The sequence below is a fragment of the Nocardia sp. NPDC047654 genome (genome assembly GCF_043205035.1).
Classification (GTDB): Bacteria; Actinomycetota; Actinomycetes; order Mycobacteriales; family Mycobacteriaceae; genus Nocardia.
Map to the genome: position 1 here is coordinate 168,442 of NZ_JBIDDF010000013.1, position 48,387 is coordinate 216,828.

The 48,387-nt window shown below is 69.6% G+C and carries 47 protein-coding genes (1 of these 47 only partly in view); 22 read left to right on the forward strand and 25 right to left on the reverse strand.

Annotated elements, in window-relative coordinates; all coding sequences use genetic code 11:
- The 5 genes from ACGF7Y_RS27360 to bioB form a co-directional block, all read right to left on the reverse strand.
- Positions 1–1,174: the 5' portion of an alkaline phosphatase D family protein gene (locus ACGF7Y_RS27360; RefSeq protein WP_393238292.1), read on the reverse strand. It extends 446 nt beyond the left edge of the window; 1,174 of the gene's 1,620 nt are visible here — the first part of the coding sequence; the start codon lies at positions 1,172–1,174; the stop codon falls past the left edge of the window.
- A gap of 77 nt (positions 1,175–1,251) precedes the next feature.
- Positions 1,252–1,785, reverse strand: a complete 534-nt coding sequence (locus ACGF7Y_RS27365; protein ID WP_393238295.1) for a DUF1353 domain-containing protein — start codon at positions 1,783–1,785, stop codon at positions 1,252–1,254.
- An 88-nt stretch (positions 1,786–1,873) separates the two neighbouring features.
- Entirely contained in the window at positions 1,874–2,518 is a 645-nt protein-coding gene (locus ACGF7Y_RS27370; protein ID WP_393238298.1) for a DUF2567 domain-containing protein, read from the reverse strand.
- Positions 2,518–2,745 (reverse strand): hypothetical protein, encoded by a 228-nt coding sequence (locus ACGF7Y_RS27375; protein WP_357041588.1) that lies wholly within the window; start codon positions 2,743–2,745, stop codon positions 2,518–2,520. Before ACGF7Y_RS27375 ends, ACGF7Y_RS27370 begins: the two co-directional genes overlap by 1 nt.
- A 33-nt stretch (positions 2,746–2,778) precedes the next feature.
- Positions 2,779–3,825: a biotin synthase BioB gene (gene bioB / locus ACGF7Y_RS27380; protein WP_393238301.1), complete on the reverse strand. Its 1,047-nt coding sequence runs from the start codon at positions 3,823–3,825 to the stop codon at positions 2,779–2,781.
- 104 nt (positions 3,826–3,929) lie between these two features.
- On the opposite strand from bioB, the gene ACGF7Y_RS27385 reads away from it, so the two are divergent.
- A complete protein-coding gene (locus ACGF7Y_RS27385) occupies positions 3,930–4,514 on the forward strand; it encodes a TetR/AcrR family transcriptional regulator C-terminal domain-containing protein (RefSeq protein ID WP_393238304.1) in 585 nt (194 codons plus the stop codon).
- 34 nt (positions 4,515–4,548) lie between these two features.
- Here ACGF7Y_RS27385 and ACGF7Y_RS27390 read toward each other — a convergent pair whose 3' ends face one another.
- The 9 genes from ACGF7Y_RS27390 to ACGF7Y_RS27430 form a co-directional block, all read right to left on the reverse strand.
- Positions 4,549–5,691: a hypothetical protein gene (locus ACGF7Y_RS27390; protein ID WP_393238306.1), complete on the reverse strand. Its 1,143-nt coding sequence runs from the start codon at positions 5,689–5,691 to the stop codon at positions 4,549–4,551.
- Positions 5,692–5,783: 92 nt separating this feature from the next.
- Entirely contained in the window at positions 5,784–7,004 is a 1,221-nt protein-coding gene (locus ACGF7Y_RS27395; protein ID WP_393238309.1) for an MFS transporter, read from the reverse strand.
- Positions 7,005–7,413: 409 nt separating this feature from the next.
- Positions 7,414–8,766, reverse strand: coding sequence for an LLM class flavin-dependent oxidoreductase (locus ACGF7Y_RS27400; protein ID WP_393238312.1), 1,353 nt, complete (start codon positions 8,764–8,766; stop codon positions 7,414–7,416).
- Positions 8,763–9,515: an ABC transporter ATP-binding protein gene (locus ACGF7Y_RS27405; RefSeq protein WP_393238315.1), complete on the reverse strand. Its 753-nt coding sequence runs from the start codon at positions 9,513–9,515 to the stop codon at positions 8,763–8,765. Before ACGF7Y_RS27405 ends, ACGF7Y_RS27400 begins: the two co-directional genes overlap by 4 nt.
- Positions 9,491–10,351: an ABC transporter permease gene (locus tag ACGF7Y_RS27410; protein WP_393238318.1), complete on the reverse strand. Its 861-nt coding sequence runs from the start codon at positions 10,349–10,351 to the stop codon at positions 9,491–9,493. The genes ACGF7Y_RS27405 and ACGF7Y_RS27410 overlap by 25 nt, the downstream gene beginning before the upstream one ends.
- The gene (locus tag ACGF7Y_RS27415) at positions 10,351–11,442 is read right to left on the reverse strand and encodes an ABC transporter substrate-binding protein (RefSeq protein WP_393238320.1); all 1,092 of its coding nucleotides are present in this window, start codon (positions 11,440–11,442) and stop codon (positions 10,351–10,353) included. The genes ACGF7Y_RS27410 and ACGF7Y_RS27415 overlap by 1 nt, the downstream gene beginning before the upstream one ends.
- Before the next feature lie 63 nt (positions 11,443–11,505).
- The gene (locus ACGF7Y_RS27420) at positions 11,506–12,669 is read right to left on the reverse strand and encodes an alpha/beta fold hydrolase (protein ID WP_393238323.1); all 1,164 of its coding nucleotides are present in this window, start codon (positions 12,667–12,669) and stop codon (positions 11,506–11,508) included.
- Positions 12,670–13,035: 366 nt separating this feature from the next.
- Complete coding sequence (gene bioD / locus ACGF7Y_RS27425; RefSeq protein ID WP_393238326.1) at positions 13,036–13,710, reverse strand: dethiobiotin synthase; 675 nt, start codon at positions 13,708–13,710, stop codon at positions 13,036–13,038.
- Positions 13,707–14,855: an 8-amino-7-oxononanoate synthase gene (locus ACGF7Y_RS27430; RefSeq protein WP_393238329.1), complete on the reverse strand. Its 1,149-nt coding sequence runs from the start codon at positions 14,853–14,855 to the stop codon at positions 13,707–13,709. The genes bioD and ACGF7Y_RS27430 overlap by 4 nt, the downstream gene beginning before the upstream one ends.
- Before the next feature lie 72 nt (positions 14,856–14,927).
- Here ACGF7Y_RS27430 and ACGF7Y_RS27435 point away from each other — a divergent pair, with 72 nt between their 5' ends.
- Positions 14,928–15,302, forward strand: coding sequence for a hypothetical protein (locus ACGF7Y_RS27435; RefSeq protein WP_393238332.1), 375 nt, complete (start codon positions 14,928–14,930; stop codon positions 15,300–15,302).
- Here ACGF7Y_RS27435 and ACGF7Y_RS27440 read toward each other — a convergent pair.
- Positions 15,289–15,771 (reverse strand): MarR family winged helix-turn-helix transcriptional regulator, encoded by a 483-nt coding sequence (locus tag ACGF7Y_RS27440; RefSeq protein WP_393238335.1) that lies wholly within the window; start codon positions 15,769–15,771, stop codon positions 15,289–15,291. The two genes, ACGF7Y_RS27435 and ACGF7Y_RS27440, sit on opposite strands and share 14 nt — an antisense overlap.
- A gap of 59 nt (positions 15,772–15,830) precedes the next feature.
- Between ACGF7Y_RS27440 and ACGF7Y_RS27445 the strand changes: the two genes are divergently transcribed.
- Positions 15,831–16,202: a cupin domain-containing protein gene (locus ACGF7Y_RS27445; RefSeq protein WP_062970941.1), complete on the forward strand. Its 372-nt coding sequence runs from the start codon at positions 15,831–15,833 to the stop codon at positions 16,200–16,202.
- Positions 16,203–16,206: 4 nt separating this feature from the next.
- Here the strand turns inward: ACGF7Y_RS27445 and ACGF7Y_RS27450 are convergent, their stop codons facing one another.
- A complete protein-coding gene (locus ACGF7Y_RS27450; RefSeq protein ID WP_393238339.1) occupies positions 16,207–17,487 on the reverse strand; it encodes an adenosylmethionine--8-amino-7-oxononanoate transaminase in 1,281 nt (426 codons plus the stop codon).
- A gap of 167 nt (positions 17,488–17,654) precedes the next feature.
- Between ACGF7Y_RS27450 and ACGF7Y_RS27455 the strand changes: the two genes are divergently transcribed.
- The 3 genes from ACGF7Y_RS27455 to treY all read left to right on the forward strand — a co-directional run bounded on the left by ACGF7Y_RS27455 (position 17,655) and on the right by treY (position 23,574).
- Entirely contained in the window at positions 17,655–18,581 is a 927-nt protein-coding gene (locus ACGF7Y_RS27455) for a GNAT family N-acetyltransferase (protein ID WP_393238342.1), read from the forward strand.
- A 428-nt stretch (positions 18,582–19,009) separates the two neighbouring features.
- On the forward strand, positions 19,010–21,130 hold the full coding sequence (gene glgX, locus ACGF7Y_RS27460; RefSeq protein ID WP_393238345.1) for a glycogen debranching protein GlgX: 2,121 nt from the start codon (positions 19,010–19,012) through the stop codon (positions 21,128–21,130).
- Positions 21,131–21,141: 11 nt separating this feature from the next.
- Positions 21,142–23,574 carry a malto-oligosyltrehalose synthase gene (treY, locus tag ACGF7Y_RS27465; RefSeq protein WP_393238348.1) on the forward strand — a complete coding sequence of 811 codons (2,433 nt, stop codon included), beginning with the start codon at positions 21,142–21,144 and terminating at the stop codon, positions 23,572–23,574.
- On the opposite strand, the gene ACGF7Y_RS27470 is transcribed toward treY, so the two are convergent.
- Together ACGF7Y_RS27470 and ACGF7Y_RS27475 are read right to left on the reverse strand one after the other, a co-directional pair.
- Positions 23,560–24,771 (reverse strand): DUF2235 domain-containing protein, encoded by a 1,212-nt coding sequence (locus ACGF7Y_RS27470; protein WP_393238351.1) that lies wholly within the window; start codon positions 24,769–24,771, stop codon positions 23,560–23,562. The two genes, treY and ACGF7Y_RS27470, sit on opposite strands and share 15 nt — an antisense overlap.
- 91 nt (positions 24,772–24,862) lie before the next feature.
- Positions 24,863–25,096, reverse strand: a complete 234-nt coding sequence (locus ACGF7Y_RS27475) for a hypothetical protein (protein ID WP_393238354.1) — start codon at positions 25,094–25,096, stop codon at positions 24,863–24,865.
- 87 nt (positions 25,097–25,183) lie between these two features.
- Here ACGF7Y_RS27475 and ACGF7Y_RS27480 point away from each other — a divergent pair, with 87 nt between their 5' ends.
- Positions 25,184–25,618 carry a nitroreductase family deazaflavin-dependent oxidoreductase gene (locus ACGF7Y_RS27480; RefSeq protein WP_393238357.1) on the forward strand — a complete coding sequence of 145 codons (435 nt, stop codon included), beginning with the start codon at positions 25,184–25,186 and terminating at the stop codon, positions 25,616–25,618.
- Between the two features lie 68 nt (positions 25,619–25,686).
- On the forward strand, positions 25,687–27,051 hold the full coding sequence (gene ilvA / locus ACGF7Y_RS27485) for a threonine ammonia-lyase IlvA (RefSeq protein ID WP_393238360.1): 1,365 nt from the start codon (positions 25,687–25,689) through the stop codon (positions 27,049–27,051).
- Between the two features lie 110 nt (positions 27,052–27,161).
- Here the strand turns inward: ilvA and ACGF7Y_RS27490 are convergent, their stop codons facing one another.
- Positions 27,162–28,412: a serine hydrolase domain-containing protein gene (locus tag ACGF7Y_RS27490; protein WP_393238363.1), complete on the reverse strand. Its 1,251-nt coding sequence runs from the start codon at positions 28,410–28,412 to the stop codon at positions 27,162–27,164.
- Positions 28,413–28,521: 109 nt separating this feature from the next.
- A complete protein-coding gene (treZ, locus tag ACGF7Y_RS27495) occupies positions 28,522–30,264 on the reverse strand; it encodes a malto-oligosyltrehalose trehalohydrolase (protein WP_393238366.1) in 1,743 nt (580 codons plus the stop codon).
- Positions 30,265–30,451: 187 nt separating this feature from the next.
- Here treZ and ACGF7Y_RS27500 point away from each other — a divergent pair, with 187 nt between their 5' ends.
- Positions 30,452–31,069 (forward strand): class I SAM-dependent methyltransferase, encoded by a 618-nt coding sequence (locus tag ACGF7Y_RS27500; protein ID WP_040865979.1) that lies wholly within the window; start codon positions 30,452–30,454, stop codon positions 31,067–31,069.
- A 3-nt stretch (positions 31,070–31,072) separates the two neighbouring features.
- On the opposite strand, the gene ACGF7Y_RS27505 is transcribed toward ACGF7Y_RS27500, so the two are convergent.
- A complete protein-coding gene (locus ACGF7Y_RS27505) occupies positions 31,073–31,474 on the reverse strand; it encodes a hypothetical protein (protein WP_393238370.1) in 402 nt (133 codons plus the stop codon).
- A 158-nt stretch (positions 31,475–31,632) separates the two neighbouring features.
- Here ACGF7Y_RS27505 and ACGF7Y_RS27510 point away from each other — a divergent pair, with 158 nt between their 5' ends.
- Positions 31,633–32,205, forward strand: a complete 573-nt coding sequence (locus ACGF7Y_RS27510; RefSeq protein ID WP_393238373.1) for a TetR/AcrR family transcriptional regulator — start codon at positions 31,633–31,635, stop codon at positions 32,203–32,205.
- Between the two features lie 73 nt (positions 32,206–32,278).
- Entirely contained in the window at positions 32,279–33,475 is a 1,197-nt protein-coding gene (locus ACGF7Y_RS27515; protein ID WP_393238376.1) for a Cmx/CmrA family chloramphenicol efflux MFS transporter, read from the forward strand.
- Positions 33,476–33,557: 82 nt separating this feature from the next.
- On the opposite strand, the gene ACGF7Y_RS27520 is transcribed toward ACGF7Y_RS27515, so the two are convergent.
- Both ACGF7Y_RS27520 and ACGF7Y_RS27525 read right to left on the reverse strand, forming a co-directional pair.
- Positions 33,558–33,767 carry a DUF397 domain-containing protein gene (locus ACGF7Y_RS27520; RefSeq protein WP_393238379.1) on the reverse strand — a complete coding sequence of 70 codons (210 nt, stop codon included), beginning with the start codon at positions 33,765–33,767 and terminating at the stop codon, positions 33,558–33,560.
- Positions 33,764–34,651: a helix-turn-helix domain-containing protein gene (locus tag ACGF7Y_RS27525; protein WP_393238382.1), complete on the reverse strand. Its 888-nt coding sequence runs from the start codon at positions 34,649–34,651 to the stop codon at positions 33,764–33,766. Before ACGF7Y_RS27525 ends, ACGF7Y_RS27520 begins: the two co-directional genes overlap by 4 nt.
- Positions 34,652–34,812: 161 nt before the next feature.
- Between ACGF7Y_RS27525 and ACGF7Y_RS27530 the strand changes: the two genes are divergently transcribed.
- The 4 genes from ACGF7Y_RS27530 (at position 34,813) to ACGF7Y_RS27545 (ending at position 36,086) form a co-directional block, all read left to right on the forward strand.
- The gene (locus tag ACGF7Y_RS27530) at positions 34,813–35,064 is read left to right on the forward strand and encodes a hypothetical protein (RefSeq protein ID WP_393238385.1); all 252 of its coding nucleotides are present in this window, start codon (positions 34,813–34,815) and stop codon (positions 35,062–35,064) included.
- A 114-nt stretch (positions 35,065–35,178) separates the two neighbouring features.
- Positions 35,179–35,538, forward strand: a complete 360-nt coding sequence (locus ACGF7Y_RS27535) for a hypothetical protein (protein ID WP_393238388.1) — start codon at positions 35,179–35,181, stop codon at positions 35,536–35,538.
- 6 nt (positions 35,539–35,544) lie between these two features.
- On the forward strand, positions 35,545–35,889 hold the full coding sequence (locus ACGF7Y_RS27540) for a hypothetical protein (protein WP_393238391.1): 345 nt from the start codon (positions 35,545–35,547) through the stop codon (positions 35,887–35,889).
- Positions 35,886–36,086: a hypothetical protein gene (locus tag ACGF7Y_RS27545; RefSeq protein ID WP_393238394.1), complete on the forward strand. Its 201-nt coding sequence runs from the start codon at positions 35,886–35,888 to the stop codon at positions 36,084–36,086. The genes ACGF7Y_RS27540 and ACGF7Y_RS27545 overlap by 4 nt, the downstream gene beginning before the upstream one ends.
- A gap of 75 nt (positions 36,087–36,161) precedes the next feature.
- Here the strand turns inward: ACGF7Y_RS27545 and ACGF7Y_RS27550 are convergent, their stop codons facing one another.
- Together ACGF7Y_RS27550 and dnaE are read right to left on the reverse strand one after the other, a co-directional pair.
- A complete protein-coding gene (locus tag ACGF7Y_RS27550) occupies positions 36,162–36,767 on the reverse strand; it encodes a nitroreductase family protein (RefSeq protein ID WP_393238397.1) in 606 nt (201 codons plus the stop codon).
- A 251-nt stretch (positions 36,768–37,018) separates the two neighbouring features.
- Positions 37,019–40,567 carry a DNA polymerase III subunit alpha gene (gene dnaE, locus ACGF7Y_RS27555; protein WP_393238400.1) on the reverse strand — a complete coding sequence of 1,183 codons (3,549 nt, stop codon included), beginning with the start codon at positions 40,565–40,567 and terminating at the stop codon, positions 37,019–37,021.
- A 317-nt stretch (positions 40,568–40,884) separates the two neighbouring features.
- On the opposite strand from dnaE, the gene ACGF7Y_RS27560 reads away from it, so the two are divergent.
- The 7 genes from ACGF7Y_RS27560 (at position 40,885) to ACGF7Y_RS27590 (ending at position 48,199) form a co-directional block, all read left to right on the forward strand.
- Entirely contained in the window at positions 40,885–41,322 is a 438-nt protein-coding gene (locus tag ACGF7Y_RS27560) for a hypothetical protein (RefSeq protein WP_393238403.1), read from the forward strand.
- A gap of 325 nt (positions 41,323–41,647) precedes the next feature.
- The gene (locus ACGF7Y_RS27565; protein ID WP_393238406.1) at positions 41,648–42,844 is read left to right on the forward strand and encodes a sensor histidine kinase; all 1,197 of its coding nucleotides are present in this window, start codon (positions 41,648–41,650) and stop codon (positions 42,842–42,844) included.
- Between the two features lie 210 nt (positions 42,845–43,054).
- Entirely contained in the window at positions 43,055–43,852 is a 798-nt protein-coding gene (locus tag ACGF7Y_RS27570; protein WP_393238409.1) for a LytR/AlgR family response regulator transcription factor, read from the forward strand.
- Positions 43,849–44,214, forward strand: a complete 366-nt coding sequence (locus ACGF7Y_RS27575) for a hypothetical protein (protein ID WP_062976980.1) — start codon at positions 43,849–43,851, stop codon at positions 44,212–44,214. The genes ACGF7Y_RS27570 and ACGF7Y_RS27575 overlap by 4 nt, the downstream gene beginning before the upstream one ends.
- 78 nt (positions 44,215–44,292) lie before the next feature.
- Entirely contained in the window at positions 44,293–46,047 is a 1,755-nt protein-coding gene (locus tag ACGF7Y_RS27580) for a cation acetate symporter (RefSeq protein ID WP_393238413.1), read from the forward strand.
- Positions 46,048–46,208: 161 nt separating this feature from the next.
- A complete protein-coding gene (locus ACGF7Y_RS27585) occupies positions 46,209–46,565 on the forward strand; it encodes a DUF485 domain-containing protein (protein WP_393238416.1) in 357 nt (118 codons plus the stop codon).
- A complete protein-coding gene (locus ACGF7Y_RS27590; protein WP_174371801.1) occupies positions 46,562–48,199 on the forward strand; it encodes a cation acetate symporter in 1,638 nt (545 codons plus the stop codon). The genes ACGF7Y_RS27585 and ACGF7Y_RS27590 overlap by 4 nt, the downstream gene beginning before the upstream one ends.
- The last annotated feature ends 188 nt before the right edge of the window (positions 48,200–48,387 follow it).

Genomic DNA, 48,387 nt, shown 5'->3' on the forward strand with positions numbered 1-48,387 from the left:
ACGCGCGGAACGCGGGCCAGTGCTCCAGATCCGCTGCCTGCCTGACCTTCTCGCCGAGCCGGCCGCGCCATCCCGGCAGATCCGCCGCGCGCTCGTTGAGCGATTGGAAGTGGCTCAGCGCGGGCGGCATCAGCCAGGGCAGCGATGATCCGATCAACAGGTGGTCGAAGTCGCCCTCGGCGTTCCGCTCGATCCAGTCGAACTCCTCCGGCCCGACCATCAGCCGCTGCCCGTCGAGGATCCGGCCGTTACGGGTGTCGATCACCAGCAGCCGGACCCGGCCGAAGTCGCGGTAGTAGCTCCAGCGGGCGGGTTTGCGGCCGTCGACCTCCTTGTCGGCCTGCTCCGCGAAGTCCTCCAGCAGCTCCCGCACGTCCGTCCCCGCCCCGGTGACCCGGCGGTAGAGCGGGTCCTGCGCCAGCTCGCCGGGGCCGAGGTTGCCGATGTGCTGGTACACCCAGTAGGACGCGAGCCCGGCGCGGATGCGCTCGCGCCACCACGGCTTCGCCGCCATCTGCTCGCGCCATGCGCGCGAGGTGTTCCAGTCGTCGCGGACATCGTGGTCGTCGAAGATCATCGACGTCGGCACGGTCGACATCAGCCAGCGGATCTCCGGGTCCGCCCACGACTCGTGGTACAGCCCGGCGTATTCGCGGAACGACACGACCTCGCCGCGGGGCTCCTGCCCGTCGCGCCGCCGGGCGAGCCACTCCCGCATCCGCGGTGTCGGCTCGTCGGCGTAGACCTGGTCGCCGAGGAGCAGCAGCGCGTCCGGCCATTCCCGCTCGGGCGAGCCCATCATGCGCCGGGCGTAGGCGTCCAGCGCGTCCACCCCCAGCTTGTCGGCCTCCAGCACGCCCGGCGCGGCCTTGGCCGCCCGGCACGACCCGAACAGGATCTTCTCGACGGTCCGCGTGCGAATCCGGCAGGGCGGCATATCGGATCCCGGTTCCGGCCACACCGCCACTCCATCGAGCCGCACCTGGTAGGGAATCGACGCACCGGGCTCCAGTCCGTCGATCGAGACCAGCGCGAAATGCTGCTCCCCCACCTGAAACGTGCGGGCGAGCCTTCCCAGGACATCCACCTCACACGCGTCATCGGTTTCCACCCAGACGGTCGCCGAAGTCGAGTCGACATGCCGCAACACCGGCCCCAAAACCAAATCCGCCATACCCCACGCTACGTCCCCGATCCTCGCCGGGAAGTCGAGATCAACGGCGCATGGCCACGGCATCCGCCGAGAACCGGTCAGGCGGTTTTCATCTGCGGATCGGGGGGCGGGGCTTCAGTCCGCCGGGTCACCCGGGATGCGGCCCAGAAGGCCAGTTCCACCAACCAGAACAGCAGGAGGAAGACCGTCACCACGGTGACGGGTACCGCCAGGAAGAGCACCGCTGGAACGGCGACGACGATGAACCGGGCGACGTCGGCCGGGCCGGCGCCACGCAACCCGTGGGCCGCGCGGACGGCCGCCCACATCATCCAGCGGCGCGGCAGCGATACGCCGAGTTCGTGCAGGCTCCGGCGGAAGATGCCGTCGGCGTCGGCGACACTCACCGTGTCCGAACCGAGCAGGTAGTCGTGCAGGATCGCGGCGCGGGTGTAGCTGCCGTAGCGCGGGATCAGCCAGACCAGCGCGCGCGGCACCGAGGCGAAATCGGTGCGGAAACCGGCGGGAACCACGAATTCCTCCGTCGCGCCGCGATAGACGAAGGGTTCGGCCACCCGCCAGAACTTGGCGTCGAGCTCTTCGACGACCGGCCCGCCACCGACAAAGGTCACGTCCTGTTCCTTCCGCGCACGCTTCGATCCCACACCCGCGGTGGGCTCGGAAGCCTTCCGTCGCCGCGGCCGACCGCCGGGCGACGCGTCAGTACCGCGGACGGTATTCGGGTACCGAATACCCTTCCGCGGCAGGCTCGTAGCCACGATAGGGCAGCTCCACCCCACTCGCAGTGTCACCGTAGGGCGGGAGGGAGCCGAAGGCTTCCTCCTCGTCGCGGGCGGCGCGGCGTCCGCTGCCGAGATCCTCGGACGTACTGAGCGCGGCGAGGAACAGCATGACGAACGACGCGATCAGCGGCTGCACGATGAACGCGAGCGCACTGCCCAGTTCGATGGGCAACGTGACGATCTGCCCGACCGGCGGGTCGTGCGGGCGCGGATGCAGCCATTCGGCGACCTGCTCCCCCACCCGCGCCATCACCACCGCGCCGAGGCCGGAACCGACCAGCAGGCCCAATTGCAGCAGCGGCCCGCGCGCCGAGCGCCACCGCCACACGGCGAGCGCGCAGAGCAGACCGAGCACCGCGCCCGCGAGCACGAACAACGCCAGGGCGTCGAATTGATGCGCGCTCTCACCGGTCAGCGCGACTCCGCGGCCCGGCTCGACCACCAGCAGCCGCTCGGTCGGCGCCAGTAGGCCCCACCCGGCGCCGGCCAGCGCGCTCACCACCACCACGGCGACGGCGATCACCGTCGCCGCGCGCGCCTCACCCCGCAACGGCGACGCCACTAGCGGCGTTCCGATTCGGCCGAGTCGGTGACACCGTGCCGGGAGCACTTGGCCCACCAGCCGTCCGGGCTCACCTGCACGATCATGCGGCGACCGCACTGTTCGCAGAAGCGCGGCGGTTCCAGGCCCAGTGCGGCGGCGGCCGGGATCGCGTCGTCGAGACCCGGCACGATTCGCTTGCCGGTGAACGGGTTGTAGCGCTCGTCCATATTCATGACAGTACCCATGCTCGCCTGCCTCATCGTCGCAACCGAGCCGGGTCAGAGTGTTTCGTTGAGCGCCTTGATCGGCATCTTCAGCTCGCCGAGCAGATCCAGGTCTTGTTCGGCCGGGCGGCCGAGGGTGGTCAGGTAGTTGCCCACGATGACGGCGTTGATGCCGCCAAGGATGCCCTGCTTGGCGCCGAGATCGCCCAGGGTGATCTCGCGGCCGCCCGCGAAGCGCAGCATGGTGCGCGGCAGCGCCAGCCGGAACGCGGCGACGGCGCGCAGCGCGTCGGACGCGGGCAGCACCTCGAGGTCGCCGAACGGGGTGCCCGGGCGCGGGTTGAGGAAGTTCAGCGGCACCTCGTCGGGCTCGAGCTCGGCCAGGTTCGCGGCGAACTCGGCGCGCTGCTCCAGCGTCTCGCCCATGCCGAGGATGCCGCCGCTACAGACCTCCATGCCCGCCGCGCGGACCATGCGCAGGGTGTCCCAGCGCTCCTCCCAGCTGTGCGTGGTGACCACGTTCGGGAAGTAGGAGCGGGAGGTCTCCAGGTTGTGGTTGTAGCGGTGCACGCCCATCGCGGCCAGTTGGTCGACCTGCTCCTGGGTGAGCATGCCCAGCGAGCAGGCGACCTGGATGTCGACCTCGTTGCGGATCGCCTCGACGCCTGCGGCCACCTGGGCCATCAGGCGCTCGTCCGGGCCGCGCACGGCGGCGACGATGCAGAATTCGGTGGCGCCGGTCTTCGCGGTCTGCTTGGCGGCCTCGACCAGGCTCGGGATGTCCAGCCACGCGGCGCGCACCGGCGACTGGAACAGCCCCGACTGCGAGCAGAAGTGGCAGTCCTCGGGGCAGCCGCCGGTCTTGAGGCTGATGATGCCCTCGACCTCCACTTCGGGACCGCACCACTTCATGCGCACCTCGTGGGCCAGGGCGAGCAACTCCTCCAGCCGGGCGTCACCCAGACGCAGCACCTCGAGGGTCTGCTCCTGGTTCAGCCCTTCCCCGCGTTCGAGCACCTGCTCGCGGGCGATCGACAGAATGGGCGACGTCCCGACCTGCGTCGGTCCTGGCGCAGCGGTGTCTACGGGTGCCTGGGTCACTGCAACGCATCCCTTCGTTCGGCCGAGGTGGCCGTGCAACTTGAACGGTGTTCAGGCTAGGGTAGCGGTAGGAGTGAGTCAAAGCACGACGGGAAGGGCATCGAGTGCAGCTGCACCGGGCGGACGTGGTCGACGGCGCCATCGCGATTCTGGACCGATACGGCCTGGCCGACCTGACCATGCGCAGGCTGGCCGGTTCCCTCCAGGTCCAACCGGGCGCGTTGTACTGGCACTTCCCCAACAAGCAGGCGCTGCTCGGCGCGGTCGCGGACAAGATCCTCGCGCCCATGGAGGACCCGATCGAGGCCGAGGACTGGGCCGGGCAGATCACCGAATTGGCCCACCGCATGCGCGACTGCCTGCTGGCCTATCGCGACGGCGCCGAATTGGTCTCGGCGACATACGCTTCCCGGCTCACCACGAGCAAGGGACGAGAACGACTGGTGAGCGCTACGATTCGCGCGGGCATGCCGCGCCAGGAAGCCGAACTCACGGCGTTCACGCTGCTCTACTACGTCCTCGGCGAGACCGTGGACGAGCAGTCGAGGATGCAGATGGACTCGGCGGGCGCCCTGCCCGACGGCGCCTCGCCGCTGGAGGAAACCACGGACGCCACAGCCCGTTTCGACTTCGGTCTGCAACTGTTCGTGGCGGGCGTGCGGCACCTGCTCGGCACCCGCGTCCGCTGAGGCGGGGCCGCGGCTCGCGGGTTCGCGTCCGGCGTCAGCGCAGGTGCGCGTTCAGGAAAGCCAGCGCATCCGGAAGCGAAGCCAGGAACGCGCCGCTGTGGTCTTCGCCGGGGTATTCCTCGACCGTGACACGTATCCCGGGGTTGGCCTCCTGCAGGCGCCTCCCGTAATCGGCGGTGTCGGTGGGAAGGACATCGACGTCGTCGGTGCCGTAGCCGATCATGAGATCACTGGTGAACCGGTCTTGCGGGTATCCGGCCAAGGCGGTGACGTCGTCGGCGAAGGTGGGCGTCGGCCGGTCGGGGTCGGCGAACAGCGCCGCCGGTCGGCGGCCCTGCGCGCGTACGACCAGATCGGAAAGGCATTCGTGGGCGGCATTCGCCACGAATTCCTTACCGAAATCGGAGAGATACGGCGTGACGCTGCCGAGTTTCCATTCCTCCAGCGAGGCCAGGAAGTACGCCGCGTAGGCGATCTGGTTCTTCGAGCCGGTCGAGGTCGGCCGGAACATCTCCGGCAGGCTCTTGCTCGGGTCGGTGCGCAGACCGGTGGCTACTACCCCGCTCAACCCCGTGGCGGGACCGCCTTTCTCGGCATTCGAGGCCGCCGCGCTCATCGCGGCGTGCGCCCCTTCCGACTGGCCGATCACCACCCATCTACGCGACAGCGGAAAGGGGGTGTTGCGAATCGCCGCTACCGCGTCCGATATCGACGCTCCCTCGACGTTCGAGTTGTAGTAGCTGAACTGCCCTGCGGTGCCGAGCCCTTGATAGTCGGGAGCCAGCACCGCGTACCCGTCGGCCAGAATCCGATCGAAGTAGGCGGAATTCCGCGAGGACTGCGGGCGGCGCGACGGCGCGCAGGCATCGCCGATGCCCGCCGTCCCATGTGCCCACACCACCAGCGGCCACCCGCCCTGCGGTGGCAGTCCCGCGGGCAGATACAGCGCACCGGACGCCTGCGCGGGCATTCCGTGCTGGTCGGTCGTGGTGTAGACGACCCCGAACGACGCCGCGGCCGCGGCGAACGACCAAGCGGGATCGAGCAGTCCGATGCTGCTCAGCCGTCCGGTTTCCGGACCTTCCGCCGTCGCCGATGGCATCGCGACAGCGGCCGCGACGCAGATGCTCATCGCGGCGGTGGCGAGACCGTTCCGCCGAAGCAACCATGGGGACACGCCGCAGAACCATACCGACGCAAGCCGGGCAGCATGCCTGTCGACACCCGCCAGTAGTGACAATTCCGCCGACCGGGGTCGAAGCCCTGCGGTTACCCCGCGGACCGTTGCGGGCGTGATGCCGCCCCCACCGCCCCGGGAAACCAGCGGTGCATCGTGTACGCGCCCGCCGCGGCGGTGACCGCGAGCGCGATCGCAGCCCCGCCGAGCACGGTGAGGGCGCTGATCGCGCCGACCGCGACCGGACCGGCGAACATGCCGATGTCGTGGGTGAGCCGCCAGGCGCCGAGGAATTCCGCGCGTTGCCCGTCGGGTGCGACGTCGGCGCCGACGGTCATGATCAGCCCGTTGCTCAATCCGTTGCCGAGCCCGAGCAGCACGGCGGCGCAGCCGAGACCCAGGACCGAGGAGGTGAACGGCAGCGCGCCGAAACCGAGGGCGAACAGGATCATCGACGGTACGCCGGTTGCGCGCCTGCCGTAGCGATCCAGCCACACGCCCGCCGGATAGGACATCACCACGTCCACCGCCCCCGCGACGCCGAACACCAAGCTGGTCGCCGACGCGCTCAAACCGATATGCGCCGCCCACAGCGGCAGCAGCGCCAGCCGGGCGGCTCGTGCCGCACCGACCAGCAACGCCGCGAGGCCCAGTGTGCCGAGGGTTCTGCGGTGCTCGACCACGACCGCTCCCAGCGAAAGCCGCACCCCCGCCCCCACTGCCTCGGGTGATCGGATCGCCGCCATGGCCGCGCCGGAGATCACCGTGGTCACCAGCTGCAACCACAGCCCCCCGTTCGGGCCGAGCGAGTGCACCACGGCCGCACCGAGGAACGGCCCGCAGAAGAAGCCCAGCCGCATGGAACCGGCGAGTGTCGACATCGCACGCCCGAGGTCGCCCGCGGGCACCACGGCCACGAGGTAGGTCTGACGCGCCAGGCCCCACACCGCGCCCGCCGCGCCGCCCAGCAGCATCCCCAACGCGAGGACCGCGACGTTCGGCGCGACGATCGCCGCGAACACCCCGACCGCCCCGAGCACCGACCCCACCCCCAACGCGCCGCGTTCCCCGATCCGGGCGACCACCCGTCCCGCGGGCAGGTCGGTGAGCACCATGCCCAACCCGGACAGCGCGACGATGACCCCCGCCAGGCCCGCCGACGCACCCAGGTCCAGCGCGCGCAGCGCGTACATCGGCGCCGCCGCGCCGGACCCGACGCCGTACACGACCATCGGCACGAACACGGTCCAGGTCAACGACCGCAACCGCACCGGTCCCGCGGCCTCGCCGACCAGGACGGACCGCTCGCTCATCGCCGTGGCCCCGATCGGCGGGAACCGCCCCGCCGCTGCGAGGCCCCGGGCCGATCGGTCGTATGCCGCTCGCAACCGCGCCTCGAGGCAAGCCCGGAGTAGTTCATCCGCGCGACGCCGGGGAAGGCGCCATCCGACGGCACCCGCGAGCCGGGACCCCGGCCCGCGACGGAGCCGAGAAGCGTTCGCCGTCTCGAACCGCGCCGCGCCGCAGGCGGATTCACGCGGAACCATTCGGCAGCGCAGTGGACGCGGGCAGTCCGATCGACTACCCGCGACCGGGACACGGCACCGGCCGACCTCGCCACCGACGTGCGGAGCCGACCTGTGGTCCGCAACGGCGATGTCCTGTATCGGACGACTCGATGCACCGATAGGTCAGTGGAACAATCCTTTTCGTCCGCGCCGATCACCGCGTCAGCGCGGGCCGGCGGGCGAAGCGGCTGTCGGGGCGGGGCAAGCCGAAGTGGTCGCGCAAGGTGGTGCCGGTGTACTCGGTGCGGAACAACCCGCGCTCCTGGAGGATCGGCACAACCGTTTCGGCGAAGACTTCCAATCCGCCCGGGTAGTACGGCGGCATCACATTGAAGCCGTCGGCCGCGCCGTTGCGGAACCATTCCTCGATGGTGTCGGCGACCTGTTCGGGGGTTCCGGCGAAAACCCGGTGACCGCGCGCACCGGCGAGGCGGTGCAGCAGACCGCGCACGGTCGGGCGTTCGCGCTGCACGATGCCCGCGACGACCTGCAACCGGCTCTGGCCGTTGTCGGTCACATCGCCCGCCGCGTCGAACAATTCGACCGGAATCGGCTCGTCCAGCGGCAGGTGCCGCAGGCTGATCCCGACGATGCCCTCCAGCTGCGCCAATCCGTATTCCGGCACGGTGAGCTCGTTGAACTCCCGTTCCAATCGCTTGGCCGCGGCCTCGGTGTCGGCGATGAACGGGCTGATCCCGGGCAGGACCTTGACGTGCTCGGGATTGCGCCCGAAACCGCGGGCCCGTTCCTTGATGTCGGCGTAGAACGCCTGCGCGTCGCCGAGCCGCTGATGCGCGGTGAAGATCGCCTCGGCGTACTTGCCCGCGAACGCCCGGCCGTCGTTGGACGCACCCGCCTGCACCAGCACCGGGTAGCCCTGCGGGGTGCGCGGCGCGTTGAACGGCCCGCGCACCCGCAGGTATTCGCCCTCGAAGTCGATCGGATGGATCTTGTCCGGGTCGGCGTACACGCCGGAGGCCCGGTCGTCGACGATGGCGTCGTCCTCCCAGCTGTCCCACAGCGCGACCACGGCGTCCACGAATTCCCGCGCCCGCGCGTACCGTTCGGCGTGGTCGGGATGCTTGTCCAGGCCGAAGTTCGCCGCGGCGAGATCGGTTCCGGTGGTCACGATGTTCCAGCCCGCGCGGCCGCCGGAGATGTGATCCAGCGTGGAGAACAGCCTGGCCAGGTTGTAGGGCTCGTAGTACGTGGTCGAGGCGGTGGCGATGAGGCCGAGATGCGTCGTGGCCGTGGCGATCGCGGTGAGCAGGGTGATCGGCTCCAGGCCGGAGGCCGCGTTGTGCCGAACGTTGGTGCGCAGGGCGGGACCGTCGGCGAAGAACACCGCGTCCAACTTCGCCGCTTCGGCGGTGCGCCCGATCTCTTGGTAGTAGGCGACGTCGTAGATCCGCTCGGGGCTGCTCCACGGATGGCGCCAGGCGGCCTCGTGGTGGCCCGAGGGGTAGATGAAGGCGTTGAGGCTGAGTTGGCGCGGTGCGGTCGTCATGAGGCTTTCTTCTCGTCGGCAGGTGTGTTCGCGACGTCGACGCCCAGGCTGGCCAGCAGCAGGGATCGGTGTCGCAGGAACGCGGGATCGCCGTGGCGGCGTGGACGTTCCAGGTCGATGCGCTGGTCCACCGCGATGCGCCCGTCGTCGAGCACCAGGACGCGGTCGGCGAGCAGCACCGCCTCGTCCACGTCGTGGGTGACCAGCAGCACGGCGGGCCGATGCTTCGCGCACAGATCTTGCAGCAGCGCGTGCATCTTGATCCGGGTGAGCGCGTCCAGCGCGCCGAACGGCTCGTCCGCCAGCAGGAGTTCGGGTTCGCGCACCAGCGAACGCGCCAAGGCCACGCGCTGTTGCTCGCCGCCGGACAGCTCCTTGGGCCAGGCATTCTCCCGGCCGGCGAGCCCGACTTCGGCCAGCGCCGCACGACCGCGACCGGCCGCGTCCGAACCACCGAGACCGAGGGTCACGTTGTCCAGCACGCGCGCCCAGGGCAGCAACCGGGAGTCCTGGAACACCACGGAACGCTCGGCGGGCACACTCAGCTCGCCGGATCCCGGCACGTCGTAGTCCAGTTCGGCCAGCGCCCGCAGCAAGGTGCTCTTGCCCGACCCGCTGCGGCCGAGCAGTGCGACGAACTCACCGCGGGCGATGTCGATATCGAGGTCGCGCAGCACCACACGGTCGCCGAAGCCACGGCGCAGCCGCCGGGCGCGCACGACGTTCAGTCCCCGAGTGTCTGCCGCCATGACAGCGCCTTCCTTTCCGCCGCCCGCACCAGGATGTCGCCGAACAAGCCGAGCAGGCCGTAGATCACCAGGCCGACGACGATGATGTCGATCTGGCCGTAGGTGCGGGCCTGGGTCATCAGATAGCCGATGCCGCTGGTGGCGTTGACCTGTTCCACCACGACCAGCGCCAGCCACGAGATGGTGACGGCCAGCCGCAGGCCGGTGAAGAAACCGGGCAGCGATCCGGGCAGCGCGATCCGCCGGACGAATGCCCACCGCGACAGCCCCACCGTCTGGGCGAGTTCCACGTACCTGGCGTCGACGCTGCGCAGGTGCGCGTGGGTGTTCAGGTAGATCGGGATCGCCACGCTGGTGGTGATCACCACCAGCTTCATCTCCTCGCCGATGCCGAACCACACGATGAACAGCGGGATCAGCGCCAGGGTGGGAATGGCGCGCTTGATCTGGATGGGCCCGTCCACCAACGCTTCACCGACGCGGCTCAGCCCGGCCAGCAGCGCCAGTACCAGGCCGATCGCCACGCCGAGCCCGAGCCCGATCGCGGCGCGCTGCACGGAGGTCAGCAGATTGCTCTGTAGCCGGCCGTCGGCGATCAGGTCACCGGCGGTCTCGGCGACCGTCCACGGCGCGGGCAGGGTTTCCGGATCCATTGTGCCCGTGGCGGAACCGACCACCCACGCGGCGACCAGCAGCGCGGGTCCCACCGCGATGCCGAACGGGATCGGACGGCCCGGCCCCAGGCGCGGCCGGGCCGGTTTGCGTTTCGCCAGTACCGGCTGCGCGGAGCGGCCGAGGCCGATGCGGCGCAGCACCGCGGCGTCCAGGGTGGCCATCAGCGTGCCTTCGGTTCGAACGACGCGCCGCTGTCGGTGACCGCCTGGGTGATCGCGGCGTCGAAGCGCAGGTCGAAACCGTCGGCCGCCCGCACCTTCTTGGGCAGTTCGCCCGCTTTGGCGATGGCGTCGATGGTGGACTGCTGGCGGTCGACGAGCTGCTGGTCCAGATGCGGGAAGACATAGGTGCCCAGTGAGTCCACGATGCGCTTGGCGTCGTCGGCGCTCACCTTCTGGTTCTCCACGTAGTACCGGCGCGCCCACTCCTCCGGGTGGGTGTTGGCCCACTGGTAGGCCCGGACGAACGCACCGACCAACGCGCGGGTGGCGGCCGCCTTCGCCGGGTCCCGCACGACGGCGCGGCGGGCATACAGGTAGGCGAGGCCGCCGTAGATGCCCGCGGTCTCGGAGTCGGGGACCAGCGAGGCGCCCGGTGTGCGCAGGAATCGGGTGACGTTCGGCTCGATCAGCGGCGCGACGTCGACCTGGCCGGTGCGCACGGCGTCGGGGAACTCGGCCAGCTGCAGCCGGATCAGCTGCACGTCGGAGGTGGTGAGCCCGGCCTTGTCGATGGCGCGCAGCACGGCGGCCTGCTGGGCCGTGCCCTCGGCGTAGGCGATCTTCCTGCCCTTCAGATCGGTGAGCTTCGGCACCGACTTGCCCGGCGCCACCGCGAGTTTCAAGGCGGTGGTGCTGGTCTGGTAGGACGCGACGATCGGCACGTCCTGCCCCGCCACCAGTGCGTGGATCGGCGGGACGTCGCCGACCTGCGCGACGTCGGCGGCGCCCGCGCGGAACGCCTCCAGGATGGCGGGGCCGCCGACGAAGTTGGCGAACTCCACCTTGAATGGGAGCTTGTCGAGTTCGCCGGAGATGCGCAGCACGGACTGCAGGCGCTCGGACTGGTCGGCGACCACGAGGGTGGTCCCGGCGGGAACCTCGGTGGGCAGTGGTCCGTCGGCGGTGGGACCGACCGGCTCGTCGTCCTTCGCGCAGCCGGTGAGTCCGAGTGTCGCAACGGTTGCCACGGCGAGCAATGCGGCGGTCGTGCGGCCGCGGCGGCCGGACCGGAACGTACTTGGTCGGAACATAGGCGAATTACAGCAAGGGGAAACCGGCCGGGATACGGTTTGTCTCAGCCTGGTTCGAACCCCTCAGCGCGGCGGCGCGGCCACCATCGTCGACCGGACCTGCTGCTGGTAGCGCTGCAGGAACGGCAGAATCTGCTGCTCGATCACCGTGTTGTATTCCCGTGGGCGCTGCATCGGGTTGGCGTGCCCGGTGTTTCGCGCGAGCACCACCAGCAGCGTGCCGTCCACGCCGCCGGATTGCTCGATCAGCGCCCGGTGGGAGTACTCGACGTCGACCACGCGGTCGGAGCTCGCGTCGCGCGGCCGGATGAAGACGATGGCGGGTCGCGGCTTGTCCGCCACGGGCTGGGCCAGAGTGCGCAAGTTGTCGGTCGCGCCACCGGCCACGATCGCGGTGAACTGGGATTCGATCAGACCGTTGCTCGCGGCGTCGCGTGAGACGATCTTGTCCCGCATCACTTCCGCCAGCACCTCGCCGAGCTTGCCGAACTCGAGCCCGAACGGCCCGTCGCCGCGGTCGAGGAAACGGTCCCGGCGGGCGTAGGTCTCCACGGCCAGCCGCAGGCTGCGGCTTTCCCGGGCGCCGGGCAACCAGCCCATCCAGCGCAGCATGTCCTCCCCGCGACCGCGGCTCTCCGGACGGACCGCGTTCAAGTCCATCGGCGTGCAATCCAGGATGACCCCGGCCAGCCTGCGGTCGCTGTCGCGGTGGATGTGCTCGGCGACCTCGAGCGCGATCACGCCGCCCATACTGTGGCCGACGAGCACGACATTGCGCAGGCCGGACAGTTCGGCGGCGCGGACGATGAGGTCGGCGATCACCTTGGTGTCGATGCCCTGGTTGTCGTAGCGGATCGCCCACACCATGCCCATCCGGCGCAGCGCGGGCAGCGAGGCGGCGGTGTCACTGGCATCGAGCCCGCCGAGCCCGACCAGGTCTACCACGACGGTGTCCCAGTTCTGCGAGTCCACCGGCGGGGCGACGGGCAGGATGGCGGGCTCGGTGCGCGCCAGTCGCGCTTGTTCCGGCGCGACATCGTACTTCCAGTACTGCGCGAACACCACGAGTCCGGCCAGCAGCAGTGCGGCCACCCGAAGCAGCGTCACCTTGGTACGGCGCAACGTCTTCCACCCGTGCCCCAGGCTCGTGTCCCGCAGCCGAGCTCGGCGTCGCGCGTCGTCCCAGTCGGAGACGGTGGACGGGTGCCGGGCGTCCATCGGCGACATCCATCCCACTGTAGGCACGGGTGCGGAGGGTCGCCACGAACCCGCTACCGCTCAGCGTGCCGCCGCGCGCATGGCCGCGAGTTTGCCCGACGAGACGCACCGACCGGGTCTTTGTCTTCGCGCGCGACGGCTTCCGGCCACAGCGGCGCGCACTGACTTCGACATCGGTGCCGCCCCTCGGGGCCGTGCAGCGAGCAGGTGATGGTTTTGCTCACCGGTCGCCGCAGGGTCGACGGGTGCGCACTCGATGATCTGCCTCACTGTTCGTGCGGGACCGGTCGTGCGAAACGACCGTGGTGGTGTCACTGTGCGCGGTGGTCTTGCCGGTGGGTTCGTCGTAGGTATGTCGCCAACCGGCCCGGTTCGTCAGCGGAAAGGCGACCAGGCGGGATCGAACCACCCCGCGGCGGCGGCGGTGAATCGCGCGCGCTGCCAGCCGCCCGCGCCTTCCGGCACCGAGCCCACCAGGTCGACGCCGGTGACGCGGGGCAGATCGGTACGGTTGCACTCGGCGGCGAGGTCCGGTTCGGCGGGCCAGGAGCCGATCACCAGGCCCGCGCACCGCACGCCCGCCGATCGCAGTGCGCGGGTGGTCAGTTCGGTGTGGTTGAGGGTGCCCAGCCCGGCGGCGGTGACCAGCAGGACGGGTGCGCCGAGTTTCTGGGCGAGGTCGAGCAAGGTGAAATCGCCCAGGCGCACCAGCAGTCCGCCCGCGCCCTCGACCAGGACCAGGTCGGCGTCCGACAGGGAGTCGACGGCGGCGGCGGTGTCGGCGAGCGTCAGCTCCGGCAGCCCGGCGCGGCGGGCGGCTGTGTCGGGCGCCAACGGGTCCGGGTAGCGGGCGACTTCGACCGTCCGGGTGACGCCCGACAGCCGCTCGATCTCCGCGAGGTCACCCGGTTCGCCTGCCGCGACACCGGTCTGGCCCGGCTTGCACACCGCCACCGAACGACCGCTTGCCCGCGCCACGGCGGCGACGGCCGCGGTGACGACGGTCTTGCCGACGTCGGTGGAGGTTCCGGTGATCAGCAGGACGGTCATGCGGGCACCGCCTCTCGCGCCTCGGCCAGCACCTCGCCGAGCACCGCCGCGATGGCATCGAGTTCGGCCGCGGTGAGGTTCGCCCGAGCGGTCAGGCGCAGTCGCGACGTGCCTTCCGGAACCGTCGGCGGACGGAAGCAGCCCACGTCCAGCCCGCGTGCCCGGCAGGCCTGAGCGGCGTCGAAGGCCACCTGCGCCGGGCCGAGCACGACCGACACCACCGCCGACGGCGGCGTGGGCACCCCGGCGATCCGGGCGATGTCGGCGGCGCGGTCCAGCACCCGATCGGCCAGCTCCGGTTGGGAGCGCAGCAGGCGCAGCGCGGCCCGCGCGGCGCCGACGGCGGCGGGCGCGAGACCGGTATCGAAAATGAACGTACGCGCGGCATCGATGAGGTGGGCGCGCACCCGCGCACTGGCCAGCACCACACCGCCCTGCGCGGCAAGGGATTTCGACAGCGTGGCGGTGATCACCAGGTCCGGCGCCCCCGCCAGCCCGCACTCGTGCACCAGCCCGCGCCCGCCCGCGCCGCGCACGCCGAGGCCGTGCGCCTCGTCCACCACGAGCACCGCCGCGTTGGCCCTGGTCACTCGGTGCAGTTCGGTCAGCGGCGCGAGATCGCCGTCGGCGCTGAACACCGAATCGGTGAGGACCAGCGCGCGTTCCTCGGTGCGCTCCGACAGCAGCCGGTCCACCGCCGCGACGTCGCGATGTGGCGCGATCTCCACCCGGGCGCGCGACAGCCGGCACGCGTCTACCAGCGAGGCGTGACTACCGGCGTCGGAGATCACGAGCGAGCCGCGCCCGGCGAGCGCGGTGACGGCGCCCAGGTTGGCCGCGTACCCGGAGGCGAACACGAGTCCCGCTTCGGTGCCGACGAATTCGGCCAGCTCCGTCTCCAGCAGTTCGTGCTCCGCGGTGGTGCCGGTGACCAGGCGCGACCCGGTAGCCCCCGCGCCCCAGCGGCGCACCGCGTCGATGGCGCCTTCGATCACCTCGGGGTGGCGGACCAAGCCCAGGTAGTCGTTGGAGGCGAGATCGATCGACGACGTCTGTGCGGCGCGCGGGCGCAGCTCACGGCGCAGTCCCGCGGCCACGCGCGCGGACGCGCGTTCGTCCAACCAGCTCAGCGGATCGGTAGTCACAGCTCCGCAGCATACTTGAACGCTGTTCAGGACGCCCGCCCACCGGCCGCTGGTACCGTTGAGCCAACGTTGGTGGTTGTCACCGGCCTGCGGTGGCGAAGTTTCACCGGGGAGGAACACGACCGGATGCCGCGGTGGGCGATAGTCGTCGAGGAAACAACGGGCTCGGGGGAGCAGAAGCGCTGGTCACCCCGGATTCTCACCGAAGTGGTCGGCACGCGCGCGCAGGCATTGGCGAAGCTGGCCGGCGTGCTGCCCACCTACACGCCGGAACATCCCAAACTGCGCGGCCGCCGCATCGTCCTGCGCGACGGCGACACCTACTTGCTGATGGTTCGTGGCTGGTCGGACGATTACCACTGCATCTTCCGGGTGTGGGAGATGGTGTCGGACAGCGATCGTCCGGATATCCCCGGCACCCCGCACGACAAGCTCACGGACCGGTGAACCAATTCGGCGTATCGAGCCGGAACACCTCGCCGGGCGTCAGCAGGCGCAGATCGCGTTCCAACTCGGCCAGCCGGTGCGCGCCGAGCAGGTTCGCCCAGCGGTCGTGGATCCGGTCGAAGGCGTGCGCCGATCGGGTCAAGACGTCCTCGGCGCGCTCGGTCAGCGTGTAGACCTTGCGGCGCGCGTCGGTCGGGTCGTGCCCACGGCGCAGGTAGCCCTGCCGCTCGAGCGTCTCGATGTGCTTGCCCGCGGCTTGTTTCGAGACCCCGAGCGCGCGCCCGAGGTCCGCGGCCGTGCAACCGTAGGGTCCGCCCGCGCGGCCGACCGCCTGGAAGACGAAGCCGTGCATCGGCCGCAACTCGGGATGCCCGTGCTCGGCCAGTTCGGCGTGCACCTCGTCGACCACCGCGCGGAAGCCCAGCAGCATGCGCAGCGGCAACTCGTAGCCACCCGCGTCACTTGACATGATGGACAACCTCGTTGACTATATGGACAACCATGTTGTCTATCTTAGGTGGTAGCCCGATGACCGTCATCCGACACTCCGACACCCGCCGCACCGAAACCCCGAGCGGCGTCATGACCACACTCGCCTCCCCCACCCAGGGCGGCTCCGGGCTCGCGCTGTGGCGGGTCGAGGTCCCCGCGGACACGGCCGGACCGCTGCACTTCATCGACGCCGAACAGATCTGGACCGTCCTCGCCGGACGCCTCGACATCGCGCTCGACGGCACGGAACTCACTGCCGCCGAGGGCGATACGGTGATCCTCCCGGCGAACGTCCTGCGGCAGGTGCGCACCGGGAACGGCTTCACCGCCATCGTCACCGCACCGGCGGGCGCCCGGGCCGGAACACCGGACGGCGACGGCACGATCGTCCCGCCGTGGATCGCCTGACCGGTCACCGAGCGGTCTGCGCGGCCACCGCGGCGCGCATCCCGGCGGTGATCGTCGCGATGTCGCCGGACGTGCTGATGAACGGCGGCATGGTGTACACCAGGTTGCGGAACGGACGCAGCCACACCCCGGCGGCCACCGCGGCGTCGGTCGCGGCGCGCATGTCCACCGGACGGTCCAGCTCGATCACGCCGATCGCGCCGAGCACGCGCGCCTCCACCACACCGGGCAGGCCGCGCACCGGAGCCAGGCCCGCCGCCAGCTCCGCCTCGATCCGGGCCACCTCGCCGCGCCAGTCGCGCGAGCGCAGCAACTCGATCGACGCGACGGCGACCGCGCAGGCCAGCGGGTTGCCCATGAATGTGGGACCGTGCATGAGCCCGCCGTGCGCCGCGCTGATCGCCTCGGCGATCCGCGTGGTGCACAGCGTGGCGGCGAGGGTGAGATAGCCGCCGGTCAGCGCTTTGCCGACGCACATCACATCCGGGCTCACGCCTGCCACGTCGGCCGCGAACAGCGTTCCGGTGCGGCCGAATCCGGTCGCGATCTCGTCGAAGACCAGCAGCACTCCGTGTTCGTCGCACAGCCTGCGCAGGTCGGTGAGATAGCCGGGGTCGTGCCAGCGCATCCCGCCCGCACCCTGGACGAGCGGCTCCACGACGACCGCCGCGAGTTCGCCCGCGTGCGCGGCGATCAGGCGCTCCAGTTCCGCCGCGTACTCCGGCCGGTACTCGCTCGGCGGCACCGGCGCGAACACCTGGTTCACCAGGATGTCGGTCCACAGCGAGTGCATGCCGCCCTCGGGGTCGCACACGCTCATCGGCGTGAACGTGTCGCCGTGGTACCCGCCGCGCCAGGTGAGCAGCCGCCGCTTCTCCGGCTTGCCCAGCGAGCGCCAGTACTGCAGGCACATCTTCACGGCGACCTCGACCGACACCGAGCCGGAGTCGCACAGGAACACTTTGTCCAGCCCGGCCGGTGTCGATTCGACCAGCAGTTCGGCCAGCCGGGCCGCGGGCTCGTGGGTGAGCCCGCCGAACATCACGTGACTCATCCGCCGCGACTGGTCGACCAGCGCGGCGTCGAGCACCGGATGCCGGTAACCGTGGATGGCGGCCCACCAGGAACTCATGCCGTCGACCACCTCGCGGCCGTCGGCCAAGGTCAGCCTGGTGCCCGCGGCGGCGGTCACCACCAGCGGTTCGGTCGTCGCGGGGAAACCACCGTAGGGATGCCAGACGTGTTCGGCGTCGAGTGCGGTGATCTCGTCGGGGGTCAGTGCCACAGGAATCCTCGCGTCACGGCCCCGGCCGTCCGGGGCGGCTTGAACGCCGTTCAAGTTAGCACCCGAGCTGGTTGGCTCCCTCGGGCAGGTCGGCGGAATCCGGCCGTTTCCCGCCCGAGCGGGCCGCCCCGCGATATTCTTTGACTCAGTCAAAGATTGGAGCCGACGTGACCGCCGCCGACATCGCCGCCGTCCGCGAGTTCAACCGCCACTACACCCGGGTGATCGGCGTACTGGGTGAGGGACTGCACGACAGCCGGTACTCGCTGACCGAGGCGCGGATCCTATTCGAACTGGCGGCATCCGACGCGACCGAAGTGGTCGCGCTGCGGCGCGCGCTCGACCTCGACGCCGGCTACCTCAGCCGCATCCTGGCCCGGTTCGAACAGTCCGGTCTCGTGCGGCGCAATCGCTCCGGCACCGACGGCCGCCGCCAGGAGGTGCGGCTGACCGACCGCGGCAGGGAGGTCTTCGCGACGCTCGATCAACGCTCCAGCGACGAAGTCGGCGCGCTGCTCGACGGGCAGCCGCAAGCGAATCGAACCCGGCTGATCACGGCGATGCGAACCATCCAGCGGATTCTCGATCGGCCCGCCGCCCCGCCCGCCTTCTCGCTGCGAGCCCCGCGCTCCGGCGATTACGGCTGGGTCATCCAGCGCCATGCGGAGCTCTACGCGAACGAATACGGCTGGGACGCGACCTATGAGGAACTGATCGTGCGCATCGTGGCCGATTACCTGACTTCCCGCGACGAGCGGCGCGAGCGCGCCTGGATAGCGGAAGCGGACGGCCACCCGGTGGGCAGCGTCTTCTGCGTTCGCGAGGACGACAGCACCGCGCGGCTGCGGTTGCTCCTTGTCGAGCCCACCGCCCGCGGCCTCGGCGTCGGTTCCGCGCTCGTCGGCGAGTGCCTGCGCTTCGCCACCGCGGCGGGGTACCGCGAGATCGTGCTGTGGACCAACGACGTGCTCACCGCGGCGCGGCGCGTCTACCGACGGGCGGGCTTCGAGCTCGTCGACCAGACCCCGCATCACAGCTGGGGTCACGACCTGATCGGCCAGACCTGGCGGCGGGCGCTCACGCCCGGGGACTGACGCGCCCGCCGGGCAGCCCCACGATCCGGGGAAACAAGCCGTCTCCGATCACGAGGCCCTCCGCTTCCGCCGCTTCCGCGCCCGGATGCCGGGTGGACGGTGTCGGCGCCGATAGCGCAGCGCGGCCGGCAGCGTCTGCCGGTTGGCCGACCCGCGCTCGATCACCCGTGCGACGAGGGCCGGACGCCTCTCCGCTATCGCGCCCGGCGCGACCCGCTCGCCCTGGCCCCTGCTGTAGGACCACAGGGAGGGCTACCTGGCCGGTGTCCCACCTTCCCACGACAAGCCGCACCCGACGGTCCAGCGCGCGTCGCGGTACTTCCCGGCTACCGCCGCCGCCGGCCGGAAAAAGCCTCCGACCTCCCCTGATCCGGTCGGCTGGAACCACCCGCGCTGCGGAATGCCCCGCTGGCGCTACTGTCGTTGCCATGGCTCAGCCCGACGCAGCGCCCGGCGACGCGACCCCACTGGGTGTCTGGCCCGGCACCGCCTATCCCCTCGGGGCCACCTACGACGGCGCGGGCACCAATTTCTCGGTGTTCTCGGAGGTTGCCGACGCGGTCGAACTCTGTCTGATCGACGGGGACGGCGCCGAGACGCGGATCGCGCTCGACGAGGTCGACGGCTATGTCTGGCATGCCTACCTTCCCGCGATCGATCCCGGTCAGCGCTACGGATTCCGGGTGCACGGCCCCTACGACCCCGACCGCGGCTTGCGCTGCGACCCGAGCAAGTTGCTGCTCGATCCGTACGGCAAGGCGTTCGACGGCGACTTCGACGATGACCCCTCGCTCTACACCTACGGACTGGACTCGCTCGGCCACACCATGACCGGCGTGGTGATCAACCCGTACTTCGACTGGGGCGCCGACCGCGCGCCCAACCGCCCCTACCACGAGACCGTGATCTACGAGGCGCACGTCAAAGGCATGACGATGACCCATCCCGACGTGCCCGAGGAATTGCGCGGCACCTACTCGGGCATCGCGCACCCCGCGATCGTGGATCACTTGAAGGGGTTGGGCGTCACCGCGATCGAGCTGATGCCGGTGCACCAGTTCCTGCACGATCGTGTGCTGCTGGACCAGGGACTGCGCAATTACTGGGGCTACAACAGCTTCGGCTACCTCGCGCCGCACAACGGGTACGCGGCGATGGACCGCGCCGGGTCGGCGGTCACCGAATTCAAGGCGATGGTGCGCGCACTGCACGCCGAGGGCATCGAGGTGATCCTCGACGTGGTCTACAACCACACCGCCGAGGGCAACCATCGCGGTCCGACGATCGGCTTCCGCGGCATCGACAACGCCGCCTATTACCGCCTGGTCGACGACGATCCCTCGCACTACATGGATTACACGGGCACCGGCAACAGCCTCAACGTGCGCCACCCGCACACCTTGCAGCTGATCATGGACTCGCTGCGCTACTGGGTCCTGGAGATGCACGTCGACGGCTTCCGCTTCGATCTGGCCGCGACGCTGGCGCGGGAGCTGCACGACGTGGACCGGCTCTCGACCTTCTTCGACCTGGTGCAGCAGGATCCGGTGGTGAGCCAGGTCAAGCTCATCGCCGAACCGTGGGATGTCGGCGAGGGCGGCTACCAGGTCGGCAATTTTCCCGGCCTGTGGACGGAATGGAACGGCAAGTTCCGCGACACCGTGCGCGACTACTGGCGCGGCGAACCGGCGACGCTGGGCGAGTTCGCCTCTCGGCTCACCGGCTCCTCGGACCTCTACGAGGCCACCGGCCGCAGGCCGAGCGCGAGCATCAACTTCGTCACCGCGCACGACGGATTCACGTTGCACGACCTGGTGTCCTACAACGAGAAACACAACGAGGCCAACGGTGAGGACAACCGGGACGGCGAGAGCTGGAATCGCTCGTGGAACTGCGGCGCCGAAGGGCCGACCGACGATCCGGACATCCTCGCCCTGCGCGCCAGGCAGAGCCGCAACCTGCTCGCGACACTGATGCTCAGCCAGGGTGTGCCGATGCTCGCGCACGGCGACGAGATGGGCCGCACCCAGCAGGGCAACAACAACGTCTACTGCCAGGACTCGCCGCTGGCATGGATGGACTGGTCGCTGCGGGAGGAGAACGCCGAGCTGCTCGAATTCACCCGCGCGGTGATCGCGTTGCGCACCGAGCACCCGGTTTTCCGGCGCCGCCGCTTCCTGGCGGGCGGCCCGACCCGTTCGGCGGGCGACGCCCGCGACATCGCCTGGCTCACCCCCTCCGGCGAGGAGATGACCGAAGCGGACTGGGACAGCGGATTCGGCAAGTCGCTGGCGGTCTACCTCAACGGCGAGGCGATTCCCGAGCCCGGCCCCCGCGGCGAACGGATCACCGATGACTCGTTCCTGCTGTGTTTCAACGCCCACGACGAGGCTATCGACTTCGTGCTACCTCGCACCGGCGACGGCGGGGAATGGTCGGTGGCACTGGATTGCTCGACGCCGACCGGCCTGGCCGACGCCGGGTACCCCGGTGGCGCGACCGTCACCGTCGAAGCTCGCTGTCTCCTCGTCCTCCGCCAGGCCGCCTGACCAGAATGCCGATGAACCCACCCGATTCCACCGAAACGCACGTGACCGACCCGGTATCGCTGCGACGCACGCCCGCCCGCCAGACGACGATCCGCAGCGCCTACCGGCTCCAGCTGCGACCGGACGCACTGACCTTCGCCGAAGCGCGCGCCATCGCGGAATACCTCCAGCAGCTGGGCATTTCGCATCTCTACCTCTCACCGATCCTGACCGCCACGCACGGCTCGACGCACGGCTACGACGTCACCGACCCGACCACGGTCTCCGCCGCCCTGGGCGGGCCGACCGGGCTCAAGGCCCTCGCCGACGAGGTGCGCAGCCGCGGCATGGGACTGATCGTGGACTTGGTGCCCAATCACGTCGGCGTGGCCGATCCGCGACAGAACGCCTGGTGGTGGGACGTTCTGCGGAACGGTCAAGAGTCCAGGTTCGCGCCGTACTTCGACATCGACTGGAGTCCCGGCAACGGCGCGGGCGGACGGCTGGCGCTGCCGGTGTTGCAGAGCGAGAACGATCCGGCCGCCTTGACCGTGGACCGCTCCGGCGCCGAACCCATGCTCGCGCTGCACGATCTGCGTTTCCCGATCGCGCCGGGCACCGACGGCGACAACGCCCTGCGCATCCACGACAAGCAGCACTACCGCCTGGTGAGCTGGAAGGCCGGGCTGTGCACCTACCGGCGGTTCTTCGCGGTCAGCAGCCTGGCCGCGATCCGGCAGGAGAACTCGGAGGTCTTCGAGGTCACCCACCGGGAACTCGCCGCGTGGTGCGAGCACGACCTGATCGACGGCGTGCGCATCGACCATCCCGACGGTCTGGCCGATCCGGCAGGCTATCTGACCCGGCTGCGCAGGCTGATCGGCCCGCACCGGTTACTGCTGGTGGAGAAGATCCTGGCCAACCGCGAGCCGTTGGACGCGACGCTGCCGATCGACGGCACCACCGGCTACGAGGCGCTGGCCGATTTCGGCGGCGTGCTCATCGATCCGCGCGGGGAACACGCGCTCACCGAACTCTCGCGCCGGGTCGCCGGGCACGGCAGCGACCGGGCGTGGATCGGCGAGACCGAGCACCGGATCAAGCGCGCGGTCGCGGAAACCATTCTGACGCCGGAGATCCGGCGGCTGGTCGCCGCCATCAAACAGGACGCGAACGCCGAGAGCTTCGACACCATGGCGCTGACCAACGCCACCATCGAGGTGCTGGCGTTCATGCCGGTGTACCGGGCCGACTACGCGCCGCTGGCCGGGATGGCGGGCGCGGTGATCGCCGAGGTGGAGAAGCGCAACAGCGAACTCACCGCTCCGCTGGCCGTCCTGGTCGCGGCGCTGGCCACCGACGGGGCCGCGGCGATGCGCTTCAGCCAGGTCTGCGGCGCGGTGACCGCGAAGGCGGTCGAGGACACCATGTTCTATCAGGCCGCGCGGCTGGTCTCGTTGCAGGAGGTCGGCGGCAATCCGGCGCGTTTCGGTCACTCGCTCAACGAGTTCCACCTGTCCAACAGCCAGCGCGCGCAGCTGTGGCCCGCGACCTTGACCACACTGTCCACGCACGACACCAAACGCGGCGAGGACGTGCGCGCCCGGATCGGCGTCCTGTCCCAGGCCGCGGAGACGTGGGCGCGCAATGTCGACTCCTGGCTGGAGACCGCTCCGGCGCCGGACGGCGCGACGGCGCTGTTCCTGCTACAGAACATGTTCGGGGTGTGGCCCGCGGACGGCAGACCCGCCGCCTCGGTGCCCGGCTTACGCGAACGCCTGCACGCGTTCGCCGAGAAAGCGATCAGGGAGGCGAACACCAAGACTTCCTGGGAGGAGCCGGACGCCGAGTTCGAGTCCGCCGTGCACGCGTGGCTGGACGCGGTGATCGACGGGCCGGTGGGCTCCGAACTCGGCGACCTGGTACACGAGCTGGCCCCGCACGCCTGGTCGGACTCGCTGTCGCAGAAACTGCTGCAACTGTGCGGACCGGGCATCCCGGACGTCTACCAGGGTTGTGAGCTGTGGGAGGACTCCCTCGTCGACCCGGACAACCGCAGGCCGGTGGACTTCGCCGCCCGCGCGGGCATGCTCCAGTCGCTCACCGGCACACCGGCGCTGGACACCACCGGCGCGGCGAAGATGTGGATCGTCGCCTACGCGCTGTGGTTGCGCCGCGAACGTCCCGATTGCTTCGTCGGCGGCACCTACCGGCCGCTGTTCGCCACCGGCGACCACGCGGCCAAGGTGGTGTCGTATGCCCGCGGCCGCACCGGTGAGCCGCCCGAGGTCATCGTCGCCGCCACCCGGCACAGCGTGAGCCTGGCCGAGACCGGGTGGGGCGATACGTTTCTCGACTTACCCGCCGGCAGCTGGACCGACCGGTTGACCGGCCACACCTTCCAGGGCCGGGCCAGGCTGGAGAAGATGTTCGGCAGGCTGCCCGTCGCGCTACTGGTGCGCTGAGAGCTCGAGCGGGGGCGCGTCGGGCACGGCGGGAACCCGCTCGAGTTCCTTCGCGAAAACGCCGCGCACCTGCTCGAAGGTCTTCTCCGGGATCACGCCGCCCAGCTCTTCGCGCCAGCGCCGCAGATTCGCGGGCTGGTAGTCCAGCGCGTCCTGCGTGCTGACCGACAGCCGGACGCCCTGATCGGTGGGCGTGGCGATCCGCCGCCAGGAATCCCAGTGGAAGCGGGGGCTGCGCGGATTGCGCAGGGTGCGCACCAGATTCAGGACGCGGTAGCCGATGCTCAGCGAATCGTGCAGCCGCATGTGATCGCCCTTGGTGGTGTCGCAGCGCTTGGACAGCGCGTCCAGCCGATCCCGGTCGAAGGCCAGCCCGACCGACTCCGCCTCCCGGACCATCCACTGCAACGTCGCGTCGGACAGGCCGCATTCGGCGTAGCCGCCGCCGATATCGGTGTGCACGCCGGGGAACCACACCTGCTTGACCCGCTCGAAACCGCGCCGGTACTTCACGGTCGGTTCGACCGGCACCTCCCACAGGGACGGTTCGAAGTTGCGCCGCCGTTCATCGATGGCCAGCGCCTGGCGGGCGCAGTGCACGTGGCGGGAGAGCTTGACGTCGTGGAAGCGGTGCCGCAGCGAGGTGACGCCGGGGACGCCCAGCGCGCCGACGGTGTCGAACACGCCGAGGAAGTCGATCTTCGCTCTCCTGCAATTCTTCCGGCGGAACTCCTGCCATTCCTCCGGCTCGGCCGGATCCGGGTCCTCGGGCGTCGGCGCGGGCGGGCGCTGCCGATAGATGCGCAAGGCGTCCGGGTACTTGCCCGCGATCATCGCCTCCGGGGTCATGATCCCGATCCGGCTGATCAGACCGGCCAGGCTGCGCGCGGTGAAGGCGCCGCGACTGAAGCCGAAGATGTAGATTTCGTCGCCCTTTTCCCAGTTCAGGGCGAGATGCCAGTAGGCGGACGACAGGTTCGCCTCGAGTCCGAGTCCGAAGGCGCCGCCCAGGAGGCGATCGCTGAGGAACCCGCGGGCGCCCGGGCCGGAGACGTAGGTGACCCACTGCTGGATCGTCTCCCCCGCTGGACCCGGCGCGTCGAAGCGGATCGTCTGCGCGATCTTGACGATGTTCGACACCGTACTGCTCGATTCGGCCTTCCAGGTGCCGTCGCAACATACAACGAGACGTTTCATGCGCTGATCCTCCCGCTGCTGTCCCACCGAAACCCGCGTATTCCACTACTCGAATTCATCGCGTGGGACGGGAAAGCGTTAATGCGGGAGGCTACGGCGTGTCGCCGGGCCGCTCGCCCAGACCCGCGAGCGCCATGCCGATCAGCCACCGCGCCGCCGCGAGCGCTGCCGCCGCCAGCACCGCGATCTGCGGCGAGCCCGTGATCAGGACCAGGACGAGGCAGGTCACCAACCCGACGACGAGTGCGTCGAGCTTGTAGGTCGGCCACGCGCTACCGGCGATGTCGATCGTGGTGCCGCGCGCCGAAGAGTGAACGACCGCCATCTCCTCAGGGTAGTCGGAATGAGAAGTTCGGGCCAGCGAACTTTTGTCGCAGGGAACACACCGATTCGCCGTGGTGTTGCGGCAGACATGCCACTGACAGGTGAATACGAACCGAGCACATCCGACTGGGCCCGCGAGCAAGCCGAGAAGTACGAGAACTCCGGCGGCACCGAGGGCGCGACCTTGCAGGGCAAGCCCATCATCCTGCTCACCACCAAGGGCGCGAAGAGCGGCAAGCTGCGCAAGACGCCGCTGATGCGAGTCGAGCACAACGGCGAGTACGCCGTGGTCGCCTCCTTGGGCGGCGCGCCGAAGCACCCCGTCTGGTACTACAACATCAAGGCCGAACCGCACGTGGAGTTGCGCGACGGCACGGTCAACAAGGACTACATCGCGCGCGAGGTCTTCGGCGAGGAGAAGGCGCAGTGGTGGGAGCGCGCGGTCGAGGTGTGGCCGGACTATGCGAACTACCAGACCAAGACCGACCGTCAGATCCCCGTCTTCGTCCTCACGCCCAGGTAGTTTCCTACGCAGGTAGCCCAGCGTGTCACGGCCACCCGCCGCAGCTCACCGGCGCGGCGGGTGGCACCATGATTGGGGTGTCCGATCCGCTTGCTGTCCTCGACGCACTGTCCGCTTCTCGCCCCGCGCTCACCGCGGACGAGATCGATGCTGCCGCCAAGCGAATTGCCGACGTCATCGATCCGACCCCGCTCCAGCACAGCGAGCGGCTGTCCAAGCTCACCGGGGCGACCGTCTATCTGAAACGCGAAGACCTCAGCGCGGTCCGCTCCTACAAGCTGCGCGGCGCCTACAACCTGGTGATCCAGCTGACCGAGGCCGAACGCGCCGCGGGCGTGGTCGCGGCCAGCGCGGGCAACCACGCCCAAGGCGTCGCGTTCGCCTGTCAGACGATGGGGATCAAGGGCCGCATCTACGTCCCGACCACGACACCGAAGCAGAAGCGCGACCGCATCCGGGTGCACGGCGGCGAGTTCGTCGAGCTGATCGCGGTCGGCGAGACCTACGACGCCGCCGCCACGGCCGCCGCCGCCGACGTGGAGCGCACCGGCGCGACCATGGTGCCGCCGTTCGACGACGCGCGCACCGCCGCCGGTCAGGGCACCATCGCCGCGGAGATCCTGGAGCAATTGGACCGAGCGCCGGACCTGGTGATCGTGCCGGTGGGCGGAGGCGGCTGCCTGGCCGGTATCGGCACCTACCTGCGGGCGCGTTCCCCGCGCACCGCCATCCTGGGCGTGGAGCCCGCGGGCGCGGCCTCGATGACGGCGGCCCTGGTGGCGGGCGGTCCGGTCACGCTGCCGGAGATCGACCCCTTCGTGGACGGCGCCGCGGTGCGCCGGGTCGGCACCGTGCCCTACGCCGCGGTGGCCGGATTCGGCGGGCGAGTGGTGTCGCACGCCTCGCTGCCGCTGCTGACCGTCACCGAATCGCCCAGGGGCGCGGGCGCATTCCAGATGATGCAGGTCGACGAGGGCGCGATCTGCACGACCATGCTCGATCTGTACCAGAACGAGGGCATCATCGCCGAGCCCGCCGGCGCGCTCACCACGACGGCGCTGGCGGAGATCAGCGTGGAGCCCGGGTCGACGGTGGTGTGCCTGGTGTCCGGCGGCAACAACGACGTGTCCCGTTACGGCGAGATCATCGAGCGCTCGCTGGTGCACAGCGGCCTCAAGCACTACTTCCTGGTGGATTTCCCGCAGGAACCCGGCGCGCTGCGCCGTTTCCTCAACGAGGTGCTCGGTCCCGAGGACGACATCACCCTGTTCGAGTACGTCAAGCGCAACAACCGGGAGACGGGCGCGGCGCTGGTCGGCATCGAACTCGGCGCACCGGACGGCCTGGGGCCGCTGCTGGAGCGGATGCACCATTCCCCGATCCAGTGCGAGCGCCTCGAGCCCGATTCTCCGGCCTACCGCTACCTGACCTGAGCGAATCGTCCGGCGGTTCGAGCCGACCCGAGCGGGATGTCCGGCGGGTCGACCCGGCCTGAGCCCCATCCTCGGCGGGTCGACCCCACCTCAGCCGGACCGCCGCCGGGTCAGGCCGCCTTGGGCGTTTCGGCCGCCGGTATCCGGCGGCGGGAAGCGCGCAGGCAGTTCATCATGAGCGGCAACAGCCAGAATGCCGCCGTCTGGTCGTAGCCGATCTGCGCGGCGGACAACCGGTTGTGCACGAAGCCGACCGACAGGCCCAGCCGGGGTTCGGCCCAGCCGAAGGAACCGCCGAGGCCGATGTGCCCGAACCCGGCGTGGGCACCCGGCACCGGCAGCGAGTGGTAGCCCAGCCGCCACATCATCGGCAGGTAGAACAGGGCGCGGTCGGGCTGATAGGTCTCGACCCGGCGCAGCGCCTTGATGGTGCGGCGGCCGAGGTACCGGCCGCCCGCCACGGTGCCGTCGCCCGCGAGCGCGCCGTACATCGTGGCCAGCGCGGGCGCGGTGCACACACCGTTGCCCGCGCCGAGTTCGGTCTCCAGGATCGGCGGGCTCGCGCCCTCGAGAATGGCCTCCAGACCGGGCAGGAACAGGCAGCGGGTGGCGGCCCCGAGCGCGCCGGGAATCCGGTGGCTGCGACCGAGAACCGCGGCCCCCAGCGGCCTTCCGAGCAGGCTCAGCTGCGTGCCCGCCAGCGGTGCGTAGGTGATCGCCGCGTCGGCCGGTGGCTTGCCCAGATGCAAGCCGTCGATGCCGAGCGGCTCGGCGACCTCGGTCTGGAACAGTTGGGTCAGGCTCGTGCCGGTGATCGCGCGGGCCAAGCCGCCGACCAGCCAGCCGAAGGTGAGCGCGTGGTAGGTGGGCACGCCGAGCAGGCGGTCGGGCTTCGCCGCGGCCAGGCGCTGCTCCATCAGCTCGTGATCCAGCACGTCGGCCAGTCCACCGGTGGCGAGCGGGGCCAGCGCGGACAGTCCCGCCCGGTGGGTGAGCAGCTGGCGGACGGTGATCTTGCGCTTGCCGTTGGCGCCGAATTCCGGCCAGTACTCCGCGACGGGGGCGGAATAGTCGAGCAACCCGCGGTCGGCGAGACGATGCACGACGGTGGCGGCGATCCCCTTGGTGGCCGAGAAGATGATCGTGCCGGTGTCCCTGGTCCACGGAGCGTCACCAGCGGAACCGACCCAGATGTCGATCAGCGGCTCTCCGTGCCGGTGCAGCGTGAACGCCGCGCCCGCACCCCGGCGAGTGCCGAAGGCCCGTGCGAAAGCACGCACGAACGGTGCGAATTCGGCGGCGGCGCTGCCACCCATCCCCGGGGGAAGAACCGCGAGGTCCCCGGAAGCGACGTTGCTCATCTCTCCACGGTAATGGCACGGGACGATTCCGGCAAAGCGCCTGTCTCGGACAGTTGCCCGCCCGTTATCCGAAACCGCCCGAAAGGCGGCCCGGAGCTGGGATTCCACCCTATCGGCGCAGGCCGGGCAGCGCGGTTTCCAGCAGGGTGAAGGAGTGGCCGGGAACGGTTGTGGCGGAAGGGCCGATCGTCGGGGATTCCCAGGACAGCAGCGGGAGGCCCGCGATCGGGATCGCGACCTGATCCTCGCCGAGGTTGCACATCAGGGCCAGCGTGCCCCGGCGCACGACGATCCATCGCGCGGCCTCGTCGTAGTCCACCGAAACGTGGGTCAGCCAGGGGTCGCTGAGCTCCGGCCGGTCGCGGCGCAGGGCGAGCAGGGCGCCATAGCAGGACAGCAGCCGTGCGTGCTCCGGCTCGTCGGCTTCGGTCCAGTCCAGCTTGGAGCGCAGGAACGTCTTCACGTCCTGCGGGTCGGGTACCTCGCCGGCGGGCCAGCCGTGGGCGGCGAACTCCTTCTTGCGCCCGGATGCGGTGGCGGCGGCGATTTCTGGGTCGGTGTGCGAGGTGAAGAACTGGAACGGCGTGCGCGCCCCCCACTCCTCCCCCATGAACAGCATCGGCGTGAACGGGCCGCACAGGACGAGGGCGGCTTTGATCGCGAGCTGGCCGTCGGTCAGGTAGGCGCCGGGGCGGTCACCGAGCGCCCGGTTGCCGATCTGATCGTGGTCGCAGGTGTAGGCCAGCAGGGCGCTGCCCGGGATCAGGCCGCGATCGATCGGCCTGCCGTGCGTGCGGCCCCGGAAGCTGGAATACGTTGCGGCGTGGAAGAACCCGTGCTTCAGGGTGCGGGCCAGGCAGCGCAGCGAGCCGAAGTCGGCGTAATAGCCCTGCCGCTCACCGGAGACGGCGGTGTGCACGGCGTGGTGCAGGTCGTCGTTCCACTGCGCGGTCAGGCCGTAGCCGCCTGCCGCACGCGGTGTGATCAGCTTCGGGTCGTTGAGATCGCTCTCCGCGATCAGCGTCAGCGGCCTGCGCACGTGGGTGGCCAGCCGCTCGACGGCGACCGACAGTTCGGCCAGCAGGTGGGTGGCCGTGCGGTCGACCAGGGCGTGCACCGCGTCCAGGCGCAGCGCGTCGATGTGGAAATCGCGCAACCAGCGCACCGCGTTGTCGAGGATGTGTCCGCGCACATGGTCGGACTGCGGGCCGTCGAGGTTGAGACTCTGCCCCCAGGTGTTGCGGCCCTCGGTCAGGTAGGGCGCGAAGCGCGGCAGGTAGTTGCCGGACGGGCCGAGATGGTTGTAGACCACGTCCAGGCAGACCGCCAGCCCCCGGAGATGGCAGGCGTCGACGAAGCGCTGGAGGCCGTCGGGCCCGCCGTAGCTCTCTTGCACCGCGTACCAGAGCACGCCGTCGTAGCCCCAGTTGTGCGTGCCGTCGAAGGCGTTCACCGGCATCACTTCGACCACGGTGACGCCCAGTCCGACGAGATGGTCCAGCCGGTCGATCGCGGCGTCGAAGGTGCCTTCGGGGGTGAACGTTCCGATGTGCAGTTCGTAGTAGACCGCCCCGGCGTGCGGCCGCCCGGTCCAGTCCGCGTCCGTCCACCCCGCCGGATCGAGCGTGTGCAGCGCCGAGCGGGCGTGCACCCCGTCGGGCTGGCGCGGCGAGCGGGGATCGGGCAGCACGGTCGGGTCGTCGTCGAGCAGGAAGCCGTACCTGGCCCCGTTCGCGGCCGGCAGGTCGGTGCGCCACCACCCGTCCGGCGACCGCGTCATCGAGTGGACGACACCCTCCAGATCCAATCGCACCGCCTCCGGCCGCGGCGCCCACACCTCGAACACAGTCACCGCGCCAGCATCGCACGGGCGAGCCCGGCCCGCCGGATTCGGACAGCGGTCTCGAGCACAGCGGCGTGCGCGGCGACCGGATACGGAGGCCCACCCCGACCACGGTGACCGAGCCGGGCTCCGACAGCCGCCGGGTTGTGGCCGTAGGACCCTGGCCCGGACGGGCGACGCCTGCAAGAGTGGAGGTGTGGGTGTCTATGCGGAGCACGTGGTTCCCCGGATCGTCAACCTGGCCTGCGGGATGCGGGACCTGGATCCGCTGCGCGAGCGGGCCTGCGCCGATCTGCACGGGCAGGTCGTGGAAGTCGGTTTCGGTTCGGGATTGAACGTGCCGTTCTATCCGGCGACGGTCGCGTCGGTGCGTGCCGTCGAGCCCGCCGATCTGGGCTGGCGGCTGGCGAGCGACCGCGTCACCGCCGCCACCGTGCCGATCGAGCGGGCCGGGCTGGACGGGCAGGCGCTGCCCTTCCCGGACGACACCTTCGACTGCGCGCTGTCGACCTGGACGATGTGCACCATTCCCGATATCGCCGCCGCGCTCGCCGAGGTGCGCCGGGTGCTCGTCCCCGGCGGAACCCTGCATTTCGTCGAACACGGGCTGGCGCCGGACGAGAAGGTGCGGGCGTGGCAGAACCGGCTGAACCCGGTCCAGAAACGACTGTTCGGCGGCTGCCACCTGAACCGCGACATTCGCGGCCTGGTGACAGACGCCGGTTTCGAGATCCGCGACGCCGAGTCGTTCTACGGGGAGCACGCTCCCCGCTTCCTGGTCGCCCAGACGCTCGGTGTCGCGGTGTCGCCCTGACGATCAGACGATGCGGACCGACAAGGTATAGGTCGCGTTGCCGCGACTCGGCTCCACCGAGATGGTGTAGTAGCCGCTGCGCGGCAGGGTGATCCGGCTCCAGGTCTCCTCGAGGCACAGGACGCTTCCGTCGGGGGCGGTGGTGGCGAACCGCGCGTTGCCCTCGACCGAGGTGAGTTCCGTGATCAGCGTCTGCCCGGCCCGGGCCTCGAACGCGTAGGTGTCGGCGTCGCCGCGAACCACCGCGCCGTCGATGGACGCGTGGTCGCTCCCCGGCGCGAACTCGATCGCGTACACCGACCCCGCGTTCGCGGCGCCCGCACCGACCGCCGCGACGGCGAACGCGGCCGCGAGCACGGTGGCGCCGAGTACGAGCAGGCGCAGGCTCCGGAGTATGGCTTGCATGACGATCCTCTTTCCTGGAGTGGACGACTTGCCGAGAACTGTCCGCCACCCCGCCAATCGAATGCTTAACAGCCGCTTGGAGATCGGAACACCCCAGGTCGGAGCCCCGCCCGGAATATATTGTAACGATCTGTTCAAAACCGTGCTAGCGTGAACCCATGCCACGCCCCAGGTTGTTCGACGAGGACCGCGCGCTCGACGCGGCGATGCACGCGTTCTGGCGCACGGGGTACGAAGCGACCTCCACCGAAGACCTGTGCGCCGCGACCGGACTGGGCCGCAGCAGCATCTACAACACCTTCACCAGCAAGCGCGACCTGTTCGAGCGCGCCCTGCGCCGCTACATGACGACCAAGAACGCCGCGACGTTCGACCTGCTCGACAGCCGGACGGAGGTGCGCGCGAAGATCCACGCACTGCTGTGGCAAATCGTCGAAGCCCCCGAGGAGGACCCGCTAGGCTGTCTCGTGGTCAATTCGACGATCGAGTTGGCCCCGCGCGACCCCGAACTGGCCGCCGTGCTCGCCGCCGACCAGGAGCGACGGCTCGCCGTGCTGACCGACGTGTTCGAGACGGCCAGACGCGCGGGCGAGATCGCACCGGACAAGAACCCCTCTGCCCTGGCCCACTTCGTGATCGCCACCATCGGCGGCATGCGAGTGGCCGCACGCGGCGGAGCGGATCGCGAGACACTGGCCGCTATCGCGACTACCGCGCTCGACGCGCTCTGAACCTTCCACCCCCTGGCGACGGCTTTGCCGTGCCCTCATTTTGGATAGATCAGTACAATATAAGGAGGTACCGATGCCCGTGGCGATCTACGTCCTGGGTCTGTCGATCTTCGCCCAGGGCACCTCGGAGCTGATGCTCGCGGGCCTGCTCACCGAGATGGCCGCGGACCTGGGCGTCTCCGTGCCGCGCGCGGGCCTGCTCATCTCGGGGTTCGCCCTGGGCATGCTGGTGGGCGCGCCGGTGCTGGCGGTGGCGACGCTGCGCTGGTCGCGGCGCACCGCACTGCTCGCCTTTCTCGCGGTATTCGTCGGCACCCACGTGGTCGGGGCGCTGACCTCGGACTACTGGGTGTTGTTCGCGACGCGGGTGGTCGGTGCGTTCGTGTACGCCGGGTTCTGGGCGGTGGCCGCGACGACGGCGATCGGCCTGGTGCCCGCCACCGCGCGCGGCAAGGCGATGAGCGTCGTCGCGGGCGGGCTCACCCTGGCCATCATCATCGGGCTCCCGGCGGGCACCGTGATCGGGCAGCAACTCGGTTGGCGGGCGGCGTTCTGGGCGGTGGCGCTGCTGTCGGCGGCGGCCGGGATCGGCGTGCTGGCGAAGATCCCCGGCGGACGGACCGACGCGCAGCTGCGACTGCGCACCGAACTGCGCACGATGACGCGCCCCGCGCTGTGGCTGTCCTACGCCACCACCGCACTCGCCATCGCCGCCCTGATGGTCACCTTCGCCTACCTCGGCGCGCTGCTCTCGCGCGCCACCGGTATCGCCGACAGCTGGATCCCGGTGGTACTCGGCATCTACGGGCTCGGCGCGTTCCTCGGCATCGTCGTGGGTGGGCGCACCGCCGACAGTCGGCCGCTGACCAGCCTCTACGTCGGCATCACCGGCGGCGTGCTCATCTCGGCGCTGCTGGCCCTCACGATGGAACACCCCGCGCCCGTCGTGCTGTCGTCATTCCTGTTGGGAGCCTTCGGCTTCGGCATCAACCCGACCTTGAACAGCCGCGTCTTCACCCTCGCGGGCGACGCGCCCACCCTGGCGGGAGCCACGAACATCTCCTCGTTCAACGTCGGCATCACCGCAGGGCCTTGGCTCGGCGGCCTGGCCATCAGCGCGGGCCTCGGCTACGCGGCGGTGGCCTGGATCGGCGTGGTTCTCGGCCTCGCCGCCCTCGCCGTCGTCGCGTGCAGCCACGCCCTGCACCGAAAGGAGGTCACGCGGGCTGTGGCCAACACACCTGCCCCGGCACTGGCCGACATGGTCTGACAGTCCTTCGCGAAGGCAGCGGCCCTGCCCCGGCCCCATACAGGCCGGATGCAGAGCCGCTGCTGCGGTCGGTGGGACCTGTTCAGCCCGGCCGGTTGAACTCCCCGCCCCGGACACCAGCGGCGAAGGCATCCCACTGGTCCGGCGCGAAGATCAGCGCCGGACCGGTCGGATCCTTCGAATCGCGAACACCGACACGGCCCGCCTCCAGCCAGGCGACTTCGATGCACGCCTCTTTACCAGTGCTCCGGCCCGATTTGAACCACTGCGCGCCGGATAGGTCGATGGTCACTGCTCGTAACTCCTTGCCATCTTCCTGAGAAGATCTCTTGATGGTTGCTCCTCCAGGGCAGCGCTCTGGAGGGTCTCGTGAAGCACTCGGAACTGGTTGACATCGTCGTCTTCCTCGAAAAACATTGTTCCGATGGTGGTTTCGCTATAGACGATCGGCGGCTCTGTATACCCCCGGCCGTCCGGTGGGAAGTCGAGAATGATGTAGGGGGTTGCCACGACATGGCCTGGGTAGCCCGCCGAATACGGCAGTATTCGGACGGTGACATTCTCCAGCGTGCTCATATCAGCCAAATGTCGCAATTCTGCCGACATCGTCCGAGGCGAGTCAACGATCGTGTGCAACACACTCTGGTGCAGTATGAACTCGGCTCGCACCGGACTGCGGGGGCGCGTGAGGATTACGGATCGCTGTAACCGCAGCGAAACCCGCTGTGCGATATCGCCTTCTGTCTCGTCCGATCGCATCGGCCCTTCGACAGCCGTCGCGTAGCCCTTGGTCTGCAACAGGCCCGGAATGATCACTGGCTGGTAGAAGTTGAGTTCGGATGCCCCCGATTCCAAACCCAGGTACGTGTTGTACCCAGGCACAATCAGATTGCGCGATGCCTGCCACCACGATTTCGTAGCTGATTGCTGCGCCAGGGCTTTGAGCTGCTCGACGTGATCCGCGTCGAGGCCGTACAGATTGCCGAAGGCTTCCACATCGCGCAGCCTGACCTTGTCGTTCTGCCCCTTCTCGATCCGGCCGACCGAGGTCTTGCCCATCTCCATGAGTTGCGCGGCGCGTTCGAGCGTGAATCCCGCGCCTTCACGCGCCTCCCGCAGCGCCCGGCCGAGTTGCCGACGCGGCAGTGTCGAACCAGGCCGATCGTCCTTCCCCATCACTCCCCTTTTCCCCTGCTCGGTCCGAAACGGCCCAGGTCCCGGTCCGATTCGGACGCTGGATCGCGGTGGACCGGTCCTGGCTCTGGCCGGATGGCCGACTTCAACGGACCATCCGTTTCCCATCTACGGATGCTGTGTGCGTCGAGCAACATAGCCGCATGGCTCAGCAACAGGGAAGCCTCTCCGTCGCACAAGTCCGAATCCTGCGGGTGCTGAGCTGCGGCGGGATGCTCACCGAACATCAGATCAAGGTGTCGACCGGCCTCACCGGTTGGAACACCCGCCAAGCTCTGGCGAACCTGGCCGGCCGCGAACTGATCGTGACCGGAGCCCGAACAAACCGCTACGAAATCACCCAACGAGGCCGAAACACGTTGGCGACCGGGGAATCCGGCAGCCACCAGGCGTGACGGCCACGCTTTTCAAGATCAACGGCACATGGTGGAGAGGGTCTATTCGCGAGATGCCGCAGCCGCGTGCCACTCGACATCACCGGCCCCGGTGGGCCATGGAGGAATTCGAATATGTTGCGTTATGGCGGGAATGGTGCGGTTCTCGTTGCGCCGCCGAGCATTTGCGGGCTGGCGGAGGTCGAGCTGGCGCATCGGCAGATGCGACGGCATCGGGAATGCCGGATCGATCGGTGCGCGTGGAAGTCGGTCGCCTTCTACACACTCGTGCGGCACGGCCGGATCGTGCCGCAGACGAGGAGTCCACGCGAACGCGCACACCAGCGTGGCATCGACTTCCCCACCGAGCACACCGGTCCCGCATTGTCCGCCGACAGCATGCCGGAACCCCGGACGTTCCAGCAGGTGCTCGATGGTCTGAGCAAGCTAGCCGAGGGGCTGCGCACCGATGTGGGCAACGGCTGCCAGCGGTGAGCGGACGTGGGGATATGGACCACGCTGTCGAGCATCGCGGCGGTGTTCGCCGGTTGCGGCGCGGCATTGCTCGGCGTCGGGTGCGTGTGGCCGACCGACCGGCCGCGCCGCCCCGCGCGCGGGCACAGGGCCGCCTGTACGCGGGGCACCGTGCGCCCGATCCAGTGGCCGGAAGCGTGGACATGCGCCACACCCGCCCAGCCGTTGACCATCACCGAAGCACACCGAGCGATGCAACTGCACCGCGATCACGACTGCGGCCGCAAACGCACCGCGTTCACCGCCTTGGTCGCCGCCGGGCGCATCACACCGGATTCCGCCCGACGCCACCCATGGAGCAATCCCTCATGAATCGAACCGAAGAAGTCGCACCGGATCCGAGTTCCGAACGGTTCCGCAACGTCGCTTACCGGGCAACGCGGGCAGGCTACTGTCTGGTGCGCGAACCGATGTCGCCACACGACTGGAAACTGCTGGACGCCGAAGACGGCGACGTCGTCCTCTCCGCCGCGAGTCTGGAGCGAATCGAGCAGTGGCTCGACTCCTGACGATGCGGCACCCGCCGAGCGTACGCACGCTTGCGCCCGAATATCGCGCGTCCCGGCGTAGGGGTGGGGTTCGGACTATGCATTGCGCCAAGCGTGGCCCCAATACCCGTCGTGAACAACGTCCTCGACACCACGCCGCCGGTGACCGAATCGGGCCGAAGGCTGGTCGGCGGCACGGTAGCCAACGGTGATCGCACCGATCGGGTCGTACTCATCTGGAACGCCGAACTCGGCACGGAAACCCTCGAGATGCTCGGGCATGATGGCAAAGAAGCATGCCCCCAGCCCCTCGTCCACTGCGGTCAGCAGCATCGCGAATGCCGCCATCCCGGTGTCGATATGCCAGTACGGCGCCGGCCACCGTGCTTCATCCCGATCAGTCCACCCCTTGTCCGACTCGGTGTAGCGGTCCAGGTAGGCGTCTTTGTTCGAGAGGGGGACCACGATCAGCGGCGCGTTCTGCACCGCCGCGGCCCGATCAACGCGAACCGGTGCGAACCTCCAGAACCGCTCGCGGTCGGCTTCACGAGTCAGCACGAGAAACGCCCACCCCTGCGCATATCCGGCAGAAGGCGCACGCAGCGCCGAGCCCACCACTCGCTCGATGACATCCCGCTCCAACGGCTGGGTCGTGTAGTACCGGACCATTCGCCGCCGCCGCAGTACCTCCGAGAACTCCACTGCCACAGCGTATTGCACCATCTCGTCCGGACCCGCGGACGACGTCATGCATGGTTGTGCCTACATACCGCGGATGGCCGCGATCATCGAAAAGGGAATCCGCTTCCAGCGGAAGGATGGGCGTTGCGCGTCGGCGCTTGTCCACGACAGCCTGCCCGGTCGGCGAGGTTTCGGAACCTGAGTTCCCGGACGCGCCTAGCGCGACACACCCGCCGACCAGTGGCCCGAGTCCCGGCCGCGGAACCCACCGCTCAGCCGGCCAGGCAGCCCGGTCCCAGCAGCGCCTTGAGGTCGCCCATCAGTGCCGAGGACGGTGAGACTCGCAGGCGTTCGTCGAGCTTCAGCAGCGTGGTCTTGTCTCGGGCGCCGACGTGCCGGATATGGACATCCGACGTGCCGGGGTGCCTGGACAAGACACGCTTGAGTTCGCCGATCTTGTCCGGTGTGCACATGCGGGTGGTGACGGTGACCGCGAGCGGCTTGGCGACGCCGACCGCGGACAGGTCGGGCACGGCGAGATCGTTGGCGATCAGCGAGATGCGGTCGTCGCGGACCGAGACGCGCGCCTTGACCAGCACCACGGCGTCCTCCACGACGTCCATCCCGTACACCGAGTACGACTGCGGGAAGAACAGCACCTCGATACCACCGGTGAGGTCTTCCAGCTGCGCGGAGGCCCAGGCCAGGCCGTTCTTGTTGATGCGCCGGTTCACCGAGGCCAGGATGCCGCCGACGGTCACCTGGGTGCCGTCCTTGATGTCGCCCTCCAGGATGGCGGGGATCTGCGTATCGGCCTGCGCCGCGAGCACGTGCTCGACGCCGTTGAGCGGATGCCCGGAGACGTACAGGCCGAGCATCTCCCGCTCCAGTGCGAGCCGGTGCTTGGACTCCCACTCCTCGTCGGGGACCTTCACGTTGAACACCGAGGTCACCGACTCGTCCGCGTCCAGGCCGCCGAACAGGTCGAATTGACCGATCGCCTCGGCCTTCTTGGTGGCCATCACGGCGTCGATGGCATCGGAGTGGATCAGCATCAGGCCCTTGCGCGGATGCCCGAGGGAGTCGAAACCGCCTGCCTTGATCAGCGATTCGGTGACCTTCTTGCTCGCGGCGATGGCGTCGATCTTGTTCAGGTAGTCGGAGAAATCGGTGAACTTCGACTTCTCCTTGCGCGCCTGGATGATCGAGGAGACGACGTTCGCGCCGACGTTGCGCACCGCGCCGAGACCGAAGCGGATGTCCTTGCCGACGGAGGCGAAGTTCTGCTCGGACTCGTTGACGTCCGGCGGCAGCACGGTGATGCCGAGGCGGCGGCAGTCGGAGAGGTAGACCGCGGCCTTGTCCTTGTCGTCGCCCACGGAAGTGAGCAGGCCCGCCATGTACTCGGCCGGGTAGTTGGCCTTGAGGTAGGCGGTCCAGAACGAGACCAGGCCGTAGCCCGCGGCGTGCGACTTGTTGAACGCGTAGCCGGCGAACGGAAGGATGGTGTCCCACAGCGCCTTCACCGCGGCCTCGGAGAAGCCGTTCGTGGTCATGCCCTCGTGGAAGCCCTTGTACTCGGCCTCCAGCACCTCGAGTTTCTTCTTACCCATGGCCTTGCGCAGCGCGTCGGCCTTGCCCATCGAGTAGGAGGCGACCTTCTGCGCGATGAACATGATCTGCTCTTGGTAGACGATCAGGCCGTAGGTCTCGGCGAGGATGTCCTTGAGCGGTTCCTCCAGCTCGGGGTGGATCGGCTTGATCGGCTGCCGCCCGTTCTTGCGGTCGGCGTAGTCGTTGTGCGCGTTCATGCCCATCGGGCCGGGGCGGTAGAGCGCGAGCACGGCGACGATGTCGTTGAAGCCGGTGGGCTGCATGCGCCGCAGCAGGTCGCGCATGGGACCGCCGTCGAGCTGGAAGACGCCGAGCGTGTCGCCGCGCGAGAGCAATTCGTAGGTCGCGGGGTCGTCCAGCGGCAGGTTGTCCATGTCCAGGTCGATGCCGCGGTTGGCCTTGATGTTGTCCAGCGCGTCACCGATGACGGTGAGGTTGCGCAGACCGAGGAAGTCCATCTTCAGCAGGCCGATGGCCTCGCAGGACGGGTAGTCCCAGCCGGTGATGATCGCCCCGTCCTGGGGCCGCTTCCACACCGGGATGGCGTCCATCAACGGTTCGGAGGACATGATCACCGCGCAGGCGTGCACACCGGCGTTGCGGATCAGGCCCTCGAGTCCGCGCGCGGTCTCGTAGATCTTGGCCACGTCCGGGTTGTTGCCGATGAGTTCGCGGACCTCGGCGGCCTCTTTGTACCGCTCGTGATCGGGGTCCATGATGCCCGACAGCGGGATGTCCTTGGCCATGATCGGCGGCGGCAGCGCCTTGGAGATCTGGTCGGCGATGGCGAAGCCGGGCTGGCCGAACTGGACGCGCGCGGAGTCCTTGATCGCGGCCTTGGTTTTAATCGTGCCGAAGGTGATCACCTGGGCGACCCGGTCGGTGCCCCACTTCTCGGTCGCGTAGCGGACCATCTCACCGCGACGGCGATCGTCGAAGTCGATATCGATATCGGGCGCGGACGGGCGCTCCGGGTTGAGGAACCGCTCGAACAGCAGGCCGTGCGGCAGCGGATCGATATTGGTGATGCCGAGCGCGTAGGCCACCAGCGAACCGGCCGCCGAACCACGGCCGGGGCCGACCCGGATGCCGACCTCCCGCGCGTGCTTGACGAGGTCGCCGACGACGAGGAAGTAGGCGGGGAAACCCTTCTGCTTGATGACGTCCAGTTCGAAATAGGCGCGGCTGTAGTACTCCTCGGGCACGCCGTCCGGGAACCGGCGCGCCAGGCCGCGGTCGACCTCTTTGCGCAGCCAGGAATCCTGGTCCTCGCCCTCGGGCACCGGGAAGATCGGCATGCGGTCCTTGAAGGCCCACACGTCGTCGTAGGACTGGACCCGCTCGCCGATCAGCACCGTGTTGTCGCACGCGCCGGGCACCTCCGCGTCCCACAGCGCGCGCATCTCCTCGGCGGACTTCAGGTAGTAGCCGTCACCGTCGAACTTGAACCGCGTGGGATCCGACAGCGTCTTGCCGGTCTGCACGCACAGCAGCGCCTCGTGGTTGGCGGACTGGTCCTTGGTGACGTAGTGGCAGTCGTTCGTGGCCAGCGCCGGGATGCCCAGCTGCTTGCCGACGTTCAGCAACCCCTCGCGGACCCGGCGCTCGATGGACAGGCCGTGGTCCATGATCTCGAGGAAGAAATTGTCCTTGCCGAAGATCTCCTGCCACTTGGCCGCGGCCTCCAGCGCCTCGCGCTCGTGCCCCAGACGCAGGCGGGTCTGCACCTCGCCGGAGGGGCAGCCGGTCGTCGCGATGATGCCTTCGGCGTACTGGGCGATGATCTCCGCGTCCATGCGCGCCCACTTGCCGAGCTGGCCCTCGATGGAGGCCAGCGAGGAGAGTTTGAACAGGTTGCGCAGGCCGGTCGCGTTCTCGGCGACCATGGTCATGTGCGTGTAGGCACCCGAGCCGGAGACGTCGTCGCCCTTCTGGCTCGGATCGCCCCACTGCACGCGCTTGGTCTCGAACCGGGAGGCGGGCGCGATGTAGGCCTCGATGCCGATGATCGGCTTGATGTCGTGCTTCTTGGCCGAGTTGTAGAACTCCGACGCGCCGTACATGTTGCCGTGGTCGGTCATCCCGACCGCGTTCATCCCCAGCCGTTTCGCCTCACTGAACAGTGGCGAGATCTTGGCCGCACCATCGAGCATGGAGTACTCGGTGTGGTTGTGCAGATGGACGAACGATCCGGACGAGGCGGCCAAGACGGTCCTTCCTCCCAAGGTCTCGACGGGGGTTGGCTGGACCGATTCTAGGCGTGCCCACCGACTGCTTCGGACCGGCGCGCTGGCGCCACTCGGGCGTCCGGCGTGTCGGTGGGGAAGATCACCGGCGCGTCCTGGGGACTCGCCGTGTAGTGGCCGATTTCCGCGAGTGTCGGGGTCTTGCCGAATTCGGGAACACCCGAACGGCGGCCGTGGCTCGGCGGTAATCTCTGCTTCCCTCCCCACGACGATGCCGGCGCTTCTCGGGGACGGGCCAGCACGGCAGACCGGATTTTCCCGAAATCGTGGAGGTGTCGATGAATTCGACGACAGCGCTCTTGATGGTCCCCGCTACGGCGATGGCGGCACTGGTCGCGACGGCCGCGCCCGCCGCGGCCGCCCCCGCCGCGTTCGCCACCGTGTACACCCTGGCCCAGGGGCCGTGCGTGGGTCAGGTGGAGATGTCGGTCAACGGCAACGCCTACCCCAACCAGGCGGCCTTCACCGTGGGCGCGACGCTGGTCGGCGTCGGGCCCTGCACGCTGCCGGTCACGCTGAACTATCGCAACGTCGACACCGGTCAGGAAGGTACGTTCCAAGTGGTCGCGCAGGGCCCCGGCTATTGGGGCAACAGCGGCCACTCCGCGCTGTTCCTCCCCGGCATCGGGCAGTTCACCGCGACGGTCAGCATCGGCGCGGCGCACTTCCCCGAACCCGGCACCATCGAGTTCACGGTCCCGCAGTACCAGGGCTGAACTCCGACCGGACCGGACCGCGGCACCGGTGCCCCGCGGCGGAGCCGCCGCGGGGCGCCCCATCACGGCCCCAGGCCGCCACCGCGCCGCACCGCGACCGTCCGCAGGTCCGCCACCGCGTCACGACGCAGCCGCTGACCCCACCGCGTGCCTCAGGCACTCCGATCGATGCTCCGGGACTCGATCGCGGGCCCCGGATCCGCCACCCTGCCGCGCGATCCGGCCGATACTCCAGGCCGACCTCACATCAGGACCGCCACCGCTGCGCGCACGATTGCGGCCGACGCGATAATCAGCCCATGCAGTCCGTGCGCCGATGCCCGCCATGACCACCGCACTCGCCGCCGCGGCGGCGGCGGCGCTGATCGCCGGGGCGCTGCTGATCTGGTCGCGCACCCGCAGAGTGGTGACCACCCCCGCGGAGCGGGCGGTGCATTCGGCGTTGCACACCGCGTCGCTGGCGGCGGTCCCGCTGCGGCGCGGGCTGACCGAGCAGTCCGCGCGGGAGGCGGCGCCGCACCTGCGCGCACTCACCGGCGCCGAAGCGCTCGCGCTGGCCGACCCCGACGGCACGTTGCTCGCCTGGGACGGCCCGCACGCCGAACTGGCCGAATACTTCGGCGAAGCCGCCGTGCGCGCCGTCGCGGGCGAGCGCCCGGTGCTCGTCGCCGGACCGGGACGCGGCGAACACGCGGGACGCACGCTGATCGCGCAACCGCTGCTGGTCGAATCCAACGGCGTGGCCGGTGTGCTGGGAGTCGTGAGCGCCGGGCAGCCGGGACCGGGCCGGCTGGGTGCGGTCGCCGAGGTGGCGCGGTACGCCTGCGGGCAGCTCGAACTGGCCGAGCTGGACGCGTCGCGGGCCCGGCTGGACCGCGCCGAGGTGCGCGCGCTACGGGCCCAGATCAGCCCGCACTTCATCTACAACGCGCTGAACACCATCGCCTCGTTCGTCCGCACCGACCCGGCGCGGGCCCGCGAGCTGATCCTCGAGTTCGCCGATTTCACCAGGTACTCCTTTCGCGCCGCCGGCGAATTCACGGTGCTGTCCGACGAGTTGCGCAACATCGAGCGGTACCTCGCGCTGGAACGCGCCCGTTTCGGCGACGCGCTCCAGGTCCGGCTGCGGATCGCGCCCGAGGTGCTCGGCGTGGTGCTGCCCTTCCTCGCGCTTCAGCCGCTGGTGGAGAACGCGGTGCGGCACGGGCTGGCGGGCACCGCGCACGGCGGCACCGTCAGCATCGTCGCCACCGACGCGGGTACCGACTGCGTGATCAGCGTCGAGGACGACGGCGTCGGCATGGACCCGGATCTGCTGCGCTCCGGCGCGCTGGACGCCGTCGACGCCGGGACGGGCCCGGCGGGCTCCGGTGAGGCCGCGCACGTCGGGCTGGCCAATGTCGACGACCGGTTGCGCGCGGCCTTCGGCGACGACTACGGCCTGGTCGTGGAAACCGCGCCCGGCGCGGGCACGAAGGTCAGCCTGCGCGTCCCCAAGTTCCGCGCGGGCATCCGGGCATAAGACCGGCACACGACACCAACCGGCACGCCACCCCCGCGCCGCTGCGAGCACCGGCTCGACGCGCGGCTGCGGAAGTGCGCGCGTTCGTCGCGGGCGTCGGTCGACTCCAGCGGTCCGGCCGCGACCCTCGAGGTGCCGCCGGGAGCTGAGGGCGTCACGCCGACGGCACCCGTCGGCGGCCTCGCAGGGGAGCCTTACGATGGTGCGATTGTGACCCGCGTTACCGGCAAACCGGCGGGCGCGCTGCGCGTGCTCGCCGTGGACGACGAGAAACCCGCTCTGGACGAGCTGGTGTATCTGCTGCGCGCGCGGACCGAGATCGGCGAGATCCACGCGGCAGGCGACGCCACCAGCGCACTGCGGGTGCTGCGCGCCCATCCGATCGACGCGGTGTTCCTGGACATCAACATGCCGGGACTGGACGGCATGGAGCTGGCGGGCATCCTCTCGGAGTTCGCCGCCGCGCCCGCCGTGGTCTTCGTGACCGCCCACGACGACCGGGCGATCGCGGCGTTCGACCTGGGCGCGGTGGACTATCTGCTCAAGCCGCTGCGGGAGGACCGGCTCGCGGAGGCGGTGCGGCGGATCGCCGCGGCGCGCAGCGCGCCGCACCCGCCCGCCGCCGAAGCCCGCACCGACCCGAACGAGGTCATCCCCGTGGAACTGGGCGGAGTGACCACGCTGGTCCCGCGATCGAGCGTGAGCTGGGTGGAAGCCGACGGTGACTACGCGCGGCTGCACACCAGCGCCGGATCGCACCTGGTGCGGATTCCGTTGTCGGCGCTGGAGGCTCGCTGGCACGACGCCGGATTCCTCCGGGTGCATCGGTCGTACCTGGTGGCGCTGCGGCTGGTCACCGGGCTGCGCAGCAAGGGTTCGGGGACCGTGGTGTGCCTGCGGGCCGAGGGCGACGCGCAAGCGGTCGAACTGCCGGTCAGCCGAAGACAGGTTCGTGAGCTGAAACAACGGCTGGTGCACCGGCCCCGGCAGCACCGGGGCAACCAATGACCGGGCCGCAGCGTCCGGTCCGCAGGCGCGTCGTGCTCTCCGAGCGACGTGGCGCCCGGCGGGTGCGCACGCGGGTGGAGGTCGCCGAGCAAACCGAGTTCGGCGAAGCGCTCATCGGGGGCCTGATCCGCGCCCAACTCGGGCTCGCGCTACGCGTCGGCCTGGTGAGCATCGCGCTGCTGTGCGCGCTGCCGGTGCTGTTCCGGACCGGCTCGATCGGCTCCATGGCGGTGCTGGGCATCCGGTTGCCGTGGCTGCTGCTCGGCGGAGCCGTCTACCCGCTGCTGTTCCTGCTCGGCCGCACCTATGTGCGGTTGGCCGAACGCAACGAACAGGACTTCCTCGAACTGGCCGAGGACTGATGGTGCGCCCTTCACCATGAACAAGTCGATCACGTCCACATCGCCCGCCGAACCGATGCGCCCGCCCCGGAGCGCTCCATGACCTCGAGCACGGCGCCTGCGCTCACCGTGGCCGCGCTGGTCCTCGCGGCGCTGGCGACCGTCGCGATCGGCGCGTACGGCGTGCGCCTCGCGCGCACCACCTCCGACTTCCTCGTCGCGTCGCGCAGCGTGGGACCGCGCTGGAACGCCGCCGCGATCTCCGGTGAATACCTCTCGGCCGCCTCGTTTCTCGGCGTGGCCGGGTTGATCGCGAAATACGGCGCGGACGCGCTGTGGTACCCGGTGGGCTTCACCGCCGGATACCTGGCGCTGCTGCTGTTCGTCGCCGCTCCGCTGCGCCGCTCCGGCGCGTACACGGTGCCCGACTTCGCCGAATTCCGGCTGGGCTCATTGCGTTTGCGCAGGCTCGCGGCCACCGTCGTGGTGCTCATCTGCGCGGTGTATCTCATCCCGCAGTTCCAAGGGGCCGGGCTGACCCTGCACATCCTGCTCGGGGTGCCGGACTGGGTGGGCGCGGTGGCGGTGGGCGCGATCGTGCTCGCCAACGTAGTCGGCGGCGGGATGCGCTCGATCACCCTGGTCCAGGCGTTCCAGTACTGGCTGAAGCTGACCGCGGTGGCCCTTCCCGCGCTGGTGCTGCTCGGGCACTTCCTCGCCGACGAGCGGGAGCTGGGCGCGCCCGCCCCGCCGGTGGTGTCCGAGCGCACGACCGTCGACGTGACCACCGACGTAGTGGTGCGGGTCGGTGCGCCGCAGCAGGTTTCGATCACGGGAACACTCGACGACCGCGCGGTCGATGGTCCGGTGCCGCTGGCGCCCGGCACCCACGAGCTGTCCGCGGGCACGCGGCTGGTGCTGGAAGCCGGGGCCGCCGTGCCGGTGGTCGCGGGCGCACCCGCCGACGGCACGGGCTGGCTGGCGCCGGGCGGCGGCTTGGGTGGACCGCATCCGGCCTACCAGGTCTATTCACTGATCCTCGCGACCTTCCTCGGCACCATGGGCCTGCCGCACGTGCTGGTGCGCTTCTACACCAACCCCGATGGGCGGGCCGCGCGCGCGACGGCGCTCGCGGTGATCGGCCTGGTCGGACTGTTCTACCTGTTCCCCGTCCTGCTGGGCGTCTTCGCCCGGCTGTACGTGCCGCAACTGCTGATCACCGGGACCTCCGATGCCGCGGTGGTGCTGCTGCCCGGCTCGGTGGTCGCCGGACTGCCGGGGCAGCTGCTCGCGGCGCTGGCCGCGGCGGGCGCGATCGCCGCGTTCCTGTCCACCTCGTCGGGACTGCTGGTGAGCATCGCGGGCGTGCTCAGCACCGACATGCTGCGCGGGCGGATCCGGGACTTCCGCGCGGCGGCGCTGGTCGCGGGCTCGGTTCCGCTGGCGCTGTCGCTGACCGTCGTGTCGCTGGACCTGTCGCGCACCGTCGGCCTGGCCTTCGCGGTGGCCGCCTCCACGCTGTGCCCGCTGCTGGTGCTGGGCATCTGGTGGCGCGGGCTGACCGCCGCGGGCGCGGCGGCCGGTCTGATCGCGGGCGGGCTCGCCGCGGGCACCGCGACCGCCGTCTCGGTCACCGGCGGATTCTCCGACGCGGTGGCGGGCGGCTGGCCCGCTGCGCTGCTCGGCTATCCGGCGGCGATCAGCGTGCCGTTGGCGTTCGCCACCATGGTGCTGGTCAGCTCGTTCACCCGCGGAGTCGGCGCGAGGGCGGTGAGCCGGATCTTCGTCCGGATGCACGCGCCGGAGCGACTGGGCATGGGCGCCGACCGCGAGCGCAGCCTGCGCTCGGACTGACCGAGGCCCCGGGCGGCCGACGACCGTTCATCGCGTCACATCGACCGCTCAGCGCAGATTCGGGCACCTTCACAGAGTGACCCACGCCACAGCCTACTGGTGAGCCGCAGGCCCGGCTTACCGTCCTCGGGAAGTAAGCCACGTCACTTGGTAGGACACTCATGACCAGTATCGAACTCGACGACACCGCCCCGCGGCGAGCGCCGAGCGCAGCAGAATTCGCCGAAGTGCAGGCGAGTCCCCAATTCCAGGAACTGCGAACGCGCCTGCGCCGCTTCGTGTTTCCGATGACCGCGTTGTTCCTGCTCTGGTACCTCGGTTACGTCCTGCTCGGCGCCTACGCCCACGACTTCATGAGCCGCCCGGTGTTCGGCGACGTCAACGTCGGGTTGCTGCTCGGCCTCGGCCAATTCGTATCCACCTTCGCCATCACCGCGCTGTACGTCCGGTTCGCCAACCGGGAACTGGATCCGCGCGCGGCGACCATCCGCGGCTACCTCGAGGGAGACCGAGCGTGAACACCGTGCACACCTACGCCGCCGCCGCGACGGTCGGCAACCCGGTCGCCAATATCGCCATCTTCGGCGTCTTCGTCGTGTTCACGATGATCGTGGTGATCCGCGCCAGCCGCAACAACGCCACCGCCGCCGACTACTTCACCGGAGGGCGCGGCTTCTCCGGCCCGCAGAACGGCGTCGCCATCGCGGGCGACTACCTGTCGGCCGCGAGCTTCCTCGGCATCGCGGGCGCCATCGCGGTCTACGGCTACGACGGTTTCCTCTATTCCATCGGATTCCTGGTCGCTTGGCTGGTCGCGCTGCTGCTGGTCGCCGAAATGCTCCGCAACACCGGCAAATTCACCATGGCCGACGTGCTGAGCTTCCGGCTGAAGGAAGGCCCGGTACGCACCGCCGCCGCGCTGTCCACGCTCACCGTGTCCCTGTTCTACCTGCTCGCGCAGATGGCGGGCGCGGGCGGCCTGGTCGCACTGCTGCTGGACATCTCCGACAAGACCGGGCAGTCCGTCGTGATCGCCGTGGTGGGCGTGCTGATGATCGTCTACGTGCTGGTCGGCGGTATGAAGGGCACCACGTGGGTGCAGATCATCAAGGCGGTGCTGCTGATCGTGGGCGCGGCGCTGATGACCGTCATGGTGTTCGCGAAGTTCGGTTTCAACTTCTCCGACATCCTGGGCTCCGCGCAGGAAGCGGTCTCCGGCTCGGCGAACAAGGCCGTCGCCGCGCGCGACGTGCTCGCTCCCGGCGCGCAGTACGGCGGCAGCGAGACCTCGAAGCTCAACTTCCTCTCCCTCGGCCTGGCACTGGTGCTCGGCACCGCGGGCCTGCCGCATGTGCTGATGCGCTTCTACACCGTGCCCACCGCCAAAGAGGCACGGCGCTCTGTGGTCTGGGCGATCGGCCTGATCGGCGCGTTCTACCTGTTCACCCTGGTGCTCGGCTACGGCGCGGCGGCGATCGTGGGCCCGGACCGCATCCTCGCGGCCGCGGGCGGGCAGAATTCGGCGGCGCCGCTGCTGGCCTTCGAACTCGGCGGCGTGGTGCTGCTCGGTGTGATCTCCGCGGTCGCCTTCGCCACCATCCTCGCGGTGGTCGCGGGCCTGACCATCACGGCGTCGGCCTCCTTCGCCCACGACATCTACGCCAACGTCATCAAGCGCGGGAAAGCCGGTGAGCGCGAACAGGTCCGGGTGTCCCGCATCACCGCGGTGGTGATCGGCGTGCTGGCCATCGCCCTGGGCATCCTGGCCAACGGGCAGAACGTCGCCTTCCTGGTGGCGCTGGCGTTCGCGGTCGCGGCGTCGGCGAATCTGCCGACCATCCTGTTCTCGCTGTTCTGGCGACGGTTCAACACCACCGGTGCGCTGTTCAGCATGTACGGCGGCCTGATCTCGACGATCGTGCTGATCGTGTTCTCCCCCGCGGTCTCCGGCAGCAAGACCGCCATGCTCCCGGGATCGGATTTCGACTGGTTCCCGCTGTCCAACCCGGGCATCGTCTCCATCCCGTTGGCGTTCGCGCTCGGCGTCATCGGCACCTTGGTCGGCGGCAGGTCCGAGGACCCCGCCAAGGCTGCGGAGATGGAGGTCCGCTCGCTCACCGGCGTCGGCGCGGAGAAGGCGGTGGTGCACTGATCGCTGCCCGGCCTTCCTCGTCCCCCTTGCTCTTTCGTTAGGAGATCTCGCGTGACCAGCGCAACCACCGATGACCGCGACACCACCACCGCCTACCCGCCGAGCGCGGAGTTCGCCGCTCAGGCGAACGCCGACGCGGGGTTCTACCAGCGGGCGGCGGCCGATCGGGAAGCATTCTGGGCCGAGCA

Excerpts from the sequence above, each read along its gene's own strand:
- ACGF7Y_RS27395 (WP_393238309.1), bottom strand. The coding sequence starts at position 7,004 with ATGAGCGAGCGGTCCGTCCTGGTCGGCGAGGCCGCGGGACCGGTGCGG.
- ACGF7Y_RS27530 (WP_393238385.1), top strand. The coding sequence starts at position 34,813 with ATGGCTCAGCAACAGGGAAGCCTCTCCGTCGCACAAGTCCGAATCCTG.
- ACGF7Y_RS27490 (WP_393238363.1), bottom strand. The coding sequence starts at position 28,412 with ATGAGCAACGTCGCTTCCGGGGACCTCGCGGTTCTTCCCCCGGGGATG.
- ACGF7Y_RS27400 (WP_393238312.1), bottom strand. The coding sequence starts at position 8,766 with ATGACGACCGCACCGCGCCAACTCAGCCTCAACGCCTTCATCTACCCC.
- ACGF7Y_RS27415 (WP_393238320.1), bottom strand. The coding sequence starts at position 11,442 with ATGTTCCGACCAAGTACGTTCCGGTCCGGCCGCCGCGGCCGCACGACC.
- ACGF7Y_RS27535 (WP_393238388.1), top strand. The coding sequence starts at position 35,179 with ATGTTGCGTTATGGCGGGAATGGTGCGGTTCTCGTTGCGCCGCCGAGC.
- ACGF7Y_RS27475 (WP_393238354.1), bottom strand. The coding sequence starts at position 25,096 with ATGGCGGTCGTTCACTCTTCGGCGCGCGGCACCACGATCGACATCGCC.
- ACGF7Y_RS27515 (WP_393238376.1), top strand. The coding sequence starts at position 32,279 with ATGCCCGTGGCGATCTACGTCCTGGGTCTGTCGATCTTCGCCCAGGGC.
- treY (WP_393238348.1), top strand. The coding sequence starts at position 21,142 with ATGAACCCACCCGATTCCACCGAAACGCACGTGACCGACCCGGTATCG.
- ACGF7Y_RS27410 (WP_393238318.1), bottom strand. The coding sequence starts at position 10,351 with ATGGCCACCCTGGACGCCGCGGTGCTGCGCCGCATCGGCCTCGGCCGC.
- ACGF7Y_RS27525 (WP_393238382.1), bottom strand. The coding sequence starts at position 34,651 with ATGGGGAAGGACGATCGGCCTGGTTCGACACTGCCGCGTCGGCAACTC.
- ACGF7Y_RS27545 (WP_393238394.1), top strand. The coding sequence starts at position 35,886 with ATGAATCGAACCGAAGAAGTCGCACCGGATCCGAGTTCCGAACGGTTC.
- glgX (WP_393238345.1), top strand. The coding sequence starts at position 19,010 with ATGGCTCAGCCCGACGCAGCGCCCGGCGACGCGACCCCACTGGGTGTC.
- ACGF7Y_RS27405 (WP_393238315.1), bottom strand. The coding sequence starts at position 9,515 with ATGGCGGCAGACACTCGGGGACTGAACGTCGTGCGCGCCCGGCGGCTG.
- ACGF7Y_RS27480 (WP_393238357.1), top strand. The coding sequence starts at position 25,184 with ATGCCACTGACAGGTGAATACGAACCGAGCACATCCGACTGGGCCCGC.
- ACGF7Y_RS27375 (WP_357041588.1), bottom strand. The coding sequence starts at position 2,745 with ATGGGTACTGTCATGAATATGGACGAGCGCTACAACCCGTTCACCGGC.
- ACGF7Y_RS27505 (WP_393238370.1), bottom strand. The coding sequence starts at position 31,474 with ATGCAAGCCATACTCCGGAGCCTGCGCCTGCTCGTACTCGGCGCCACC.
- ACGF7Y_RS27580 (WP_393238413.1), top strand. The coding sequence starts at position 44,293 with ATGACCTCGAGCACGGCGCCTGCGCTCACCGTGGCCGCGCTGGTCCTC.
- ilvA (WP_393238360.1), top strand. The coding sequence starts at position 25,687 with ATGATTGGGGTGTCCGATCCGCTTGCTGTCCTCGACGCACTGTCCGCT.
- ACGF7Y_RS27470 (WP_393238351.1), bottom strand. The coding sequence starts at position 24,771 with ATGAAACGTCTCGTTGTATGTTGCGACGGCACCTGGAAGGCCGAATCG.
- ACGF7Y_RS27585 (WP_393238416.1), top strand. The coding sequence starts at position 46,209 with ATGACCAGTATCGAACTCGACGACACCGCCCCGCGGCGAGCGCCGAGC.
- ACGF7Y_RS27565 (WP_393238406.1), top strand. The coding sequence starts at position 41,648 with ATGACCACCGCACTCGCCGCCGCGGCGGCGGCGGCGCTGATCGCCGGG.
- ACGF7Y_RS27440 (WP_393238335.1), bottom strand. The coding sequence starts at position 15,771 with ATGTCAAGTGACGCGGGTGGCTACGAGTTGCCGCTGCGCATGCTGCTG.
- ACGF7Y_RS27510 (WP_393238373.1), top strand. The coding sequence starts at position 31,633 with ATGCCACGCCCCAGGTTGTTCGACGAGGACCGCGCGCTCGACGCGGCG.
- ACGF7Y_RS27445 (WP_062970941.1), top strand. The coding sequence starts at position 15,831 with ATGACCGTCATCCGACACTCCGACACCCGCCGCACCGAAACCCCGAGC.
- ACGF7Y_RS27420 (WP_393238323.1), bottom strand. The coding sequence starts at position 12,669 with ATGTCGCCGATGGACGCCCGGCACCCGTCCACCGTCTCCGACTGGGAC.
- ACGF7Y_RS27560 (WP_393238403.1), top strand. The coding sequence starts at position 40,885 with ATGAATTCGACGACAGCGCTCTTGATGGTCCCCGCTACGGCGATGGCG.
- ACGF7Y_RS27575 (WP_062976980.1), top strand. The coding sequence starts at position 43,849 with ATGACCGGGCCGCAGCGTCCGGTCCGCAGGCGCGTCGTGCTCTCCGAG.
- bioD (WP_393238326.1), bottom strand. The coding sequence starts at position 13,710 with ATGACCGTCCTGCTGATCACCGGAACCTCCACCGACGTCGGCAAGACC.